The 54,551-nt window shown below is 60.5% G+C and carries 60 protein-coding genes, 2 pseudogenes and 1 riboswitch (2 of these 63 cut by a window edge); of the genes and pseudogenes, 32 read left to right on the top strand and 30 right to left on the bottom strand.

Annotation, left to right across the window (positions count from 1 at the left end):
- Positions 1–26: the 5' portion of an IclR family transcriptional regulator C-terminal domain-containing protein gene (locus AB4Y35_RS28285; protein WP_368706963.1), read on the bottom strand. Its footprint begins 1,573 nt before the window's first position; only the first 26 of its 1,599 coding nucleotides appear in the window; the start codon lies at positions 24–26; its stop codon lies off the left edge, out of view.
- A 156-nt stretch (positions 27–182) separates the two neighbouring features.
- On the opposite strand from AB4Y35_RS28285, the gene AB4Y35_RS28280 reads away from it, so the two are divergent.
- Positions 183–989, top strand: a complete 807-nt coding sequence (locus AB4Y35_RS28280; RefSeq protein ID WP_368706962.1) for a ribonuclease activity regulator RraA — start codon at positions 183–185, stop codon at positions 987–989.
- A 644-nt stretch (positions 990–1,633) separates the two neighbouring features.
- Here the strand turns inward: AB4Y35_RS28280 and AB4Y35_RS28275 are convergent.
- On the bottom strand, positions 1,634–1,858 hold the full coding sequence (locus AB4Y35_RS28275) for a helix-turn-helix domain-containing protein (protein WP_368707225.1): 225 nt from the start codon (positions 1,856–1,858) through the stop codon (positions 1,634–1,636).
- A 196-nt stretch (positions 1,859–2,054) separates the two neighbouring features.
- Here AB4Y35_RS28275 and AB4Y35_RS28270 point away from each other — a divergent pair, with 196 nt between their 5' ends.
- The 10 genes from AB4Y35_RS28270 (at position 2,055) to AB4Y35_RS28225 (ending at position 9,105) form a co-directional block, all read left to right on the top strand.
- Positions 2,055–2,525 carry a hypothetical protein gene (locus AB4Y35_RS28270; RefSeq protein WP_368706961.1) on the top strand — a complete coding sequence of 157 codons (471 nt, stop codon included), beginning with the start codon at positions 2,055–2,057 and terminating at the stop codon, positions 2,523–2,525.
- A 42-nt stretch (positions 2,526–2,567) separates the two neighbouring features.
- Complete coding sequence (locus AB4Y35_RS28265; RefSeq protein ID WP_368706960.1) at positions 2,568–3,116, top strand: HAD domain-containing protein; 549 nt, start codon at positions 2,568–2,570, stop codon at positions 3,114–3,116.
- A 132-nt stretch (positions 3,117–3,248) separates the two neighbouring features.
- A complete protein-coding gene (locus tag AB4Y35_RS28260) occupies positions 3,249–3,524 on the top strand; it encodes an MbcA/ParS/Xre antitoxin family protein (RefSeq protein ID WP_368706959.1) in 276 nt (91 codons plus the stop codon).
- On the top strand, positions 3,487–4,050 hold the full coding sequence (locus AB4Y35_RS28255) for a hypothetical protein (RefSeq protein ID WP_368706958.1): 564 nt from the start codon (positions 3,487–3,489) through the stop codon (positions 4,048–4,050). The genes AB4Y35_RS28260 and AB4Y35_RS28255 overlap by 38 nt, the downstream gene beginning before the upstream one ends.
- A gap of 102 nt (positions 4,051–4,152) precedes the next feature.
- A complete protein-coding gene (locus AB4Y35_RS28250; RefSeq protein ID WP_368706957.1) occupies positions 4,153–5,391 on the top strand; it encodes a helix-turn-helix domain-containing protein in 1,239 nt (412 codons plus the stop codon).
- A gap of 36 nt (positions 5,392–5,427) precedes the next feature.
- On the top strand, positions 5,428–5,823 hold the full coding sequence (locus AB4Y35_RS28245; RefSeq protein ID WP_368706956.1) for a hypothetical protein: 396 nt from the start codon (positions 5,428–5,430) through the stop codon (positions 5,821–5,823).
- A gap of 133 nt (positions 5,824–5,956) precedes the next feature.
- On the top strand, positions 5,957–6,514 hold the full coding sequence (locus AB4Y35_RS28240; RefSeq protein WP_368706955.1) for an HAD domain-containing protein: 558 nt from the start codon (positions 5,957–5,959) through the stop codon (positions 6,512–6,514).
- 150 nt (positions 6,515–6,664) lie between these two features.
- Positions 6,665–7,102, top strand: a complete 438-nt coding sequence (locus tag AB4Y35_RS28235; RefSeq protein ID WP_368706954.1) for a hypothetical protein — start codon at positions 6,665–6,667, stop codon at positions 7,100–7,102.
- A 141-nt stretch (positions 7,103–7,243) separates the two neighbouring features.
- A complete protein-coding gene (locus tag AB4Y35_RS28230; RefSeq protein WP_368706953.1) occupies positions 7,244–7,639 on the top strand; it encodes a hypothetical protein in 396 nt (131 codons plus the stop codon).
- Between the two features lie 356 nt (positions 7,640–7,995).
- On the top strand, positions 7,996–9,105 hold the full coding sequence (locus tag AB4Y35_RS28225; protein ID WP_368706952.1) for a serine protease: 1,110 nt from the start codon (positions 7,996–7,998) through the stop codon (positions 9,103–9,105).
- Between the two features lie 141 nt (positions 9,106–9,246).
- On the opposite strand, the gene AB4Y35_RS28220 is transcribed toward AB4Y35_RS28225, so the two are convergent.
- Positions 9,247–10,470 (bottom strand): hypothetical protein, encoded by a 1,224-nt coding sequence (locus AB4Y35_RS28220; protein ID WP_368706951.1) that lies wholly within the window; start codon positions 10,468–10,470, stop codon positions 9,247–9,249.
- Positions 10,471–10,869: 399 nt separating this feature from the next.
- On the opposite strand from AB4Y35_RS28220, the gene AB4Y35_RS28215 reads away from it, so the two are divergent.
- Both AB4Y35_RS28215 and AB4Y35_RS28210 read left to right on the top strand, forming a co-directional pair.
- Positions 10,870–11,538: a hypothetical protein gene (locus tag AB4Y35_RS28215; protein WP_368706950.1), complete on the top strand. Its 669-nt coding sequence runs from the start codon at positions 10,870–10,872 to the stop codon at positions 11,536–11,538.
- Positions 11,539–11,744: 206 nt separating this feature from the next.
- Positions 11,745–12,368, top strand: a complete 624-nt coding sequence (locus AB4Y35_RS28210; RefSeq protein ID WP_368706949.1) for a hypothetical protein — start codon at positions 11,745–11,747, stop codon at positions 12,366–12,368.
- Positions 12,369–12,381: 13 nt separating this feature from the next.
- Here the strand turns inward: AB4Y35_RS28210 and AB4Y35_RS28205 are convergent, their stop codons facing one another.
- The 3 genes from AB4Y35_RS28205 to AB4Y35_RS28195 all read right to left on the bottom strand — a co-directional run bounded on the left by AB4Y35_RS28205 (position 12,382) and on the right by AB4Y35_RS28195 (position 14,205).
- Positions 12,382–12,816: a hypothetical protein gene (locus AB4Y35_RS28205; protein ID WP_368706948.1), complete on the bottom strand. Its 435-nt coding sequence runs from the start codon at positions 12,814–12,816 to the stop codon at positions 12,382–12,384.
- Positions 12,817–13,061: 245 nt separating this feature from the next.
- A complete protein-coding gene (locus AB4Y35_RS28200) occupies positions 13,062–13,289 on the bottom strand; it encodes a hypothetical protein (RefSeq protein ID WP_368706947.1) in 228 nt (75 codons plus the stop codon).
- Between the two features lie 148 nt (positions 13,290–13,437).
- Complete coding sequence (locus tag AB4Y35_RS28195; protein ID WP_368706946.1) at positions 13,438–14,205, bottom strand: Abi-alpha family protein; 768 nt, start codon at positions 14,203–14,205, stop codon at positions 13,438–13,440.
- Positions 14,206–14,307: 102 nt separating this feature from the next.
- On the opposite strand from AB4Y35_RS28195, the gene AB4Y35_RS28190 reads away from it, so the two are divergent.
- Together AB4Y35_RS28190 and AB4Y35_RS28185 are read left to right on the top strand one after the other, a co-directional pair.
- On the top strand, positions 14,308–14,643 hold the full coding sequence (locus AB4Y35_RS28190; protein ID WP_368706945.1) for a hypothetical protein: 336 nt from the start codon (positions 14,308–14,310) through the stop codon (positions 14,641–14,643).
- Between the two features lie 218 nt (positions 14,644–14,861).
- Complete coding sequence (locus AB4Y35_RS28185; RefSeq protein WP_368706944.1) at positions 14,862–15,224, top strand: hypothetical protein; 363 nt, start codon at positions 14,862–14,864, stop codon at positions 15,222–15,224.
- A gap of 314 nt (positions 15,225–15,538) precedes the next feature.
- On the opposite strand, the gene AB4Y35_RS28180 is transcribed toward AB4Y35_RS28185, so the two are convergent.
- From AB4Y35_RS28180 to AB4Y35_RS28170, 3 genes are all read right to left on the bottom strand, one after another.
- Positions 15,539–16,387 (bottom strand): tetrahydrofolate dehydrogenase/cyclohydrolase catalytic domain-containing protein, encoded by an 849-nt coding sequence (locus AB4Y35_RS28180; protein ID WP_368706943.1) that lies wholly within the window; start codon positions 16,385–16,387, stop codon positions 15,539–15,541.
- Between the two features lie 168 nt (positions 16,388–16,555).
- Positions 16,556–16,639: riboswitch (ZMP/ZTP riboswitch) on the bottom strand.
- A gap of 719 nt (positions 16,640–17,358) precedes the next feature.
- Positions 17,359–17,946 carry a hypothetical protein gene (locus AB4Y35_RS28175; RefSeq protein ID WP_368706942.1) on the bottom strand — a complete coding sequence of 196 codons (588 nt, stop codon included), beginning with the start codon at positions 17,944–17,946 and terminating at the stop codon, positions 17,359–17,361.
- A 793-nt stretch (positions 17,947–18,739) separates the two neighbouring features.
- Complete coding sequence (locus AB4Y35_RS28170) at positions 18,740–18,970, bottom strand: hypothetical protein (protein ID WP_368706941.1); 231 nt, start codon at positions 18,968–18,970, stop codon at positions 18,740–18,742.
- Positions 18,971–19,379: 409 nt separating this feature from the next.
- Between AB4Y35_RS28170 and AB4Y35_RS28165 the strand changes: the two genes are divergently transcribed.
- Positions 19,380–20,366: a LysR substrate-binding domain-containing protein gene (locus tag AB4Y35_RS28165; protein ID WP_368706940.1), complete on the top strand. Its 987-nt coding sequence runs from the start codon at positions 19,380–19,382 to the stop codon at positions 20,364–20,366.
- 312 nt (positions 20,367–20,678) lie between these two features.
- On the opposite strand, the gene AB4Y35_RS28160 is transcribed toward AB4Y35_RS28165, so the two are convergent.
- The 7 genes from AB4Y35_RS28160 to hyfB all read right to left on the bottom strand — a co-directional run bounded on the left by AB4Y35_RS28160 (position 20,679) and on the right by hyfB (position 28,344).
- Entirely contained in the window at positions 20,679–21,131 is a 453-nt protein-coding gene (locus AB4Y35_RS28160; protein ID WP_368706939.1) for a hypothetical protein, read from the bottom strand.
- Between the two features lie 71 nt (positions 21,132–21,202).
- Positions 21,203–21,712, bottom strand: coding sequence for an NADH-quinone oxidoreductase subunit B family protein (locus AB4Y35_RS28155; protein WP_368697353.1), 510 nt, complete (start codon positions 21,710–21,712; stop codon positions 21,203–21,205).
- Entirely contained in the window at positions 21,712–23,274 is a 1,563-nt protein-coding gene (locus AB4Y35_RS28150; RefSeq protein WP_368706938.1) for an NADH-quinone oxidoreductase subunit C, read from the bottom strand. The genes AB4Y35_RS28155 and AB4Y35_RS28150 overlap by 1 nt, the downstream gene beginning before the upstream one ends.
- 3 nt (positions 23,275–23,277) lie before the next feature.
- Positions 23,278–24,741 carry a hydrogenase 4 subunit F gene (locus tag AB4Y35_RS28145; protein WP_368706937.1) on the bottom strand — a complete coding sequence of 488 codons (1,464 nt, stop codon included), beginning with the start codon at positions 24,739–24,741 and terminating at the stop codon, positions 23,278–23,280.
- Positions 24,734–25,393: a formate hydrogenlyase gene (locus AB4Y35_RS28140; protein ID WP_324160709.1), complete on the bottom strand. Its 660-nt coding sequence runs from the start codon at positions 25,391–25,393 to the stop codon at positions 24,734–24,736. Before AB4Y35_RS28140 ends, AB4Y35_RS28145 begins: the two co-directional genes overlap by 8 nt.
- A complete protein-coding gene (locus tag AB4Y35_RS28135; protein WP_368706936.1) occupies positions 25,394–26,344 on the bottom strand; it encodes a respiratory chain complex I subunit 1 family protein in 951 nt (316 codons plus the stop codon).
- The gene (hyfB, locus tag AB4Y35_RS28130; RefSeq protein ID WP_368706935.1) at positions 26,338–28,344 is read right to left on the bottom strand and encodes a hydrogenase 4 subunit B; all 2,007 of its coding nucleotides are present in this window, start codon (positions 28,342–28,344) and stop codon (positions 26,338–26,340) included. The genes AB4Y35_RS28135 and hyfB overlap by 7 nt, the downstream gene beginning before the upstream one ends.
- 540 nt (positions 28,345–28,884) lie before the next feature.
- Here hyfB and AB4Y35_RS28125 point away from each other — a divergent pair.
- On the top strand, positions 28,885–29,082 hold the full coding sequence (locus AB4Y35_RS28125; RefSeq protein ID WP_342952542.1) for a ribbon-helix-helix protein, CopG family: 198 nt from the start codon (positions 28,885–28,887) through the stop codon (positions 29,080–29,082).
- 30 nt (positions 29,083–29,112) lie between these two features.
- On the opposite strand, the gene AB4Y35_RS28120 is transcribed toward AB4Y35_RS28125, so the two are convergent.
- Together AB4Y35_RS28120 and AB4Y35_RS28115 are read right to left on the bottom strand one after the other, a co-directional pair.
- A complete protein-coding gene (locus AB4Y35_RS28120; RefSeq protein ID WP_368706934.1) occupies positions 29,113–29,949 on the bottom strand; it encodes a spermidine synthase in 837 nt (278 codons plus the stop codon).
- A 73-nt stretch (positions 29,950–30,022) separates the two neighbouring features.
- Positions 30,023–30,367, bottom strand: coding sequence for a zinc ribbon domain-containing protein YjdM (locus AB4Y35_RS28115; RefSeq protein ID WP_368706933.1), 345 nt, complete (start codon positions 30,365–30,367; stop codon positions 30,023–30,025).
- A 179-nt stretch (positions 30,368–30,546) separates the two neighbouring features.
- On the opposite strand from AB4Y35_RS28115, the gene AB4Y35_RS28110 reads away from it, so the two are divergent.
- The 4 genes from AB4Y35_RS28110 to AB4Y35_RS28095 are packed head-to-tail and all read left to right on the top strand — an operon-like array spanning position 30,547 to position 32,386.
- On the top strand, positions 30,547–30,993 hold the full coding sequence (locus AB4Y35_RS28110) for a hypothetical protein (protein ID WP_368706932.1): 447 nt from the start codon (positions 30,547–30,549) through the stop codon (positions 30,991–30,993).
- 35 nt (positions 30,994–31,028) lie between these two features.
- Entirely contained in the window at positions 31,029–31,292 is a 264-nt protein-coding gene (locus tag AB4Y35_RS28105; protein ID WP_368691885.1) for an HPr family phosphocarrier protein, read from the top strand.
- Between the two features lie 5 nt (positions 31,293–31,297).
- Positions 31,298–32,110, top strand: a complete 813-nt coding sequence (locus tag AB4Y35_RS28100) for a fused MFS/spermidine synthase (RefSeq protein ID WP_368706931.1) — start codon at positions 31,298–31,300, stop codon at positions 32,108–32,110.
- Positions 32,111–32,164: 54 nt separating this feature from the next.
- Positions 32,165–32,386 carry a hypothetical protein gene (locus tag AB4Y35_RS28095; RefSeq protein WP_368706930.1) on the top strand — a complete coding sequence of 74 codons (222 nt, stop codon included), beginning with the start codon at positions 32,165–32,167 and terminating at the stop codon, positions 32,384–32,386.
- A 1,317-nt stretch (positions 32,387–33,703) separates the two neighbouring features.
- Here the strand turns inward: AB4Y35_RS28095 and AB4Y35_RS28090 are convergent.
- Positions 33,704–33,859: a hypothetical protein gene (locus AB4Y35_RS28090; RefSeq protein ID WP_154671546.1), complete on the bottom strand. Its 156-nt coding sequence runs from the start codon at positions 33,857–33,859 to the stop codon at positions 33,704–33,706.
- A 563-nt stretch (positions 33,860–34,422) separates the two neighbouring features.
- Entirely contained in the window at positions 34,423–34,785 is a 363-nt protein-coding gene (locus tag AB4Y35_RS28085; protein WP_368706929.1) for an HNH endonuclease, read from the bottom strand.
- A gap of 719 nt (positions 34,786–35,504) precedes the next feature.
- Here AB4Y35_RS28085 and AB4Y35_RS28080 point away from each other — a divergent pair.
- A pseudogene (locus AB4Y35_RS28080) lies at positions 35,505–36,116 on the top strand (tyrosine-type recombinase/integrase); the annotation flags it as partial.
- Between the two features lie 145 nt (positions 36,117–36,261).
- Here the strand turns inward: AB4Y35_RS28080 and AB4Y35_RS28075 are convergent.
- Positions 36,262–36,684 (bottom strand): Rrf2 family transcriptional regulator, encoded by a 423-nt coding sequence (locus AB4Y35_RS28075; RefSeq protein WP_368706928.1) that lies wholly within the window; start codon positions 36,682–36,684, stop codon positions 36,262–36,264.
- A 76-nt stretch (positions 36,685–36,760) separates the two neighbouring features.
- Between AB4Y35_RS28075 and AB4Y35_RS28070 the strand changes: the two genes are divergently transcribed.
- Positions 36,761–37,735, top strand: coding sequence for an alpha/beta fold hydrolase (locus tag AB4Y35_RS28070; RefSeq protein ID WP_368706927.1), 975 nt, complete (start codon positions 36,761–36,763; stop codon positions 37,733–37,735).
- 69 nt (positions 37,736–37,804) lie between these two features.
- Here the strand turns inward: AB4Y35_RS28070 and AB4Y35_RS28065 are convergent.
- The 4 genes and pseudogenes from AB4Y35_RS28065 to AB4Y35_RS28050 all read right to left on the bottom strand — a co-directional run.
- Positions 37,805–38,019, bottom strand: a pseudogene (locus AB4Y35_RS28065) (helix-turn-helix domain-containing protein); the annotation flags it as partial.
- Positions 38,020–38,069: 50 nt separating this feature from the next.
- Entirely contained in the window at positions 38,070–38,849 is a 780-nt protein-coding gene (locus tag AB4Y35_RS28060; RefSeq protein WP_368706926.1) for a class I SAM-dependent methyltransferase, read from the bottom strand.
- 571 nt (positions 38,850–39,420) lie between these two features.
- Positions 39,421–39,576, bottom strand: coding sequence for a hypothetical protein (locus tag AB4Y35_RS28055; RefSeq protein ID WP_368706925.1), 156 nt, complete (start codon positions 39,574–39,576; stop codon positions 39,421–39,423).
- Between the two features lie 28 nt (positions 39,577–39,604).
- Positions 39,605–40,357, bottom strand: coding sequence for an SDR family NAD(P)-dependent oxidoreductase (locus AB4Y35_RS28050; protein ID WP_368706924.1), 753 nt, complete (start codon positions 40,355–40,357; stop codon positions 39,605–39,607).
- Positions 40,358–40,475: 118 nt separating this feature from the next.
- Here AB4Y35_RS28050 and AB4Y35_RS28045 point away from each other — a divergent pair, with 118 nt between their 5' ends.
- Entirely contained in the window at positions 40,476–41,099 is a 624-nt protein-coding gene (locus tag AB4Y35_RS28045) for a TetR/AcrR family transcriptional regulator (RefSeq protein WP_368706923.1), read from the top strand.
- A gap of 413 nt (positions 41,100–41,512) precedes the next feature.
- Here the strand turns inward: AB4Y35_RS28045 and AB4Y35_RS28040 are convergent, their stop codons facing one another.
- From AB4Y35_RS28040 to AB4Y35_RS28030, 3 genes are all read right to left on the bottom strand, one after another.
- Positions 41,513–42,781 (bottom strand): MFS transporter, encoded by a 1,269-nt coding sequence (locus AB4Y35_RS28040; RefSeq protein ID WP_368706922.1) that lies wholly within the window; start codon positions 42,779–42,781, stop codon positions 41,513–41,515.
- 7 nt (positions 42,782–42,788) lie between these two features.
- On the bottom strand, positions 42,789–43,367 hold the full coding sequence (locus tag AB4Y35_RS28035) for a cysteine dioxygenase (RefSeq protein ID WP_368706921.1): 579 nt from the start codon (positions 43,365–43,367) through the stop codon (positions 42,789–42,791).
- A 175-nt stretch (positions 43,368–43,542) separates the two neighbouring features.
- Positions 43,543–44,460, bottom strand: a complete 918-nt coding sequence (locus AB4Y35_RS28030) for a LysR family transcriptional regulator (protein WP_324161687.1) — start codon at positions 44,458–44,460, stop codon at positions 43,543–43,545.
- Positions 44,461–44,694: 234 nt separating this feature from the next.
- Here AB4Y35_RS28030 and AB4Y35_RS28025 point away from each other — a divergent pair, with 234 nt between their 5' ends.
- From AB4Y35_RS28025 to AB4Y35_RS27990, 8 genes are all read left to right on the top strand, one after another.
- Positions 44,695–45,168, top strand: a complete 474-nt coding sequence (locus AB4Y35_RS28025; RefSeq protein WP_368706920.1) for a PaaI family thioesterase — start codon at positions 44,695–44,697, stop codon at positions 45,166–45,168.
- A 147-nt stretch (positions 45,169–45,315) separates the two neighbouring features.
- Positions 45,316–45,864: a hypothetical protein gene (locus AB4Y35_RS28020; RefSeq protein ID WP_368706919.1), complete on the top strand. Its 549-nt coding sequence runs from the start codon at positions 45,316–45,318 to the stop codon at positions 45,862–45,864.
- A 26-nt stretch (positions 45,865–45,890) separates the two neighbouring features.
- Positions 45,891–46,604 (top strand): hypothetical protein, encoded by a 714-nt coding sequence (locus AB4Y35_RS28015; protein ID WP_368706918.1) that lies wholly within the window; start codon positions 45,891–45,893, stop codon positions 46,602–46,604.
- 51 nt (positions 46,605–46,655) lie between these two features.
- The gene (locus tag AB4Y35_RS28010) at positions 46,656–47,882 is read left to right on the top strand and encodes a MalY/PatB family protein (protein WP_368706917.1); all 1,227 of its coding nucleotides are present in this window, start codon (positions 46,656–46,658) and stop codon (positions 47,880–47,882) included.
- 166 nt (positions 47,883–48,048) lie between these two features.
- Positions 48,049–48,390 (top strand): carboxymuconolactone decarboxylase family protein, encoded by a 342-nt coding sequence (locus AB4Y35_RS28005; RefSeq protein WP_368706916.1) that lies wholly within the window; start codon positions 48,049–48,051, stop codon positions 48,388–48,390.
- 27 nt (positions 48,391–48,417) lie between these two features.
- Positions 48,418–49,638, top strand: coding sequence for a CaiB/BaiF CoA transferase family protein (locus tag AB4Y35_RS28000; RefSeq protein ID WP_368706915.1), 1,221 nt, complete (start codon positions 48,418–48,420; stop codon positions 49,636–49,638).
- Positions 49,626–50,831: a 3-sulfinopropanoyl-CoA desulfinase gene (gene acdA, locus AB4Y35_RS27995; protein ID WP_368706914.1), complete on the top strand. Its 1,206-nt coding sequence runs from the start codon at positions 49,626–49,628 to the stop codon at positions 50,829–50,831. The genes AB4Y35_RS28000 and acdA overlap by 13 nt, the downstream gene beginning before the upstream one ends.
- Before the next feature lie 71 nt (positions 50,832–50,902).
- Positions 50,903–52,126, top strand: coding sequence for a nitrate/nitrite transporter (locus AB4Y35_RS27990; RefSeq protein WP_368706913.1), 1,224 nt, complete (start codon positions 50,903–50,905; stop codon positions 52,124–52,126).
- Positions 52,127–52,491: 365 nt separating this feature from the next.
- On the opposite strand, the gene AB4Y35_RS27985 is transcribed toward AB4Y35_RS27990, so the two are convergent.
- Together AB4Y35_RS27985 and AB4Y35_RS27980 are read right to left on the bottom strand one after the other, a co-directional pair.
- Positions 52,492–53,544 carry a hypothetical protein gene (locus AB4Y35_RS27985; RefSeq protein ID WP_368707224.1) on the bottom strand — a complete coding sequence of 351 codons (1,053 nt, stop codon included), beginning with the start codon at positions 53,542–53,544 and terminating at the stop codon, positions 52,492–52,494.
- 88 nt (positions 53,545–53,632) lie between these two features.
- A protein-coding gene (locus AB4Y35_RS27980) for an LssY C-terminal domain-containing protein (RefSeq protein WP_368706912.1) crosses the window boundary here: on the bottom strand, positions 53,633–54,551 show its 3' portion. Its footprint extends 161 nt past the window's final position; the window shows 919 of its 1,080 coding nt (coding positions 162–1,080); its start codon lies beyond the right edge, outside the window; it ends in the stop codon at positions 53,633–53,635.

Raw genomic sequence — 54,551 nt, 5'->3', positions numbered from 1 at the left:
GCCGCTGTCCCGTCTCCGATGCTCATATTTCCACCTTTTGGAATTCACCGGCGTACGGCCCGTTTGGGGCCTCGTCGATGTCCACGACTTTAGCAGTAGGATCGGTTGCGTTGGAGCGGTAACGCTTCTCCAGTTCCACATGCTGGAACTGAAGCCATTTTGACGACAGCCAAGGAAGCCAGATGACACTTCATGCCTATGCGGAAGGCCTCGATCGCGAAGTCGAGCGCACCGTTCATGTCAGCGACGAAACGCTCGCACGCCTCGCGAAAATCAGCAGCGGCTCGCTCACGACGCAGCTTTTCAAGCGCGGATTCCGCCAGCCGGCGCTCGTCGGGCTGCGCGCCATCAACCACGAGGTCAAGCCGTTCGCGGGCCGCGCGTTCACCATGCGCTTCATTCCGGCGCGCGAGGACATCGACACCTACGGCACGATGACCACGCGCCCGAACGCCGACAATCTGCAATGGCAGGGCGTCGAGCAGATTCGCGAAGGGGATGTGCTGGTGATCGACAGCCGCGACGATCCGCGCGCGGCCTCGGCTGGCAACATTCTGGTGACGCGCCTGCTCGCGCGCGGCGCGCGCGCCATCGTCACGGACGGCGCGCTGCGCGACGGCAGCGAGATCGCGCAGATGCCGCTGCCCGCTTACGCACGCGAAATTACGGCGACCACGCGCATTTCGTATCACCACGTGGCGGACCTGCAGGTGCCGATTGGCTGCGCGGGCGTAGCCGTATATCCGGGGGATGTGATCGTCGGCGACGCCGATGGCTTGACCGTCGTGCCGGCGCATCTGGCAGAGGAACTCGCGGATCTGTGCGAGAAGCAGGACGATATTGAAGGCTATCTGGCGATGCGCATCGCAGCAGGCGAACCGCTGTGGGGTGTTTACCCGCCGAACCCGCAGTCATACGCGGACTACGAGGCGTGGGTGACAGCGGGCCGTCCAGCCATCGCACCGCTGGCGCGAGTGGCCGGACGCTGACGCGCGGTGGACGTCGACGTTCCGCGCATCGGAGTTTGGTGCGCGGAACTTGCGCTACCCATCCACACAATTCCAGAGTTTAGTTTGGTGCGAGGGTGTCTTGTGTCAGGAAGGCAGTCAACCGTCCATCCAGGGCTGTAGCAGTCCCGCCCGCGGAGTTCCTTCCGTCGGTGCAAGCATTTTTGTTACGTGCGACCTCAAAGTCGATTGAGTTTCTGTTTCACTGGAGAATCGATGTCTTGATGAAACCGCTTGTTCCATCAACCGTTTGCTACCTGGACATGCTGAGCCGGTAACCGCTCGGAGTGAAACTCTGGGGACATTAGCCGCTAGCGAATAAAATTACCTGCAAAACAGGAACAAACTTGCTTGCGTGAGCCGTGATGTGTACCTGAGCGTTCGGTTAATTTGACATAAAAGAAATTGCCGATCACTCGCATCACACAAATTATGGAATGCGAAATAAATCGCATGGAGGACGTCCGCATCAGAGTTGAACGTAACCGCATCATGAGTGTTGCGGCATGCAGGTGAACGGGAGGGCGAATATCTCTTCGCGGGCGGGTGGGGGCTCGGTGCAGCGCCGTCTTAGCTACGCGTTCAGACGGTTGAAGCTTGCTGCAATCGATCGGATCGGCTACGTGTCAAAGACCCGCACCTTTGAGAAGTTTCGACGGCGAAATGTTCAGGGCGTCAGCAATTCGAATGAGGTTCAAGACTGATAGGTTGCGCTCCCCTCGTTCGATCCTCCCCATATGACTGCGGTCGATTCCCGTCGCGTGCGCAAGGGCCTCCTGTGAGACGCCAAATTCCTGCCGACGAGCGCGAACCGTCGCCCCTATGGCGGCCAGATGTCCCGCATCGTCCATTTTGACCGATACCCTTTGCATCCCGTGATGCTCGCGGTATGATGGTCATTTGGCCACGGCATTTACGACCCATTTTGGGGTGCCGAGGATCTTTTGATTTGGATTTGTTTCTGGTCCAGGGTGGAAATCGTGTCCAGTCTGGGCCAGCCGCAGTGGACGAGTGCGTTGCAATGAGAGCGTTTGAGGTTGTGGCTGTATGTTTGTAACGAGTGAAAATAACCGTCTGCCTTCGTCGGCATTGCCTTTTGAACCTGAGGGCGCAGGCGTGTGGGGGGTAATCTCGCAGTTGTTTCCGCGGGACGTGCTGATCCTCCGGGTCTCGGAGCGGCGCTCGCGAGCCGTGCCGACGATTGTGATGATGGACCTGGCGGGCAGCGCGCAGTCGCTTGATCAATTCGCCGATGGAGATGTTGTCGTGCGCGGCGCCGCCGTACTGAGCACGCGACTGGCGCGCGAGGTCGACCAGTGGACGCTGGAACCTGTGAGCGAGATCCGGATTGGGGTCACCGAGCCGGAAAAATATAGTCAGGGCGAGCGACTGATGACGGTGACCCGGTTCACGACCGCGACGGGGCGCACGTTTTCCGTACCGTATTCCCTGGCGACACGCCGTGCGCGCGGCAGGCGGCTCTGGCGCGCGAAGGCGACGGCCGCGGCCCGCGCCTGATCCTGGCTCGCCATGGAGGCACATCCAGACCGAGGGCTGGGCATGGCGGTTGAAGAACCGGACATGCGGCCGCGTGTGCGGGGCGGCGTCGTGCTGTATCTCGATTTCGACGGCGTCCTGCATCCGGAGGACGTGTGGCGCCGGCCGGGCTTTGGTCCCTACGTCGCCACCCCGCCTGGGCATGTCGTGTTCGAACACGCCGGGCTGCTGGCGCAGTGCCTCGCGCCGTATCCCGCGCTGCGCATCGTGCTGTCCACGAGCTGGGTGCGGGTGTTCCGCAGCGTGCGCAAGGTGGCGCGTCGCCTCCCGCTGGAGCTACGAGGGCGCGTGGTCGGCGCGACTTTCCATGGCCGGATGGATCCGGTGTGGTTCCGGTCCGTGCCGCGTGGCGTGCAGGTCTGGGGCGACGTGTGCCGGCGGCGCCCCGGGGCATGGATTGCGCTAGACGACGATGATGCGGGCTGGCCGGCGGTGTGCCGGGATCACCTGGTGCACACCGATCCCGTACTGGGTATCAGTGCGCCAGCGGTCCTTGCGGAACTGGAGGCGCGGCTCGCCGCGATGCACCGGCAGGAAAAAGGCTGGCCGTGATAATCCGCCTTATCACGGGAGAACGGTGGGGGGCGGAACAGGGCGGCGGGTGGCGTGCGACAGGGCACGCCACCCTGTTCAACGGGCGAGGCGTGCGACTCTCCCGATGCCGACCGACCGGAGAGGCTTGAGATGACCCAGATCGAAACGCTGGCCGCGCAGGTGTCCGGACTGTATGCGGCCCTCGAGGAGTCGGGGCGCCGGGCGATTGAAACGCTGCGTCAGACCGACGCCGCCCTCGCCGATGGACTTGTCGGGGCGTTCGAATCGGAAGCAGGCGCGGCCGCCTGGCTTGCCAGCCGGACGACCGGATTCGGCGGGCGCAGCGCGCTTGAACTGCTGGCGCAGGGCGAGCGTGCACAGGTGATGCATGTCCTCGATCATCTGCGATATGGCCTCTGCACGTGAACAGAACATGACCGATACAGGCTTTCATGGCGCGTTGCTCTGGCCACTGCCAGCCGAACCGCAGGGTGGTCCGGGCAGCCGCTATTTCATCGATACGGAATTCACCGACTTCCGGCAGTGCCAGCTGATCAGTCTTGCCATCGTCGGTGAGAACGGCAACGAGTTTTACGGCGAACGTACTGACTTCGATCCGGCGTGGTGCAGCGAATTTGTCCACGCAGTGGTGCTGCCGCAGCTTGGCCAGTTCGAGGGGCGCGCGATGCCGCTTGAACAGCTGCGCGAGGCGCTGCGCGCGTGGATGGTGAGCGTGCCGGGCGACGCCGCGCCGGTGCTCTGCTACGACTACGAGACGGACCTGAACCTGTTCCGGTTCCTGCTGGGCGGCCCGCTGCCGCGCGGCTGGCGGATCGAGAATATCGCGGGCCATCGCGACCGGGAGCGGCGTGCCGCGTACTTCGCCCGCCATGGTGGCGAGCACCATGCGCTGCATGACGCGCGGGCCAACGCGTTCGCCTTTGCCGGCTGAACATGCTGTCGCGAGATGCGGCTGTTCGAGGGCCGCGGTTTTTGCAATCGGACGCACGCGTCCTTTCCATGAATATTGCAGGTAGGCAGGCGGGAGACCGGAATGACCAGGGAGCGTGAGTGGATTCCACGACCCGATGCACCACAGATTGCGAAGCGTCTGCGTGAGCGGCGGGAAGCGGTGGGGCTGACGCAGCGCGAACTTGCACGCCAGGTGGGCATGGCCGAATGGACCTATGTGCGCTGGGAACTGGGGCGGTTGCCGGGCTCCGTCGCGGAAAGGGTGGTGCGAGCGCTGGAAGCGGCCCTGCAGGTACCAGAAGGATGGCTGCTCGGTCACGACGTGCTGCCGTTGCCGGAGCCCGTGTTCGACGCGGCCAATGTGCAAGTCTGCGGGAGCGGCCGTGATGGCCTGCCGGCGCGGATTCCCCGGGCCAAATGCGAGGAACTCGGCCCGCACGCACGGCGCCTGCGCGAGGAACTTGGGCTCCCGGTTGCGGAAGTAGCGCGCGCCTGCGGCGTGTCCCCTCCCACGCTCCTGCAGTGGGAGCAGGGGACGTTTCCGAAAGCGCTCACGGCACACCACCTTCGCGCCTGGGCGCGTGCACTCCTGCTTGCGCCGGAGCAACTGCTGGCGCTTCCCGTGCCGCATCCAGGCGTGCGCGATGGGCGGTGGCGCGTGGTCATCGAGGCCGAAACGCTCGAAGACGCCATCCATCGCGTCGCGCAATGCCTGGCCACCCGCGGGCGTAACCTGCTCGGGCCGGAACAGCCGCTGGACAAAACAGCGAGGCGGAATGCGGACCTGCTCGCCCACCGCTATGGCATTGGCGCGCACCGCTGGCCGCTGGTCGACGTCGCCGTCTCGTACGGAATGGCTGCCACGCATTTGCGCCAGACGGTTGCAGGCCTGATTACACGATCGGCACGGTTCGCGTTCGAGATTCCGGTGCTGGAAGTCATCGTGAAGGCGGGGGGCTTTTCGTTAGCGACCGCTGCCACCGATGTGCGCGTGCGTGGCCTGCTGGGGCCGTCGCTGTCGATTGAACGTGCCGCGGCCTTCGCCGGGGAGATCCTGTCCCGCCGGATCGCCGGTGCCGATCCCCGCATGGCGGTGGCCCGCGCGCAGCACGCCGGTGACACCAGCGAACAGACCGCTGGCCGCGGACTTGCTCCTGAAGCGGAGGAACCTGACTTCGGCAGGTCGCGGCCGGCAGAGGCGACTGTTTCCGGACTCGCGGCCGACAGGCAGGCGGATGCAGGGCTGAAAAAGAGCGCGGAAGCCATCGAAAGCTGCAGCGCTGACGCGGAGCAGCACGGGCTTCGACAATTGAAGATGTAGCGGCTTCCGCAACAGAGGGCGCGGAGAAAGGGAACGATGCGTGAAGAACTGTCGAACATCCTGCGGGAAAGATATCCGCGCATCTTCGCCGTCAGCCCGCTCGTCTCCCGCACGACGGACACCATGCCGACGGTGTTCTCCCTGTGGGGATTCGAGTGCGGAGACGGCTGGTTCGACCTGATCGATGTGTTGTGCACGGGACTGGAACTCGCGACCACGCACGGCGCGCCACAGGTTGTCGCGGCGCAGGTCAAGGAAAAGTTCGGGACGCTGCGCTTCAGCGTCTCCGGCGCTGACGTGCGGCAGCGGGCGATGATTGAACTGGCGGAAATGATGAGCGGCCGGCTGTGCGAAATATGCGGCAAACCCGGACAGACGCTGAGCACGGGCTGGGTGCAAACCCGATGTCCGGACCACTCGAAGAAGGGCTGACCAATGGCGTCGCGTATGTACCCGGCCCTTCCCGGTCAGGAGGACGCCCGGCTTCGCCATCCTTTGCCCCGAGAAGCCGTGCACGCCTCCGCGACAATTTGAGAACCGTATTCATGATGCCTGGGATTGACGCTTGAGCAACGAATTAAGGCCGCAGATGCCCGTTCTGGACGAGCCAGCGCCAACACTCTTCGTGGACTACGATGGAGCGCTTCATCGCGGCCACGCATTGCTTGACGAAAATGGCGGGATATCCCTCGATACAGGAAACCCGCTGTTCGAATTTGCGCCGCTGCTGGTCAGCCTGCTCGAACCCCGGCCCGAGGTCAAAATCGTACTGACCACCTCCTGGCTCAGCAAACTGTCTGTTGAACAGGTGATTTCATACCTGCCGGCGCAACTTGCGAAGCGGGTCGTGGGCACCACGCAGGGCTACAGGGCACGGTTCGGCGACTGGAAGATTGGCATCGCGCGCACCTATATCATTCGCACGTACGTGCTCAAACATCGCCTGAAGAACTGGCTGGCGATTGATGACTCTGTTTACGGCGCACGCGATCTGAGGACCGACCTTCTCGATCTGGAGTCGCATCTCGTACTGCTCGACTCCCGACGCGGTATCGGCGACGCGCAGGCACAACAACGGATCCGGGACTGGCTCGCCAGAGTACATGATGCTGGCAGTTTGTGAGTCGACCTGCGCAATGCTGCAGGGCACGCGTCCTCGAGGCCTTGACCTTGGACTCCCAGGCAGTCGTCGCGGTAGCAAAAGATCACGTTGCAGGTACGGCGCATGGACAGCGCCGGGCCTGATGAGACGGTCACCAAAGAGGAGAGGTGGATGCTTCGAGTCACCGTTGAGTTGTTTCCCGGAGGACGGGAAAGCGAAAAGCACGTCATCGCGACGGCGGACATCGCGCGGGTGAGCGACGGGGCGCTCGCGGATTACCGGGTGACCCTGGAAGATGCGGTACTCGGGGAGGTCGGCGAGCGCGCCGTCGTGCGCAGTTATCCCAGATGGGCGGACAGCGTGTGGGACCTCGTGGCCCGCGGCATTTCTGCCGCGCTGAATCAGGATGCCGAAGCATTGCCCGCCCGGCCGACGAAACCGCAGGTGACGGTTCACACGAACGACGCAGGCTTTCGCTACGTGCGTCTCAATGAAATTCCTGAGCCGACCCGAACCTTCTTCGACCGGAAGCTCGCCGGTTCGGGCATTCCCGATCACGGCTGCGCTTATGCGCATGACTGGTTCGACTTTCTTGGTGGACATCGCTGAGGCCAACACCTGACGTAGCCAATACTTTGAGAGCCAAGAAGTGTTGCAGCGACTACAGGACATTCCCGGGAAACAATATCTGCTCCTTACGTCGGAAAGCGGGGGCGCTACCGGGAAGTCGATGCTGAATGAGGAGGCGAGATGCTGGACGCACTTGAGCTGGGCGAGACGATCAAGGAGTACCCCGACCAGATCGCTCGCATGATGGCGTGTCTCAGCCGACTCGGGCGAACTTGTACGGATCGTGGTGTCGCTCTCGCCTGGGCGAGCTATTCGGACAGCCTGTGCGCTGCATGGCTGATGCTGCCGGAAGACGACGATATGTTAGCCCAGACGCTGCTCGAATACCTGCCTTCCGGTGGCAACGAAGCGATGCTACGCTATCAAATGACGCTCGTTTCTTGTGACGACGGCACGGGCGACGCGTTCCTGGAAATCCCCTCGCGGATTCTGCGGGATCTAGGGTGGGGCGTGGGGGATAGTCTGCAGATCCATGCCGGGGATGACGGGACCTTGGTGCTGCATCACGTTCCATAGGCTGGATTGTGCGAGGCTGAGAGGCTTCGGCATACACGTCGTATCAAGCCAGAAGAGCCCCTGTTTCGGTGAATGCTCGCGGAGCACCCTTGAGCGAGGTGGAAGGCTCTTGTCGACCCACACCGGCCGTTACGGACGGGGTCAGTCAAGCGGCGGCTTTGGCGTGGTCAACAGTCATACGCTTTACCCATCGATCTCAAAGCTCAGTCGTCGCCACCGGAAGGGCGTCGGAAGTAAGGTCCGAGACTTGCCGGTGCGCTCGACCAAGGAACTGAACTCGTCCAACGAGGTAGGCAATGAGCATGTAGGTCGCAATCCTGTAGGATGTTGTTGATCTCATACTCGAGACGGGTATTATGTGGAACCGCTACGCAGCGCTCGCACTTTTCTGCGGTGTTTCGGTCATATGCCGTGCCGCAGGACAGTTGTCCGAGCCGTCGAGTGCGCCTTCCGTCGTACTCACGCCATCGACGCCTCCAGCACAAGACAGACAGCCGCTCGATAGCTTGCGCGCTGAAGTCGCAGACATAAAAAAGAAGGTTGAAAAACCTCCTAAGGACAACTGGGACAAGCTAGCGGCGGTATCTAATCTCATCTCCGGCGTCGTGGTCGCGATCCTCGGGTTCTACGCTACGAACGTTTACAACCGTCGTCAGAAATTGTCGGATGAGAGGCGCAAAGATCAAGAACTGCGGATCGCGCAAGTTCAAACGGTCGAAAAATTCTTCCCACACCTCTCCTCGTCAGAGGAGCGCACGAAGAGTGCCGCACTTGTCGCGATAGCGGCATTAGGAGATGAGGAACTGGCGGTGAAATTGGCGAAGTCGCTTGCAGGACCGGGCGCTACGAGTGCCCTCGCAACAATTGCTTCGACTGCAAGCGCTCCGGTTGCAGCTAAAGCTGAAGCAGCGTTACGCGACATATTTTCCTACCTGAAGTCTCGCGTCGTACGAATCTATCACGAACCGAGCTTAGCGACAGGGTTCATATGTGCTGATGGCCAAGCCGTCACCATGGCGTACTTAATCAATGAAGGCTCATCCAAAGCAGTTAGGATCAAATTGCCAAACGACACCGTAGTCAACGCCGTTGTGCGTGGAATTGACAAAGAGCGAAATCTTGCTCTTCTGTCTTTTCCGCCAAGCGAAGCGTTCGATGCACCACCTCCGCTTAGCCTATCAAGCCCCGAGCCTGGTGAACCAGTAACAGCCATCATCATCGACCAAGGAGGGACTGTCACTTTGCGAATTGGCAAAGTGGTCGGCTTCATACAGAGCGCTGGATCTACTCGGGTTCAAACTCAAGTCCAACTTTCCGTCGAGCCGGGCGCCGGTGGCACCCCCGTCGTTGACAAGGGAGGACGTCTTATTGGCCTCGTTGAGACTAGATCGACCACTGACGATTTGGTAACTTTGGTATCAGCTCACGACGTTTTCGAGTTCGTGGATCGATTTCGATCAACATAACCCATCTGATGAGCCCGACAACGACGTCGAACGACTGCTCACGGCTTCGGACTCGCCGCACGGACGTCCGCGCAGGCGAATAAGCTAACGACAGCTCATGGCCGACCGCGGGCATCAATTCGCCGATCCACCAGTGAATCTCTAGCTGTCCATACCGCGTAGGCGGAGCCGAAGTGCGTTCACCAAGGCGTTGCAGGTGCGCAGCAGCCATGCGAGTTGTTCTGCATCTCGCGCGGCCCCATCTGCTTGTGCTTCGAACTTAACGCTGAGCCGTCCTGCTACGCGCTCGCCATCCTGTCCTTCGTTGATTTTGAACCGAATCGGCTGCCCGACTTCCTGTTCTAGCGCAGCTTGGTCCTCAATGAGCGCTAGCAACGCTTCCCGCCCGTCCGCGCCCAGGAACTTGACGAACAGGCCCGCCGTTCCCGGCTGCTCCCGGTAGGCGACAAGCCCTTGCACGGGGCCCGGTAAGTCCAGGCGGACGAAGTTGTTCCCGCCGTGTCGGGGCGGCGGCTGGTCCGGGTGGTCGAACTTCACCTGCTCGATGAATTTATCCCAGAACGCGCGGTTGTGGAGCTTTGACGCGCTGATGGCCTTCTGGTGAACCGCGGACTCCAGCGCGGGCGCAACTTCGTCGAGCGCAGTTGTGCGCTCAAGCGGCACGCCGTCGGGGCGCACCAGTACCTCACGCTGCACGACTTCGGTGTGCAACGGGACAGACGGCATGAGAAGCGTGCGCCCGACCCCATCGCGATACGTGCGGATTTCGACGAGCGCGAGTTGAGACAGCACGCCGCCCTTCGCGGCCAGCAACCGGCGCAACGACTGCAAGTCGCTACGAATGCCGTCCCCCGCTATGGCGCAGAGGAAGTCCCCGCGCTCGAGCGACCGGTTCACAGCGTCGACGAATGCGCCCTCGTTCAGTTCGGGATGCACGGCTTTGACCGCGGCGAACATGGGATTTCCCCCAGTCAGGCCACGCGCTTTCTTGAGACGCGCTTCCAGGTCGGAATATGTCCACTCAGAAAGCAGCGATGCATATTCGAACAACTGCGCAATGACTTCGCGGCGAGCTTCGGGGTTGCGCCACAACTTGCATTCGACGAGCACGAGTCGGCCGGTCGAGGAAACGCCCAGGATGTCGAGGAATACGCTTGAAGAGCCATAGCGCAGTGGAAGTTCGCGGCAGAGTGGCACGAAGCTCTCGCCGTGGCCGAACATCTCGGTCATGGGCAGCAGCGCAGGTAGTTCAAAAATCCGCTCTTGCAGCCAGCGTTCGTTGTGACCGTTGCCGGCGGTCAGCGCCACTGGCTGAAAGGCCGCAGGCGAGTCTGAAGTCTGCTCGTCGTAGAGGTAAGTGGTCATGCACGGGTCTCGTGGTTCTAAGCCGCCCTGTGTCCAAGCGTGCACGGGCGAATGTTATAGAAGGAAACCGCCGATTGTACGGCTTCGCGACGAGGCCTCATTGCGCAGCTTGCCGCTGCGCGGATTCGAGCTGGTTTATGTTTTTGGGCTGCACGCTGTAGCGCATGCGGTGGACCTGATTGACGCTGGTCGCTCTTCGACCCTTCTCGGCCGTTCGCAACGCGCTTGTGCTAAAGGCGGCTTTCCAACCCGGAACCGCCGGTCGAACGCGCGGTTCGCCGTGGCGCCCCCCGAGACGTGTCCGCTTGCGCAAGTCCAGTTGCGTTACCGCGGAGCGATGCGATCGAATCGAGCTAAGATAGCCGAAGCGGCCAGCGCACCTCTAATTCCCGGATCATCGTGCGAAAAATTCCAACGTCTGTAGCGGGCAACTCGATAAATATTGAGGGTATCCCCGATGCTGTTCGGGTCGTGGCCCTCCGTGGCTCTCATGCCAAACGGTTGGCAGATCTCGCGCTTCACCGTAAGGATCTTGCATTTGCCGATGATTGCCTCGTCTCGCTAACCACCGTACCCGAGGGTAGCGACGTCATTCAGGAGGCCCTTTGGCGCAGCGCTATTGTTCATTTCTTCAAGTGTTTTGGCGATGGTGCGCGCTTCAAACTGTCGCCAAACAGAATTCTGCGAGGTGAAGACCCTAAAGCCATGATCGTCTTCAGGCACTTCGAAAATCTGAGGAATAAGCACTTTGTCCACGACGAGAACAGCTACCTTCAATGCATACCTGTGGCCGCGATAAACGATGGATCGAAGGCGTACAAAGTGGAAGAGGTCTTATGTGTTTCTTTGATGGGGCTTACTCTGGAGCAGGCGGCTTTTGACAACTTCCGGTCGCTTGTGATCAAAACCCGGGAGTGGGTAGAGGTGGCATACGATGATCTCACTGCGGAGATAAAAAGGCAGCTTGAGGCGGAGACTTACGCCGCACTTCTGGCTATGCCAGCGCCGCAAATAGCGGGCGCCGAGCCGAGTAGTGCTGGCGTGAGGCGACCCACCGCATCGCGTTGAAGTGGCGCGGAAACGCAGACCCGTTGTCGAAGAGCAACGGTTCAATGTGACCGCGACTACGACGCTCTATGCGGCAGTGCAAGCGTCGTTTTCGTCTACCGCGACCTGTAATGAATGGGCGCGTCGCTGCCGCTAGGTCAAAGTGCTGCCGTCCTTCGCGATGTTGGCGATGCTGGCATCGCGATGATTCCACACTGGGGATAACGATGGATGGGAATGCAACAGTAGACGCCCAAGATCCGCGCAGCCTCAGACACCTCGATTTGCGCGTCAATCGCATCCCATTCTATGTCCAAGGCGTACAGGCGGCCCTAACCGCGCTTGCGCTCCAAAAAATGCATCATCCGTTGGACCGCATTGAGATTCGCGTCGAGGGCAATGACGAGCCGGTTCACAGCACGATTCTCGTTGCCTACACGCAGACCGTTTCCAGCATGGCGGCAATATATTCACGGTTGCTCCTCGAGTTTCTGGGGCTGAAAGTAGGCGGCAGACCATCCGCACTACTGCCGGTCGAAAAGCGGCGCCGCGGCGATATAGGGATTGAGAATTACCAGCGGGAGGACGGTACGCCATTCGCCAAGGTGGCGGCGTCGATTGTGGAAGACTTCCCTGACGCTCAACGAGTAAGAGAGGCGTGGATTATCACGTGCGACTTTGCGGGGCAACGGCTGGCTCATCCTACTGACGACCTCAAGGTCGAAGATATCGATGTGACGCCGATGTTGCTGCGCACGTTCGAAACGCTCCCGGAGCTGGTGACACGCGTCTTTCTCGACGAGGCCGTCGCTCCCTGGGGTCAGGTTGATGCTGGTACCTCACGATCCTGAAGACAATCTTTCGTTATGCGGCCGGCAGGTTGCGAAGTCGCTCGCAAAACTCCGCGTAACTCAATGGAATGCAGTCATCGCCTTGCGGAAACCGCCGCCGACTCCGAAGGTCTTCAGACACACACCAATTAGCGATTATCACCGCAACGTCGACGATGAACGCGTCAGCGGCTTGCTTGGAGTCGCCCTTGTGCTCGTCAAAGACTTCGCCAGTCCCGATAATATCGCCGGCGCACATGATGCCGGCTCGCGCAACTGCGTGTCCGATGCGAGTGACAGGGAACAAGGCCGGGAAGGCCTTAGGGCGCTTGTGGAGTTCTTTTGCTACTTGACGCGGCATTAGGACCTCGACGCGCTTTTCCTCTATGCGCGTCAGTACCAAAGCGGTTGTGTCGGCATCGCCTTCTAGGCGGTCGTAGATGTTCGAATCGAAGAAGATCGTAAGCATGCGATGTTCCATGTTCTCGACCAAGGGTTCTTGCGGTCGACAAGATGTAGATCGGTGAGCTTGATGCCGACCCTGCGTGGTCCATCTATGACGAAGTCCAGCTTGTCGCCGTAGGCCAATTGCTCATCGGGTAGCTGGAAGTCGTTCCGAAATGATTCGAAGAATCGAAATTCGCGCTCTTGAGCCTTGCCACGCCCCATCGCCGATCTCACAGTTGGTGGTTATTCGTGACCACATCTGAGTTCTTACGTGAAGAGCGCCACAATCTGAAGGGCGAAGCTTGCGGTCAGCAAGATGAGACCGCCGCGCTGAAGCCTCAACCGCTGTCGATTGCTCCGCGCTGTCTCGTCGGCCATCGCTTGGCTGGTCCAAGTGGATACTGCCTGCAGGCCGAACGTACCGCGATACATGAGGATCGTTCCGACTACGCCAGCGATGGCGCCAGCAAGGTTGACGCATTTGTCGACAGTCATGATCCCCTCCGTTGTTTTTCGGGATGGTCAGAGTCCGCGCGACGACAGCGCCAGACTAGCCATTTCGGTCGAGTACGGTATTTCATGCGTGCCGCATAGATCGCCAGCTTTAGAGAGGTATTTGCCGCAGCCGCGCGCCATTCCAATCTCAAAGGCGCCTTGAGGACGGCGGTGAGATTTCCGTGGCAAGCGGCGTCAACTTCTCGTAGAAGTCGTACGGGTCGCCCGTAAAGCCTTGGGTTCGAGCGAACATGTTGAGGCATAGTGCGGTAGGCGTCAGGCTGGCAACCGGGGGCGTACTGTGGAAATTGAATCCACTCCCCAGTACAAGGAGCCCCATTCCGTGCAGATGGTCGAGTGCGATGTCAAGCTCGCTGGCGCTCTCGATGCCCGTGACCTTACGTAGCCCGTCAAGTGGGACCATCTTCTGCGTGTCGCCGAGCACGAGGCGATGCTCGGACACATGGATTTGTTCGCCCTTGCAGACGAATTCGACAAGCCTCGCCTCACTTGCGGTCAATTGGTCTAGCAGATTGATGAAGGTTAGGTTGCTGTCGTCCGTACCGCTGGGCGTGCATGAACTCGCAAAGAGCCCGGCCCACATGTCCTGCAAATGGTCTGCATCAACCCAGGAGCTTTTTTCGATGATCTTGCCCGCAAGGCGTGGGTGAACGTGAACGGGGTCGGTGCTGCCTTCTTGTTCCAGCCTAGCTTTGGCTTTCTCAATAATCCTGACGGCGTTTGCCGCTCTCCAGCTTTTGACTTTGTCCTGAAGCAGGAGGCCGAATTCCTCGGCGACTGGCATACAGACCTTTCCGAGAAAAGCGCCGACGCCAGTCATCGCTTTGTCAGCCACGATCTTGGTGGTTTCGGCGAGCGCCTTCGCGCCCAACGGATCGAGATCTTCTGCACCCATGCTGGCCCCTTGGTTTGATTGTTTGAACCCGGTCGATTTTACGTGACCTGACGGGTTGTTTTCCAAGTTAGGATTGCAGATCCGAACCCACTGGACTTGGAAATGACACGCGCCGCTCGGATCGTACTGCAAGACACACGGCACGCAATCAGAGAACACAGCGACACGTTGCAGGCAGAGGCCTTCCGCGTCAGCTGGTTTGGCATCGTCGGGCTGCTTCGCTCCGTTGGCCACGTGCTCGATAAGGTCGACGCAGAATCGTCACCCGAGATGCGCCGGGCAATTCGCGAGAAGTGGTCCGAACTGACTGCAACCCGCCCGGAGCCAATGATCTTTTGGGGATTCATCGAGGCCGAGAGAAACCGCTTCTTGAAAAACTACGAACACGGTATCGAGCGGACTTTGACGATAGCGAGCTCTCAGCCGGGGGGCTGGTAGTAATCGATCAAGGTAATGCGCGTGGGGGCATGGTAGTCCCCGAGCGCAAGCTTGACTCCTTTATCGCGAGCGGGCCGTTTGCCGGTCGGCCCGAAAAAGACGTAGCGTGGGAAGCACACGCTTGGTGGATGCGGTATCTCGACGAGACCGACGAACTTGCTTCCTCGTATCGGCCGGGATAAACGGCGACCAGCATTCTGAACAGGGGCTATCAGTCTATGGCTGAGTTCGACACCGATGCGGAGATCGAAGCGTGGATTGCCGCCAACGGCGGCATCGATGCCCTTCGAACGGTCGTGGGCAACGGCCAAATGCAAGGAAGGCGAGCTGAGCGGGCCAAAGCATATCTTCAACGGCGTGACGCCAGAGAGGTCGCCGACCTTGCCCGCAGAAATGTCGATGCAGTCGAGCTTTCCGCCTCAGCTGCTGAAGACTCAGCACGGGAGGCTAGGCGTTCTGCGGATGCGTCTGAGCGCGCCGCGGATGCCGCCGCAGCCTCGGTAAAGCAGGCCCGCATCGCTTGGATCGTCGCGCTCGTCTCGGTGATCGTGGCTGCAGCCATTGCGCTGTTCAAGAAATAACTCTTCCATTCACAGTTGCCCGCGCTCATCCGCCGACCTATGCTTTCGCGGAAATACAACGAACGAGGGACTCACCTTACTGGGCTTGCCTGAGCGGGAAATTCTGGCGGAGAGAGGGAATCTGTCGCGAGCGGTCTCGACCACTGACATGATGCGCCGCTTCCGGAAGGCCTGCTGACCACTGGGAAGCGGTCTCTCAGATGGTCGAACTACCATGATCGAGAGCGGCTGCTGATGGGCCGATAGCTGCCCGATGCGATGAGCCGTAGCCGCCCCCCAGGCGGTCGCCCCGGCCTCCCCGAAGCGGAGACCCTTCAGGCGCTCCCCGTCGCGCGCTCGGCTGCGGTCACCGTCTGTGAGATGAGCGTCGAGATCGTCATCGGGCCGACGCCCCCCGGAACGGGCGTCACGGCGGCACATCGGTCCAGCAGGCCGCCGGCGTCAATGTCCCCCATGCCGCCGACGTGGTATCCGGCATCGATGACAACAGCCCCGTCACTGATCCACCCACCGGGAATGAAGCCGGGCTTGCCTACCGCGCCAACGATGAGTTCCGCGCGCCGGATCTCCGCTTCAAGATTGACGGTTTTCGAGTGGCACAACGTCACCGTCGCGTTGGCATTGGACAACATCAGGGCCATCGGCTTTCCGAGGATCGGGCTGCGCCCCACGATAACGGCGCGCCCGCCTGACACATCAATCCGGTAGTGAGAAAGCAGGCGCATGATGCCGGCTGGCGTGGCAGACCCGAAAGCGGGCTCGCCGAGCGCCATCAACCCGAAGCCGTGGCTGGTCACGCCATCGACGTCTTTCGCGACAGCGATCCGGTCGAAGCAGGCGCGTTCGTCAACGTGTGCCGGCACCGGATGCTGGAGCAGGATGCCGTGGACGTCCGGATCCGCATTCAGCTGGTCGATCGCTGACAGGACGTCCTGGGTGGTCGCGGAGGAGGGCAGCGTGATCGCGCGCGAGGCCATGCCGACCCGGCGGCATGCATTGCCTTTCATGCGCACATAGGTTGCCGACGAAGGGTCATCACCCACGAGGATCGTTGCCAGTACCGGTGTCTGGCCTCCGTTTCTCTTCTTGAGCGCAGCGACGCGTTCAGACAGTTCGCATTCGTGGAGTGCGGCCAGTTTCCGGCCATCAAGCAGGGTCGTCATGCAACCTCCCGCTGCGCAAATCCGGTCACCGCCTGTCCGGAAACAGGCACATGCGGGCAGACGCATCCGGAGGGCGGGAGAGCCGGTGAGCGCGGTTCACAGGGCGGGCAAGGCAGGCATAAACCGGAGATACGGGCATGGATCATGGGAGGTCTCCAGAGAGGACGATCACGATGCCCAGGCGAACGGCGGCGCTGCGTTTACGCTCCCCGATGGTGCTCCATCCGTTTTTCGCCAGTCATGCAGACGCCGTATCTTACCGCACCCCCGGGGATCGCGACCGGTTCGGTCCGGCACAACGGGCGCCACGGCTGCGGAGCTGGCGGGCCGGCGGCCGTGGCAGTCCGGTCGCGGCCACCGGTCGGTCGCGTCCTGTGTCGCCGTGGTTTGCCGGTCAGGGTGGGGCGGGGTATGCAGCGTGGCCGCGATAAGCGGCGTTATCGCCTGATGATGTATAGGAACTCGAGGGATCGGATCGTGCGTAAAGTTGCGAGGACCAACGTGCGGTTCGATTTCTGCCTCACGACTGATGTCTCGCCGCGTCCGGCGTTGCCTCGGGATACCGATCGTGTGATTCGTAAAGCCGAAAAGCGGCGACGCTGGCGGCTATTCTTGTCATTACCTCCGCGCTCGCCCTCGGATGAGACAATCGCAATCTCAGCGATTCCGCGGGCTCTTCGGGCCGGACCCGGCGCGGATTGGCGCGCATGAAACCGCTGCGCTTGCCACGACCACGGGTCATCAATGAATGAGCGATTTTGCGAGGGATTCCTGCAGAAAAGACATCGAGGACAATAGACCTCTTCGACGGGAGTCACGGCAGTTGCCTCGATAGTCGCGTCCATCCTAATCTCAGTTCGGTTCAATGCAGTCAGTTCCCGCGCGGTCTCCGCGAGAGTTTAGGATGATCGCCGAGCTCGGATTGCGGGCCGGGTGTGCCATATGGTCGTGTTTGTCCATGCCGCTCACGCCTAGTGAGTTTTCAGTATGACCAGATCTTTCGAGGATGGCGCGGTATAGGTTGCAAGCAACAGATTAGCTTTCGAGTGCATCCAAGCGACGACGGTTGACCCGGATTGCAACTCAATATTCGTTACATGCAGATCAGCAATGCTGCGAGGAGCGGACAACCGGTCGCGCGCCGACCGAATATGCTGAAGTGCTTCCAACACGCGGTCGTCCGGCGCAAAATCGTTGGCATTTAGGTGGGATTCGTGCGCCGCTGAAAAAAGCGCCTCAACTAGACCCACGTCCCACGCGTCGTGCGTGCGGGCAAGCTGGTGTAGCGGAGAATCCTCGGTTTTCCGTGGATCGACATCTCTCCGTGAAAGCTCGTCTAGAAACGCACGGGGCAGTCCGCGCTGCCACGCGACGTCCCGAAGGCATCTGTCCGCTGCCCGCAGATATTCGATCGCAGAATATACAGCTCGTCGTCGAATCGACTTTTCTGGTGGATTGGTGAGCACTTCGCAATATGCGGTATCTACTTCCGCACGCAATTCGCCTAGAAGTGCGCGAATCTGGACGAGGCGCGCATGGGGCAAAGGGTCGGCAGACATGGCGGAACTCTCCCAATAAGCTGGGTTGTACGTGTTCTGCGGGTCGCCGCGCGAAGTAAGTGGAGAACAGGGCGACTGACCGCAGTTTAGCGCTTTCCGTTGACCTTGCGCGTAGCCCTTATCTGCCGGAAAGGCGCTGGTTCCTGCCATCGGAGACTCTTCTGGCGTCAGCGTCGGTGGGCTGCTCCAGCGTCTCCGCATTCAACCGGTCGAAGCGACGGATAAGATACAGTTCTGAATACTGCAGTCGCTACAAACTGACGCGCGCTTTGATATGCCGGGCCGGAGATAGTAGAGATTGAGCGGCAGGCAACGCTGTCATGAGCTTGCGCGCGGTGCGCCTGGATGGTGGTCAACGCCATTAGGACTGTGGTGCCTTTTAGCACGGTCCGAAGGCCGGTTGGAGCGAAGTAGAGCTACCGTGAGAAGCGCGGGTTATCACGGACCGCCGACTTCCGGTATGTACGCCGATAGGGAAAACTCCCCAGCCCCATTCCGAATGTTGGTTTTCGGGAGAGTATTAAATCCTTGATTCCCGGTGTAGCGCCTCTGTTCTGCGAAGAGGGGCACCACCGAGTTGAGCGTTTCTACTGTTCAGTTTTTCTTTGCTTTCGGCCAAAACCAGATGACATGAATGCCGTCGTTGCAGGGCTATCAGGGCAGCTAGCGTTTTGGTATGTCGATTCCTCTGAACCTTGCGTGCGCCCTCTGAAATAAGTCCAGTACAATCGACGGCCCGAGGTCGGCGGACGAACACGACGTTAGAACTGGTGTCTTTAGCGGTCGCCGCGCCCTATGCCGCACGCTTGGTACGGTTGATGACCAGCGGCCAGCGCAGGAATATCACGTTACTATACATATTGCTTTTGCCGATCCCGGTCATTCCGATCCATTCCGGGAGTGGACGCGCGACGTCGGCCGCGTTTCTGTTTTTCGCCATCCATGCGTCGAGATAGTTTGAGAACAGCAAATCGAAGTCATGACCTGTGGGACTGGGGAGCGCTTCAATGAAGGGGTTGCTCATTTCGTTTGCCTCTGGGACGGGATCTGCCCTCGGTCTATTTGGCGCTCTTTTTCGGCTTTTCGCCAGCTATCCTCGATAGAAGGGACCGCTGGCTGGGTTTGCCTAAAGCCGCTATCTTCCGATTGTGTTCGGAATGCCGAACACACTGGAAGTGATATGGTTGAAAGCTGTGACGGACGGAAATTATTTAAGTAAAAAAATCCGCCAAGAGGGAGGTTCTTGACCTAGGATTCGGCCAAGAATGGAAGCTATTTGAGTAATTTCTTGGATGCTAATCCAGTTCCTTTACACCATCAGATGGAATGCAGGAAATGCCGGTTAACCCGGGCGGCGCACCTTCCGACGTAGAGTCACTGCCCCCAGGGGCTAACCAGGCGTGGATTCACCACGCGGGGCGAGGACCGCACATTTGAACCAGATCCATGTAATGCGCATCTTCCTGCGCGTTGCGGAAACGCAAAGTTTCAGGCACGCTGCCCAGCAACTGAACGTGTCGAACGCGCTGGTTACCCGGTCGATCGCCTCGCTGGAAGCACATCTGAAAACACGCCTCATCAACCGCACAACACGCAAGGTTTCGCTCACAGAGGCGGGCATGCGCTATGTGGATGGTTGTCGCACGCTGCTCGAAGAACTCGACCACCTCGAAGGATCCCTGGCAGGCATCGGGCGCGAGCCCAGCGGCACGCTGCGAGTTGTCGTTACGAGTGCGCTGTCGCCGCAGTCCCTCACGCAGTTGCTCGACAGCTACCGGCGCCGATATCCGAAGGTGCGTATCCGGCTCACGGTCACAGAGCGTGTGCCGCGACTCGTCGAAGACGGCTATGACGTCGGTCTGCTCGTCGCGGACCCGTCGACGCCCGGCGAGACCGCGGATACTGATGTCAAGGAGTTGTCGTTTGCGAGTCAACGCCTCGTGCTATGCGCCGCGCCGTTTTACCTGACGACACACCACGAACCGCACCATCCCGATCATCTGGCGCTGCACGCCTGCCTGGCGACCCCTGCGGACCAGCGCGGTTCTGCCTTATGGCATTTTGTCGACACTGAGGGCAATGAGGAGTCTGTGGCGATCGAGCCGTCATACATGGTCGACAGCCCGCTACTCGTACGGCTTGCCGCGATCGCTGGAATGGGTGTCGCGATACTGCCCGAATCGCTCGTCGCCGACGACTTCGCCATTGGCAACCTGAGGCGCGTTATGTCGACGTACAAGATCGACGATTGGCAGCCGAATGTGTCGCTCGTGTATCCGCGCCGTCAGCATCTGCCGGCAAAGACGCGCACATTTATCGAACACGCGCTTGAACGCGCAGGCGCGATTGCACCGCTAGTTTCCGGCGACGCGCAAGCGGTGGTGCCGCGGGAGACGCATGCCAGACGTGACGCTGCGTGAGCAGGGTCGGCGCGGGCATTGAGACCTGCCTATGGTCGCGATCAATACTGTTCACTGGAGTGACCGGCTCCTGAGCAACAAGCGAAACCTGAACGTCTCGGCGATGGCGCGCGCGAATGACTCGTTATTGGCCGGCTTTACTCATTCACGGAAGCCGCCCGAAAGCTGCCGTTGAGGACTTAAACGGCAGCACGACAGAATCTTCGTTGGACTGCTGGGCCCAGGAACGGACGTTTGACATGGGATCACCGGTGCTGGGGTGAGCATTGCAGAGGCGCAAACATTGCTGCCTTCGCTGCAGGCGCTCCACGGTCAGTCAATGTATCGTCCGCTAAAGGCCCAGGCGAGCATCACAGCCAGCGCACTGAAACAGCACAGCCATTGCGTGACAGCGGATCCAGTCCCGAACTCGGGGTTCGAAATCAGCGTGGTCTGGATCGCCAGGCCGAGAAGCGCACCTGGTTCCAGATGGTGCGTCCGCTCGATTCGCAGCCAGTACATCGAGAGCAGACTGGCCGACCAGCCGGAACCGACCAGGAGCCAGTCGATCACCTTGAAATCAAACGACCTGGCGGGATTCCTTGCGACATTCATGGCGATGTGCGAAATCGAAACCGTCACAACAAGAACGGCCAGGGCAACAAACCACGTCGGGTAGCGAAGCAGAACGGCAAACAGGAAGCCGAACATCGTGACGAGTTGAGGCCATGCCAGGCGCACGAGTGCGAGGCTCGCGCGCAATTCGTCGAAATCGTCATCATGCATTGAGCGCGTCCCGGTGTGTGGAGGTACGGCACGGCGCATACCCGCCTGGATGTCGATCTTCCTGAATTACGCTAACGTGCCCGGCAGGCCGTCAGGATGCCCCGCAGCAAATCGATGGGTGGTGGTGGACAACCGGGGATTGCCACATCAACCGGCAGGACCGACGAAACCGGGCCGCATACGGCATAGCTGCCGGAAAATATGCCGCCCGTGCATGCGCATTCTCCTGCCGCTACGACGAGTTTCGGGGCTGGCGTTGCTTCATATGCCGCAAGCACGGCCGCCTTCATGTTCAAGGTCACGGGCCCGGTTACGAGCAGCAGGTCCGCGTGGCGGGGGCTCGCAACGAACCTGATCCCCAGACCTTCGATGTTGTAGTAAGGATTGCTGAGCGCGTGGATCTCCAGTTCGCAGCCGTTACAGGAGCCCGCGTCAATCTGCCGGATGCATAGCGCGCGCCCGAGGAGATCGAGTATTTCCCGACGAATCTCTCGCTCCTCGTGTCGCCATGCATCTTCCACTGTCGGTGCTGGTTCGTCCGGAAAGCCGGAGCGCGCGAATTGCCGGATAAGCTGCCACATCAGAGATCGTGCCCCGCGTAGTTCAGGTTGAACGACTTGTTGATCAACGGAAAATCAGCAACGATGTTTCCGATGATCGCGTGCTCGAGTGCTGGCCAGCCCTGCCACGATGGATCGTGGCAATGGCAGCGCGAAACCACATCGCCGGCGTCGACCTCGAGCGTGACAAACACGTCGCCGCGCCACCCTTCCACCCAGCCCGTACCGCGCGACGGTGCGGTGACCGGCTTCACGTCGACGGCAACGGATCCGGCAGGAAGGCTGGTGAGCAGTACACGTATTACCCGCAGGGACTCGTCGATTTCGGCAAATCGCACGGCGACGCGCGCCGCGACGTCGCCCCGCGCGTCGCTCGCAGCCTTGACGGCCACATCGTCGTACGGAGCGGGTTGCATGGCCGCGCGCAAATCGAATGTATGACCGCTGGCGCGAGCGGCCATGCCGCGCACGCCGAAATGTCCAGCGACGTCGGCAGTCAACCGGCCGGCACCAGCAAACCGGTCCTGCAATCCCGACTGGTCCTCGTAGATCTTGCGCATAATGCGGGCTTCACGCTCGATAGCATCGCACTGCTTCACCAGGGCCGTCGCGGTCTCCGGACGGATGTCGACTGACACGCCACCCGGTACGATCCGGTCCATCAGATAGCGATGCCCAAAGGCGTGCGCGTTCATCCGTGTCCAGTCCTCCTTGAGCCGTGAGAACTGTGCGAGTCCGAAGGCGAACCCGGCATCGTTGCCGAGCGCGCCAAGGTCGCCCAGATGATTGGCAACCCGCTCCCGTTCCAGCAGGAGGGCGCGCACATACAGCGCGCGGTTCGGTACCGTGACACCGCACGCCTGCTCAAGCGCCATGCAGTATGCCCATGTAAACGCAACTGTCGAGTCGCCTGCGATCCGTGCCGCGACCCGATAGCCACCTGAGGCCGGCGTTCGTTCGAAGAGCCGCTCGACTCCCCGGTGCACATAACCTAGACGCTCTTCAAGGCGCAGCACCTTTTCCCCGACGACCGAGAAGCGGAAGTGCCCCGGCTCGATGGTGCCGGCGTGGATCGGCCCGACCGCGATTTCGTGCACGCCGTCTCCCGCGACCTGCACGAAGGGGTAATCCGCCTCGCTGGACTCGAACGTCTCGACGCCGGATGCCTGTCTTTGCAACGGGAAATAGTCAGCGGGCCAGTTGCCGTGATTGAGCCACGAGCGGGTGTCTTGCGCATCACGAGCCCGCAGGCCGGTCAGATCGAAGATTGCGCGCTGCATGCGTGCCGCGTACGGAAAAATGGCGGCAAGATCAGGGAAGCTTCCACCGGGCTGTGGGCTACGCTCCGTCGCAAGACGCACCCACAGTATCCCGTCTTCACATTCGTACGCCGCGTTTGCAGAAAAAAGCCCGTCGGTTGCTTCGCAGCCCCACATCGTGATGAGCCGGCCCTGCTGCGAGTGCATCATGTGAGCGACTTCGCGCCACCGTGCTTCGTTCACCTCCACGATGGCTGCTGGAATCTGTCCCACTGCGTGCGACAGCCGGATCGCGCCTTCGATCTGTGTCATACCAAGTCGCATGCTTCAGCCCCCCAGCATCGTTGCGGCCTGGCGATACCACGTTGCCAGGTAAGGTGGCACATAGAGACCGAGCATCAGCCCGAGGCCCAGATGCACGAAGACCGGCAGCAGGGCAGGGCGATGCTCGAGCGGTTTTGCCGTTGTCGTTCCACCAAACACCATCCGCTGCACGCGCGCGAAGATTGCCGCAAAAGCGACGGCGAGGCCGAGCAGGAGCAGGGGCGCCGTCCACGGTATCGTATTCATGGCGGTCGTCAGGATCAGGAACTCGCTCGCAAACACGCCGAACGGCGGCAGGCCGAGAATCGCGAGAGAGCCGAGCATCATTGCCCAGCTGACTGTCGGGCTGACCTGCAGCAACCCGCGAATCCCATCGATCGCCTGCGTGCCTGCCTTCTGCGCCGCGTGACCCACGGTGAAGAAGATGGCCGATTTGACGAGCGAATGGACGGTCATATGAAGCAGCCCGGCAAACGTCGCGATCGGGCCGCCAAGTCCGAACGCGAAGGTCATCAGCCCCATGTGCTCGATCGAGGACCAGGAGAACAGCCGTTTGACGTCTTTCTGGCGAAACAGCGAGAACGATGCAACCAGCACCGACACGAGCCCAAAGCCGACCAGCAGCCGCCCCGGCAGGCCATTGCCCAGGGCACCATCGGCAAGGACCTTGCAGCGCAGCACCACGTACAGCGCGACGTTCAGCAGCAGCCCCGAAAGCACGGCCGAAATCGGTGTCGGGCCTTCGGCGTGGGCGTCCGGTAACCAGCTATGCATCGGTACCAGTCCGACCTTGGTGCCATAGCCTACGAGCAGGAAGACGAAGGCGATCGATACGATGTTGGGGTCCAGGTGGGTCCTGGCCGCTGCCAGGCTCGTCCAGAGCAGCGCATCGTCGCCGGTCAACTGCCGGCTCGCCGCGAGGTAAAGCAGGATCGTGCCGAACAAGGCCTGCGCGATGCCGACACCGCACAGGATGAAGTACTTCCATGCGGCCTCGAGGCTGGCGGCTGTGCGGTAGACGCTCACGAGCAGCACGGTCGCGAGTGTGGCTGCTTCCATCGCGACCCAAAGTACACCGAGATTGTTGGTCAGCAGCGCAAGCAGCATGGCGAACATGAAGAGCTGGTACATGCTGTGATACAGCCGCATGCGGTTTGCCGTCATCCGGCCACGGTCCTCTTCGACCTGCATGTACGGCCGCGAGAACAGTGACGTCGTCCAGCCGACGAATGCGGTCAGCGCGACGAGGTACACGTTGAGCGGATCGACAAAAAATGCCCGACCGTACGCAAACGACGGCCCATGTTCGACGGTGCGCGCGGCGAGTACGAGCGTGGCTGCAAACGTCGCGACGCTGAATGCGACGTTCAGGTGCCGCGCGACACGGCTCGTTCGCGTGAGCGCCAGGCATGCGGCGGCCAGGAGCGGAATGCCGAGTACGGCGAGCACGACGTGGGCGTCACTCATCCTTGAGTTTCTCGATGTGATGGATGTCGAGGCTGTCGAACTGCTCCCGGATCTGGAACATGAATACGCCCAGAATCAGGATGCCGACCAGCACGTCCAGCCCGATGCCGAGCTCCACGATCATCGGCATGCCGTTGGTCGCGGCCGTTGCTGCGAAGAACAGGCCGTTCTCCATCGACAGGAAGCCGATCACCTGGGGAATCGCCTTCGCGCGCGTGATCATCGCCATGAACGACAGCAGTACGCACGCGAGTGCGATCCCGAGTGTGCCGTGCGCGACCGAGGTCGCGAGCTGGCTGATTGGCGAGGCGACGGTGAACGCGATGATGACGAGCACGATACCAATGAGCATCGTCGTCGGAATGTTGATGAGCGGCTCGACGTCGGCCCGCACGTCGAGCCTGCGCACGAGCCGATACAGGATCCACGGAATCACGCCGACCTTCAGCACGAGCGTGAGGCCCGCGGACACGTACAGGTTTGCATCGCCCGTCACGAATCCGAGGATCAGGTTTGCCAGCACGAGTACGACGCCCTGCAGCGTATAGAGGTGAATCAGCGAGAGGATCCGGCGCTGGCTCAGCATCGCGAACGACAGTGCGAGCAGCACGGCCGCGAGGAAGTTGATGAGTTGCGTCGCGTAACCGTGCATTCATGCCCCCAGCAGAATGTGTACGAGCATGCCGATGACCGCGAGCAGGAACGCGGTGGCGAGAAACTCTGGAACCCGAAATATTCGCATCTTTGCATTGGCGGTCTCGACCGCGGCAAGTGCAGCACCGCCCACCATGAGCTTGATGAAAAGCACTGGCAGCGCGAGCAGCAGCGCAAACGGGCTGCCTGCCCCGGCGATGCCCCACGGTACGAACAGCGCCAGTCCAATGCATGAGTACGCAAACAGCTTGAGGCTCGCTGCCCATTCCATCAGTGCGAGGTGCCGTCCTGAATATTCGAGGATCAGTGCCTCGTGGATCATCGTCAGCTCGAGGTGGGTGGCCGGATTGTCGACCGGCAGGCGCGCGTTCTCGGCGAGCGACACCAGCGTGAACGCAATACCCGCGAAGGCCAGGCTCGGATAGATCGTGAGTTCACTCCGGCCCAGCGTTGCGACGATGCTCGTGAGCAGTGTCGACTGCGTGATCAGCGAGGCCGAGAACAGCACCATCAGCAGCGCGGGCTCCGCAAGGAAGCCGATCAGCATCTCGCGGCGGGCGCCGAGCGTGCCGAACGCGGTGCCGATGTCCATCGCGGCGAGCGACAACGCAACGCGCGCGAGCGCAAACAGGCCGACGAGCGCGATCGCGTCCGCTGCAGGCGACAGCGGCAGTTCAGTCGACAGCGTGGGCACAATCGCACACGCAAGCGTCATCGCGGCCCAGACGACGTAGGGGGCCCCACGGAACACCGGACTTGCACTGTGCGCGACGACCGATTCCTTGTTGAAGAGCTTGTGGAGCGTCCGGTACGGCTGCCAGATGGATGGTGCGCGCCGGTTCTGCAGCCATGCGCGGCACTGGTTGATCCAGCCCGTGAGCAAGGGGGCGCCGGCAAGCGCCACGAGAATCTCGAGGGCCTGCGAGATCGCGCCGGACAGGCTCACCATTGCCTCACCAGCATCAGGAGCAGGATCAGTACGGCGAAGCTGTAGGTGAGGTACACGGCAATCCTGCCCGTCTGCAGCCGGCCAGCCCATTGTGCCGCCCGTTGCGCGAGTGCCGCGATTCGGTCATAGAGCAGGGACCACGTGCGGTCGGTGACGGATACGCGATAGACCGGTTGCGTATCGTAGGGCGAGGGCAATTGCCGCTCGACGCGTAGGAGCGGCGCGAAGATCTCCCGGATTGGTTGCCCGAAGCCTTCGGCCGTGTCCTGCATCCGCGCCGTCGTGAACGGAAAGCCGCAGCTCCAGGGCGCCGCGCGACGCAGCCGGCCGTGGTAGAAGCGCCGCACCAGGACCCAGGCAAGCGCGCAACAGGCAATGAAGAAAAGCATGAACACGGCGGGCATGTAACTCGCCCGTGCAGCCGACACTGGCGCAAACAGCAGCCAGCCCTGGTTGTTCGCAGCGACGCCGCTGCCCACGAGTGCACGCGTGACCGGGTCCAGCACCTTGACGAACTGCACGGGCATCAGCCCGAGCAGCACGCCGACCACCGCGAACCAGCAGAACGCGAGCCGCTCCCACGCATTCGCGTCGCGTGCGCGGGCCAGTTTCGCTTCCCTCGGCTGCCCGAGGAACACGATGCCGAAAAACTTGACCATGGTGTAGCCGGCGAGCGCCGCCGACATCGCGACCAGCGCGGCCACGATCGGCACGGTCATGGCAAGCACGGAATTGGGCAAGCCCGGCGCGAACAGGAAACTCTGCAGCAGGAGCCACTCCGCGACGAAGCCACTCAGCGGCGGCAGGCCTGCACTGGCCGCGACGCCGGCGAGCACGGCCCACGCGGTCCACGGCATGAACCGGATCAGGCCGCCCAGCCTGCCAAGGTTACGCTCCCCGGTGGCGTGCAGCACAGCGCCCGTACCCAGGAACAGAAGGCTCTTGAAACACGCGTGTGCGGCGATCTGGTAGAGCATCGCGGTCAGCGCCAGGGCTGACAGAAGCGGCATGCCGCACGCGCGAAACAGCACCGCGAGTCCGAGTGCGGCGATCATCAGGCCAACGTTGTCGATCGACGAATACGCGAGCAGGCGCTTCATGTCGACCTGGATCGTGCTGAACACCACGCCAAGCAGCGTGGTGCCAACGCCGAGCACGAGCAGCAGCACACCCCACCACGCGATCTGCACGTGCAGCAGGTCGAACACGGTACGCAGCATGCCGTAGAGGCCGACTTTCAGCACGAATCCGCTCAGAAGTGCCGATACGGGCGACGGCGCCGCCGGATGCGCCTCCGGTAGCCAGACATGCAGCGGAAACACGCCGGCCTTCGCGCCGAATCCGGTCAGGGCGAACAGGAACGCGAGTGACGCCCAGAATGTATCGGGCGACTGAGCCCGCATGTTGGCGAAGGTGTAGTCGCCGGTGCGCGCCTGGAGAATGCCGAAGCACAGGAGCAGCGCGAGCGCGCCGACGTGTGAAATCAGGAAGTACAGGTAGGCGGCGCGACGGATCTCGCCGATCCGGTGGTTGGTCATGACGAGGAACGTGGCGGACAGCGTCAGCGTTTCCCAGGCAACCATGAACGCGTAGGCGTCGTCTGCGACGAGCACGAGCGCGATGCTCGCGATACACACGTGGTATTCGAAACAGATGAGTCCAGGCGCGGTCCCTTCGCCCTTGCGGAAATAGCCAGCGGAAAAGGCGCCGATCCCCACGCTGACGACGCCGAGCACGAACAGGAAATAGCCCGACAGCCGGTCGAGGCGCAGATGGAACGGAAGGCCGGGCAGGCCGACCGGCAGCACCATCGTGGACGGTTCGGCGAAGACACCAGCAACACCTGCCGCGCCCAGCAGCACGCCAGCCAGCGCTCCGAGCGGAAACAGTCCGTGCGCGACCAGCCGTGTGCGATGCAACACCCCAAGGCCCAGCGCGCCGACTGCGAGCCAGGCAGCCACGACCAGCAGGACGAAATGGACGCCAGACACGCTTGCCATCCGGATTGTCTCCAGTGCGCTCGGATTGGACGAGGGGCATGGACCGAGCCCGGCACACCGGATCAGTCCTGCGCATAATATTACATCGAAAGATGCATGTGGCTAGCAGGGTATGCTAATGACGTTATCATGTGAGCTACATGGGGCCGAAAAGGCCGATGCACCAGTTGTGCTGACGCCCGCCTCACACAGCGCCCGACGGACTCGCGGAAAGTGGGCGCAGTGCAAGTGCAAACCGTCGGCCTGGGTTGTCGCTCGCCTTTATCGCCGACGACGTGTTCGCGTAGTTCCGCAGGCAGCAGCCGGGCACGGGGAGAGCCCTTTGCCGTGCCGGGCACGATGGTCTGCGTGAGGAGCGTGAAGCGGGGGAGTGGCCGTAGCGCGCAGTCCCGGCAGTGTTACCGGAACGTCGCTGTGCAGGGTATCGATGCCCAGGGCGTCGTGACTATCGGGACGGCCTCGCGCGCTTGCGCGGGCATTGGCATTGAACGCGAGTGTATTATAATTCGATTATCATACTTGCCTTTCCTGCCTCTCCCAATGGAAACGAAAACCGCGCGTCTGACCATCCTGATCGATCCCGCCAAGAAGGAGGCATTCGAGAAGCTCTGTGCCGCGCAGGATCTGACGTCTTCGCAGGTTGTCCGGCAGTTGATCCGCGAATATCTCGAGCGTCACGGTGTGACCTACAAGACGAAGAGTACGCTAGGAAAGCGGGTCGGGCGCAGCGCTGACTGAAGGTGACTGAAGCTCACCGAGCCAGCACGTTCACGCACCATGCTCCCAGTGCGCGTGGCCGTTCTCGCGCCAGATCAACCGTTTCGGGTCGAGGCTCACACCGCCCTTCAGTCGTCTGGCGGTAACCGGTAGCCGCAGGTCATCCGCCCACGCATACGAGAAGGCGCGATCCAGCAGGACGCGCGAAGACGGCAAACGGCTTCTGCCTTTCCAGGCGAAAGCGACGAAATTGCTGTCGTCCCCGCATCGGACCAATGCGTATGAGGCGCCGAACACGGATTTCAGCCGTTCAACGTAAAGGTCCAGCGCGGGTTCGTCATCGGTGAAATTCATTGCAAGGACGCCCGTGTCGGTCAACCGTTCGCGACATGCAGAGAAGAATGCGATATCGGTGCACTGGCTCGCGACCCCGCCCGACACGTAAGCATCAACCAGGATGACATCGGCTGCAACGCCCTCATTCCGGATGTGGTCTGCACCATCGGCGCACACCACCCTGAAGCGCGCGTCGTCTGCCGGAATCCTGAACACGTCGCGCAGCGCAATCACCTCAGGCTCGATCTCGACCGCAGTGATCTCCACTTCAGGCAGATGCAGATAGCAGTACTTTGCCAGTGAGCCCCCGCCCAGCCCGATCATGCAGATGTGACTGGGAGCGGGCTGCAGCAGCAGGAACCCCATCATCGTGCGCGTATAGCCGAGCGTGAGCCTGTCCGGCGCACGAAGCGACATGCAGCTCTGGGTGGCAAAGTGATCGAAGTGCAGGGACACGGCGTGCTGCGTTTCCAGCACGAAGGGTCGCCTGTCGTTCAGTGGCGTCGAGAGGAACTCGACGAATGCGTCACAGGATGTCTGGTCGCCGCCCATTCTCGATATATCCGGTAGTCAGGCAAGTGCGTAAAACACCGCGGCGCTTCGCGAGCGGGTGCAGGCCACCCGGTCAGGCCTTCTTCAGGAAGCAGGCCTTGAGCATGAAGCTGCCGGTATCGGTCCTGCAGTCGATCTCGTGATCGCCGCCGACGATCCGGATATTTTTGACCCTGGTGCCCATCTTCAGCGTGATCGAGGAGCCCTTGACGCGCAGGTCCTTGATCAGCACGACCGAGTCACCGTCTGAGAGCACGGCTCCGTTTGCGTCCCGGACCACACTCCTTTCCGATTCGCTCACGGTTTCCACACCCCCGTTCTCTGACCATTCATGGCCACAGTCCGCGCACACATACAGCGCTGCGTCCGGGTACGTGTTCTCCATTGAGCATTGCGGGCATGCGGGGGCGGCGTTCATTGCGGATTTCATTGAAAACAGTTTCGGGTCAGTCAGGAAGAAGACGGGTGTTCGCCGGAGGCGATCATCTGCTCGCACACAGTGCATTATAATGTAAGGCACATGAAATTGTTGCTGTATTATAATGATGATCGCCGCCCTTCAGCGAACTTGCGGGCGGATTCGCTGAGGATGTCGTCATGTTTGATCTGGATGGAGCGCTGCTGCTGCCTGACCGGCGCATGGTTCGCGTGCAGGAAATCGCGGGAAGCCGGGGTCTGATCCTGGTGGGGGTCGGGCGCGGTGGCGAACGCGGGTTCCAGATGATCCACCGCTTCCACGACGTCGGTGAGCAACTCGCGGCGGCCGGCATTCACCTGGCCTTCGTCTATCCGCGCGAATCGGCCCGGCACGTGCTGGATGCGATCTCGGTCGCCAGCGCGAGGTTCCGACACCATCCGCGGCTCCTTCTTGACGTGGACCGCCGGTGTTTTGCGCAGGCCGTGTGGCCCCGATCGCTTGAAGCGGTTCACCTGAACCTCGAAATGACACGCCTTGCCGGCGTCAGCATCGACCTGCAGGACACAACGTGGGAAGGCGAACTCAGGGCGTTTCTCGCGGACTGTCAGGTCGATAATTCGCACTGAATCCAGGGACCTGTCCCGAGATTTTGGAAAAGAACATGGCAACCGTTGTGGATGTTGAAGCCGGTTCCGGCTGGAACCGGAATGGGGCGCACGCTGCCCGGGATGTATTCGTCAATGTGGCGCGCCGTTTCGAAAGCGACATCCTGCTGGTCGCGAATGGACGCCGCGGTAACGCGAAGGATGGCATGGCAATCGACGCACTACGGGTGCGCGGCGGGACCGCTGCCCAGGTGCTGGTCGCGGGCCCGGACGAAGAGGCGGCACTTCACGCGCTTTTACCGCTGCTACAGCAGGGGTGAACCGCATGCCCCGGTTCAACTGGCCACTCCCGAATATCCGTGCCCGTGGCCCAGGCGCTGCTCCGGATATCCCGGTTGTTGTGCAATCCGAACATCTCGTCTCGCTGTACTTTGACGGCCGTGGCATGCAAAGCGCCATGCTGCGCGCGGCGCCAGATGCGCTTGTATTGGGATATTCGCGCACGATGATGGGATTCCTGTTGCTGCAGCCCGCTCCCAGACACATCTGCATGATCGGGCTGGGTGGAGGATCACTGACCAAGTACTGCTATCGGCATCTGCCGGATGCACGCATCACGGTAGTCGAGATCAATCCGGAGGTGATTGCGCTGCGCGAGCGCTTCTGCATCCCACCCGACGACGAGCGGCTGTCGGTCGTTTGTGCGGACGCCGCGCAGTATCTGTCGACAACCACGCACACCTTCGATGCGCTGCTGCTCGACGGTTTCAATGCGCACGGCGTGCCCCCCGAGCTATCTGACGGAGCCTTCTACGAAGCCTGCCATTCGCGGTTGAACGACGACGGCGTGCTGGCCGCCAACCTGCAGGCAGAGGATTCACGGCTTGGGGACAATCTCACCCGGATTCGCGAGACGTTCGGTTCATCGGTCGCGCTCGCCCCGGCCAAAGACAGCGCCGGAAACATCATTGCCTTCGCGTGGAAGAACGGTGTCCCGTTACCTTCACTCGAGGCGCTGATGAAGGAGGCGGATCAACACGCCGGGCAACATGGCGCTGACCTCGTTGAAACAGCCGTACGCATCGAGATGGGTGCGCGCTACGACTGGACGCGACAGGAAGCGTCGATTTTCCTCTGATGGCGTAGCGCCTCGCAATCCGCAACGACTAGCCGTTAATTCCTTGGAGAAGCAATGATCGACAACGACTCACCAAATGAGCAAACCATATCCGCGTCCTCAATCTGGGCACTGGAGCGCCTCGCTGAAGTTCGCTATGGGAGAGACGCCCCCGCGCTCGGTTGGTCGGTCACACGGGAGTTGATCAGCGCGGGCTTCGTTAGCTACCCATCCGGCGCGCGCTCCAGTATTGCGATTACGGCTTCCGGACGGGCATTCCTGAAAAGCCGGAAGTAGGTCCCGCCATCACGAAAGTGATTGCCTGGTACATCCTGTACGAGATGATCGATTGCGTATTCGGCTTGGTGCGGAGAGATCATCGTCGCTCTCAGGTGAGGAGCCTGCCGCAAACCAGTGCATCGATGTCCGGATGCAGGACTATTCCCGGTTGAAACCGCCGTCGGCGGACAGAGCGCGGGCGTCTGCGACGCGCCGCGGACCGGCCAATGGCAGCGAACGGAGCGGTCTGGTCATCCACTCTGATTTCTGGGAGGCCGCAGTTCGGCTATAGCTAACATCTGGGCGGACCCGATTCTTTGTCAGCACTGCTACAGATTGACGACGTGGCTGCATCGAACAGCCCGGCGTCGGCTTCCTGCATCCGCGACCTCACACTTTCGACCCGTTGCCGCCATCCGCCGTCGGCAAGATTGTGTCCGCTCTTGCCGAGCGGATTCAACCGGTCGATATGGAACTGTCGTGTTGACGATAACTATGACGCTTTCTCGGGTGGGTATTCATTCGTAACGCGCTCAGCGCCACGGCCTCCGAATTGATTTTGTCGATCGCGCGAAGCGGCTCCTGGAGCACGAGTGACCTGGTAATCACCTCGTCAACATTGCCTTTGAAATTCGGTGCGTCCGCGGCCATACGAGTGCAACGATGCGTTGCCTTCAGATGGTCGTATTAAGCTCTCCACGAACCACGCGGAGGCGCCGCGAGAAAATTCCGAAACGTCGAGTACGATCAATTGCTGCAACGGTTCAAGAAGGAATGAATGCCAACTGTCGAAGCCATATGCCTTCGACCTCCCACAACCCTTCACGTTAAGCAGAACGGCCAGAGAGTCCCTGATCACCTTGTCGCGGCCAATGATCACAATGGGGCCGACGCGGGGGGGGCAGCGCATGGGCACCTGCCAGGTGCAACTGCCACTGACAGCGCAACCACTCCAACCGCGATCGCTCGTAACAGTCCTCCGCGCGCGCAAGCGCAGCGAGGGACGTCGCTGGATCGTGCTCCAGGCGTTGCAGATCTATGACGCAGAGGATCCGATTTGCGCCATGCGCGCGGCGCCTTCGATTGGCGTGTTAGCCGTTCCACGACTCGACGTTCAGGCCGATCCGTGCAGCACGCTGCACATCCCATGTGGATGGCGACGGGCTTTTCAATCGTGGGCGCTGGCGCTTTGGAGCACGCTCAGGGGGAGAAATGCAGACGTTCTTTCCGTGCAATCCGGCGTGCGACGAGGGATTGGAAACGCTCAAACATGAGTTTGGTACTGCCTGCCAGCAGTGCGCGTGGTGCCGCGGGACGGGTTTTTGACGGCGGGGATCAGCCGTTCAGTTGCGACTCGACGTTGAGGACGATCTGTGCGAGCGGGTTGTTGTCTGCGGACTGGGGCGCGAACTTGATCTGGGCGAACGTGACAACAGCGAAAGCGACGACGACGAGGGCAGCAGATGCGGCGATGCGGGGAATGTATTTCACAGGGACTTCCTTTCGAGGTGTAGGCAGAAACTGGCGAAGCTGACAGGGGGCCGAGTCACTTCGGCGCCATGGCTGTCGACAACCGGCAAGGCCGCACACGGGGTCCGATCGCGCCTGGCGATCTGGACCGCACTGCAAAAAGAGGGGCGACCCAAACCCTGCCACTATAAAGGTTTTACCCGTGTGTGCAGTGCGACGCCCGGTCGCCAGTGGGTGCTTAATTCTTGAGCAGCGCTTCGTGATTGAAAGGTCTATGTAGGCCGTAACGAGCAGTGCGGCACGGTGCTTTAGACCACCATCGGCAATGTGTTAAAAATAGGCTTAACATGGGATACGCTCGCCACCAATGGCGCGTAGGAGGTTCCATGGACCATTACATCGTGCTAGCCGTGATTCTGCTAGTCCCTTCGATCGCGTTTGCGTCCATGCTTTATACGGGCACGCACAAACGCCATTGAAGGCCGGTGGTGATGACTTTGCCGCTGGTTCAGGCGGCACGGGAAATCGGACGACCACCGACGTGCCACGTAAGGCTCCCGGCGGGAACCCGCAAGACCTCCAGGCTAATTGCGCAGCTTGGAGGAGCGCTCCACCTTCTTCGCAAGGACGCGCTGGTAGTGCGCCCCCAGGTAGACAGCCTGTTCTGCCGTGGGTGTTTTGCGCATGCGCGTATGCTCCCCCGCCAGACGGGAGCGTTCTGCCTCGTCGATCGCATCGGAGAAGAGCAGCTCGCCAGTCTCGGGATGGACAGACATAAGGTAGCCGTCGTAGATCTTCTCCAAAGTGCCCGCGAGCAGCAAGCCATTGCTCGGGTCCAGTTTCTTTACATCGGTGCTGTCCGTCCATGGCTTGGCATGACTCGCGACCAGCGCTCTCAAGGTGTAAGCGCCGGTCACTGCACACTGGCCTTCCCACAGCTCGATCATGTTCTTGCGGCGCCGTTACGTCGCGCCTGGCGCTGAGCATGAAGTTTATTGTCTGGCGGCTCGCCCGAACCACCGCCCGAAAGCGAATCCACCGTTTGACAAACTCCGGCGCAAAGCGCCGCACCATGCAGGATCTTCGTGTGCGTGAGCGAGAGACTCCGTTCACCATCGTTTCGACCCGTAGAATTGGATGATCCTGTCACCAGCGGGCCATGTGGGGTTGCGATCGGAGCCGTGCGTGTAGACACATTTAATGTGCTCTACGGCCGGCGCCGACGGCAACGCGAGCCTGTAAGCGAAGTACGGGACCTTCTTGAGGTCCGCGCCTGCTCAAGTGTCGGTGGCAACGAAACAGCTACCGCCCGGCCCCCTTCCTGTGTCGGCTCCGTGCTCGCAGAGCAGCTTTGCATGCGCCAGAGCTAGCAACGTCTCAATTCGCCCCCCTCGCATGGTCGCCCTCGGGCTGGCAGAGTTGATAGGGCGACGCGCTTTTAAACTTTCGGCGTATTGCCGTTGTGTTTGCAGTAGCTCAGGGCAGGAGGCCGGAGCACAGTAGCGCATCTCCGTCGAATGACCGGACTCGGCGGCGCCTGGGTCATTCGAAGCTGCATGGTGGCTGTCTCTTGGTGGCCGGTTGTGAGCCTCCGAGAAATCGATCGTAAGCGGACACCCGAGCGGGGTAACAAAATCGAACTCCCATCTTCTTGTGGGAGTCTGTCATGAAGACCGCACAAGCCCGTGAGGCATGGAACAAAGGGAAGCTCATCGGCCAAAAGCCTCCTCCGCGGCCAAGAGACGCCTGGGCCATCAGGATCCACCTCCAGAACGCCAACGCAGTCCGTGATCTCGCTTTGTTCAACCTGGCTATCGATAGCAAACTACGCGGCTGTGACCTTGTCAGTCTGAGAGTTCGCGACGTCACCCACGGCAATCAGGTATTGCCCCGGGCGCTGGTCGTTCAGCAAAAGACCCGGCGACCCGTGCAGTTTGAATTGACCGAGCCAACCTGATCCGCCGTTGGAGCTCGGCTCGAGAAGGCCTCGCTGAGGCCGGAGGAATGTCGTTTCGCCAGTCGACTTTCGGCGTATCCGCACATTTCGACTCGGCAATACGCCAGGATCGTATGCCAATGGGCAACTGCGGCGGGGCTCGACCCAACCGCTTGTGGCACCCATTCGATGCGCCGCACCTAAGTGACATTGATATACAAGCGCACAAAGAACCTCAGGGCTGACCAACTATTGCTTGGTCACAGCAAACTGGAAAGTACGGTCCGCTACCTTTGGATCGAAGTTGACGATGCCCTGGAGATGTCCGAGCAGACTGAGATCCAGCGGATCCGGCTCATGCCGCACGAACTGAATTTGAGTTCGTGCGGCTGCTTTGGGGCGCTCCTACGTCCGCGCGGAACCGGCCAGAAACGGTCGTACGCGGCCTACAGACAGACGACTGCCCCGCGCCAAAAGTGGACGCTCCTTAGGGCTTCGGCACCTTCACGTACCGAGCTATGACGGAAAGAGGCATTTGCGCGAAACGTCGGAGCAATTCGTCCTCTGCCGAACTCAGTGCATCGTCGAGGAACCGGTTGACGGCTGACTCCACCGGGCAGGCCGGATTGTCATCCGCCGTACCGATCGCGAATGCGCTCTTAGATGCGATTGCAGCATATATGTCACGCACGGTGAGATCGCCGAGTTCACGACGGAGAGCCCAGCCTCCCCCCGGTCCAACGATCGACTCTACATAACCGGCCGCACGCAGCGCAGCCATAGTGCGTCGAACCAGCGACGGCTGAGTGTGCAGCATTTGCGCGATCGTCTCGGAGGTGGTTGTGCCGCCGCGCAGGTCCATGTGTACGAGTACGTGAAGAAGCCGGGCCAGCCGTGTATCGCGTTGCATGTTGCTTGAAGCAAGTTATTCGTGACATTTGATGTTACGATTTCGCGTGACTTAACGCAACCATCGGAGCGCGATCGTGTACGCATTTACTCAGTCCTTCATCGAAACCAATGGCGTCCGCCTGAGCGTCGCTGCCCAGGGAGCGGGGCCGCTAGTCCTGCTTCTTCATGGGTTTCCTGAGACGTCGTACGCGTGGCGACACCAATTGATGGGCTTATCGAATGCAGGCTTTCGCGCAGTCGCACCGGATCTGCGGGGCTTCGGACTCAGCGATTCTCCGATTGAACCAGGGCGGTATACGACGCTCGACATTGTCGGTGACCTGGTGGGCATCATGGACGCGCTCGGAGAGACAAATGCTGTCGTGGTGGGAAATGACTGGGGCGCAACCATTGCGTGGCAGGCCGTGCTGTTGCGCCCCGACCGCTTTCGCGCTGTCGTGGCGCTCGGGGTTCCCATGATGGGCCGAGCCCCGATCTCGCCGAGCCGGATATTTCCGCAAACTGAACAAGCGTGGTTTTACACGCATTACTTTTCTCAAGCTGGGCAAGCCGAGAGCGAACTCGAGCTCGACGTTGCTGCTACACTGCATAAGCTTTATTTCTGGGCGTCAGGGGACGCCGGCCCGCGCGACCAGAAAACACCCAATCCTTTTGGACTCGTTGCGAGGCAGGCGGGACTCCTCGGCGCTCTGCCTGAACCTGCGTCGCCACCCACATGGCTCGATAAGGCCGACTTCGACGCTTTTGTGCGGGCATACAAGGCGTCGGGGTTTCGCGGTGGGCTGAACTATTACCGCAATCTCGACCGTAACTGGGAATTGCAGGCAGCCTTCAACGGCCTGCCGGTCCAAACTCCCGCCCTTTATCTAGTCGGGGAATACGACACCGGGCTGGCGATTCCGGGCATGCGCGAAATCATCGGCGACATGCGGAAACTCGTGCCCAACCTGCGAGATTCTCAAATCATTCAGCGAGCGGGTCACTGGCTGCAACAAGAGGCCCCGGACCTCGTCAACGCCGCCGTGATCGAGTTTCTGCGCAACCTTTAGGAGCCGTTGACCGCATGTAGATGGCGCATTCAACCGGTCATTTAACCCGGCGAAAAATGACTGGCAGCCGCTGCAGCCGAACTCGCGGCCAAACCAGTGCGAAAAGGTGCAGGAAGATGAGAGGCCGAGCAGCGTCGCAACTTCCGGGAGCGGTCGTTCGCGATTTTCATGTAGCGAATGACCATGTCGACGCGCGCCGCATTGAGAATGGACGAATAGCTCTCGCCGTAATCGGCCAGCCGGCGGTGAACGGCGCGCCTGTTGACGCCAAGGTGCATGGCAACCCACAAAGGCTCGCGGGAGTGCATTTCGGTGCGCCCGCGTCAAACGCCCGTCAAGTGAAGCGGCGCCGTCCCCATATGGCGATGTTTGCCCCGCCGAAGGCCCACAGGTCCGGTGACTGGAGAAGTTGCAACGCTTCGTCGAGCCGGGGCGCAGCCAGTGCACCTGTCGCGAGCAGTTGATCGCGCATCTGCACGGCCGTCAGCTCGAAGAATTCGGCAGCGGGCGAGCCGCCCTGGATGACGGGAAACTCTCCGGCGCCCCCGAGTTCCTCGAGACCCATGGCAGCCACGGTCTCGGGAAGGGCGCGCGCCCAGAAGCAGTCGCGACCCGACGGCTTTACCACTGTGTTGACGAGCGCGACCATGAATTCGCGGAACACGGTGGACGATGATGCATGCACCGGGAAGAAGTCGACTTCCTCCAGCAATAGCCATCCGCCGGGGCGCAGCGCGTCAATCATCTGGCGGATCGCTTGTTCGGGTTCGCGCAGATGGTGCAGGAGCCAGCGTGAATGGACGAAATCGAATGGCGCGCCGGGGGGCTCAGAAGCGACGATGTCATGTTGCAGGACTTCCAGGTTCGGAAGACGGATTGGGTCGAGCAATGCGATGTTGATGTCGGTGGCCACGACGCTGCCGGTCGGCCCCACTTGCTCGCAAAGCCATTTTGCTATCGAACCGCTTCCGGCTGCCACCTCGAGGCAACGCGCCCCCTGACTGACGCCGAGCAGGGTGATGCGACGCTGGGTCATCGGATCGAGCATTCTCTCCAGCAGCGTCAGACGGCGATTGGCGTGCTCCCAGGAGTTATCCAACGCATAGCCAGACATGAGCACCTCTCATTGTTTAGAGCGTTGTCATCGCATGCACGCAACGGTTATGCCTTCTGTGATCCGGATAGACTCGCACAGCGGTGACATGAAACTTAACCAACGCTGACGAGAAACACAGTGTTAGCGTATTAATACGGAATACTGAAGAAGAAAAATGACCGGGTCGCGTGCCATGAACTGTTTGAACCACTCAAACGACTGCTGGCCATGGAGGGGGGTGGTGTAACCGAGTATAGATTGCCTCTGGATGAGTATTGAATAAATTCGTAATCTCCACGACGGTATTCTGCTAATACTTACATTGAAAATCAGAAGAAGCCCGAACTCAAGTCGGAGGCGTGCTTCGACGTGAGCGCTGCGGTGCATCAGGTTGGGACGTCAGCAGGGCCCGGAACGTTTCGATATTTATCCCGCGCTTTACTGGGGCGTGACCAGATAGTGACGGTGGCAGAGGTTGTTCCTGGCCGTGACCAGTTTCACGCCGCACGCCGGTACTTGCGAGGCGTACGTGTGGCGGATCCAGTGACGCCATCGCCGGGCGGACGTCCAACTCGGCGCGCGGCCGGTGTCAACGTGCGAGGCGCTGGCGGCATGGAATTTCACGGCCCCGAAGGAATGTATTTGATGCGCGCGTGACGAAGTCGATGGCTTTCTCGGGCGCCTCATTGTCGATGAGGCGCGTGAACCACAGGTACAGCATGTCGTCGGCTGCGCTACGACTCATTTATCTCAGTGACGTTTTGCGGACTGAGTCACCAAGGCAGAGGACCATCAAAGTTCGAGAACGTGCCTGTCGGTCCATTCGCATCAAGGAGCGCCAGGCGAACGGGTTCTCGCGCTGCATCCTCAACCGATCCTGCGCCCTGTGCAAAGTTACTAATAGCGGTTGCGGTGAAGCCTGGACAGGCTGCGTTGACCTTGATGTTCGTGCCCTCCAGTTCAATGGCGAACGCTTGCGTGACGGCGTTGAGTGCCGCTTTCGAGGCTTGATAAGCGCCGACATACTGTCGCGAGAACTCCGACGGGTTGTCCTTCAGCGTAAGGGAGCCACCTGCGCTCGAAATATTTACGATGCGTCCGGCCGGTGCTTGCCGGAGCAACGGCAACATTGCCTGTGTAACGGCAACAACCCCAAACACGTTTGTCTCAAACACGGCGCTCATATCGTCGACTGATACACGGCTCAGTTTGTCGCCGTCCCTCATTTCTTCGATAGGCGTCCCCGGCTTGATTGGACGCGAGATCCCCGCGTTGTTGACCAGCACATCGAGACGTCCCACTGTCTCCTCGATCTGCCTGGCTGCTTCCGCAATCGACGTTCGATCCGTCACATCGAGCTGGATAGCCTGGACCTCTCCGCCGATGCTTCTTGCTGCCGCCACGCCGAGGTCCAGCTTGCGGGCTCCGACGAGTACCTTGAAACCTTTCGCCGCCAGTTCCTTGGCGATCTGAAGGCCAATTCCTTTGTTCGCACCGCTAACGAGTGCGACGGGTGTGCTCTGCATGTTTGCTCCGCTCAAAATGATGGGTGAAAGCGATTCGCCTACGGTAGAATGCAAGCGGAACGTCGCTCCGGTTACTGACTATACGGAACAAGGTTCCGTATAGCAAGGGGAAAATGAATTGAGCAGCAAAACGAACAAGTCCGCGAACGAACGTGCGTCGCGCCCCGTGCGCGCTGACGCACGACGCAACATAGACACGCTCCTGCGAACAGCACTGGATGTTTTCGAAACCTCGGGCATCGATGCTCCGGTGCGCGAGATTGCGCAAAAGGCCGGTGTGGGCGTCGGCACGATCTATCGCCACTTCCCGCAACGTTCCGACCTTGTGGTGGCTGCGTTGTGCAGCGAGGTGGACGCCTGCGCGGACGCCGGCTCTGAACTTGCCGCCACGCTTGGCGCTGGAGAGGCGTTACTGGAATGGGTTGACCGCTATGTCGAGTTCGTGACGAAGAGGCGTGGTCTCGCTGCCGCCCTGAATTCTGGCGACCCAGCATTCAAGGCTTTGCCGCTGTATTTTTTGCAACGACTCCGTCCGGTCGTTCAGAGTCTCCTCGACACGGCGACAGCTGCAGGCGAAATTCGCAGAGGCGTCCAACCGGACGAGCTCCTGTGCGCAGTGGGTGCACTTTGCGCCCCACTCGAATGTCCCGACCCACTTGATGCCCGGAGGTTGGTGGGTTTGTTTATTGACGGATTGCGCTACGGTGCGAGTCCGGAGCCTTCCAGATCAGTATCGAAGTAAGGCTGCGCGCGAAGAGATAGGGCGTTCGTTCGATGGGTACCCGGAATGGGAGCTTGGGATTCACGCGCTCTCGTGATGTACCTACAGTGGTCCTACTTGCGAAGCAGAAGGCCCGACATCCCCATAGCGCACCGTATTCATGTGCGAGATGCGTAACATGGCCTGCGCTTGATGATAAGAGCAGGAGTAGGCGGTGCGCCAAACTTCGTGCAACGGGGAGAATGCGGGCGTGGTCTACCGGAAGGTCAAGAGCGGCGAAGTCCTGTTTTGTGCGGTCCTTGCCATGGACAGCGGACCACACTAGCGAGGTCGTCAGTCGTGGTCGGCTGGAGCCCTGACCGCGCGGAGCACGACTTCGGTTTGCTCATGCCGTGGTTCGACCAGACGGCTCGACAATCGCTGCAAACGCGCTTCTATCCGATCTCATCGCCCTTTGGTGCGCTGATCGCGCTCTGCCAGCGTGGTGCGCGCCTACTTGCCACCGCCGAGCCAAGCAGCGCGATAACTGCAAGGGCTAGTGGAACTAGCGACAGCCCGAGCACCGTGTTCCATCCGTAGGTGGCCAGCAGGTCGCCCGACAGGAACGAGCCGAAGGCCATCGTCCCGAACACGATGAAGTCATTGAGCGACTGCACACGCGCCCTTTCCTCGGGCTGATGGCATTCGAGCACGAGGGCTGACGCCCCTACAAAGCCTAAGTTCCAGCCCATGCCGAGCAGGATGAGCGTCAGCCAGAAGTGCGCCACATCGACGCCCAGCAATCCGGTGGCCGCCGAAAGTGCCGTCAATGCCAGACCTGCCATAACAACCCGTTGAGCGCCGAAACGCGCAATCAGCCTGCCCGTGAAAAAGCCGGGCGCGTACATCGCGATAACGTGCCATTGAATCCCGAGGTTGGACGACCGCTGCGACAGTCCGCACATCCGCATCGCCAAAGGGGCGGCCGTCATGAGGAAATTCATCAGCAGGTACGAGACAACCGCACAGATCACGGCGGTAACAAATCGAGGCTGCCGGACGATGACGCCGATCGGGCGACCTCCAGCAGTCTCTGCCACCGTAGGCTTGGAGAGGCGAACACCTTGCAGGACGAGTGCGGCCAGGGCGCCCACTGCCGCTTGCGCCAAAAAGGTCGCCGCGAATGTGTAAGGTGGCCACAAATTCATGGTCCACGTGACTAGCTGTGGGCCGATTACCCCAGCGAAAACTCCGCCTGCCATGACGAACGACAGCGCGCGGGGGCGCCGCTCCAGCGGCACGCAATCCGCGGCTGCGAAGCGGAAAGAAAGCACTACGGCGGCGTAAGCGCCGCCGAAAAACGCTGCCACGCAAAAGAGCCAGAATGCGCCCAGCATCACAGCCCAGGCCGCAAGCAGGCCGGCCAGGACGCCGCATGCGGTTCCCGCCATGAATGCAGTACGCCGCCCCCAGCGTTGGGCAACTGCCCCGGCCGGCAGCGAGGATGTCGCCATCCCCACCACAAATATCGAGATTGGCAGGGTCGCCCAAGCGTGACTGGGCGCGAGCGTGTTGCCAACGATAGCGCCGGTTGCATAGAAGACGGTTGAGTTCGCGCCGGCAAGCGCCTGGGCAATCGTAAGCCTTGCGACATTGCCCCTGGCGTGCGCGTATTCGGACAAAGAACGCCAGTCGCCGACGGTACCCGGATTAACTTCTGACATGGACGGATTACGCTGAAATCTCGGATTCGTTGGAATACCCGGAAATAAACGGCTTCGGTGTGCTCGTTGTCGGCTCGAAGACGTGACGCGAGATCCTTCCGATGTTGCCACCGTACACATGGATACTGATCGAGACGCGATCCTCGTACAGGTTGGAGACCCGATGAATGTCGCCAGTGTGCGGAGAAATGCTCTCGACTGTTCCTGGGCCGAGGTCTTCATCCCCAAGCGACCGCATAGGAAGGCCAGGCGAACCGACTTCGAAGGACTGCGCCCGCTCTCCACCCCTCAAGATACCGATCAGCGCCCAGACCGTATGATTATGAATCGGCGTTTTCTGGCCCGGCCCCCATACGAAACTGACAACCGAAAACCGGTCTGCTGGGTCGGCATGGAGCAGATACTGTTGATAGTACTGAGGATGTGGCTGCGCGTACCGCTCTGGAAGCCAGTCGTCCCGGCTGACCAGATCTGCGAGGAGTTTACGGCCTTGCCGCAAGATCTGGGTCTCGTCGCCCGAATAATCGTCCATGAGCTGCGTAAAGTCGCGCACGAAGCGGTCAAAGCAAGCGGGCGTCTCTTCCATGAATTGTCTCCGGTGGTTAGATCTGTCGCAACTGCCCCCGAGACCTTCTTCTGAACTTTGATAGTACTTAAGGAGGCGTCGGGGCTCTCCGGATTTTTGCTTCATCACTCTTCACGAGCAATTGAATCTGACTTCAATCAGCGGCGCCAGCCGTTGCTCGACGCATGTCCCTGCGTCACTTGCGCGGTGCGGCCTTCAGGCTGGATTGGTACCGGCGAGTTTCCTGCCAGAACGCCCGCGCCACGGGAGAAAGACGGTTTTCATTCAGGCACACCAATCCGATGCGTCGTGAAGTGCCAGGGGAGAGAGGGCGGAAGACGGTGCCGTTATACCGATCCGGCAGCGCCAGCTTCGCCAGGACCGAGATGCCCTTTCCGCTGGCAACCAACTCCAGTATGGACATCAGCTGCAGCAATTCGTAGGTCACCCGCGGGCGTAATCCGTTCCTGGAAAACAGCCTGGTGACCAGGTCCTGTGACCCTGCGCGTGTAAGGATAAAAGGGTCAACTGTCATCTCACCAAGGGGAACGGTCTCCAGTTTTGCCAGGGCGTGGCCGGACGGCAAAACCGCGACAAGCTCATCAACGGCGAGAGTTTGCGAATCGAAGTCTGATTTTGGCAGCGTGACCGCCGCGAGTTCCAGGCGGCGCTCGATCAAATCTCGTGACGTTTGTTCATCGGGCTTTTCGGTGACCACAACGTCAACGCCAGGATAGCGAGCCTTGAACCGCTCTATGAGCGGCGGAAGAACCCTTATCGTGGCGCTCGCGCCGAACGAGCCCAGGCGCAGCAACCCCGTCTTGAGCTCCGCGCCGGCTAGTGCGGTTGCCTGGACCAGCTGGAGTGACGCGAAGACATCGCGAACATGCGGGAGAACGTGTTCGCCGGTATAGGTCAGGGCGATCCCCGATGCGTTGCGGTCGACCAGTTCCGTTCCAAGTGCGGTCTCCAACGCGCGCAAGGCGTGACTGGTTGCGGAGGGCGACATTCCCAGCTTTGCGCCAGCTCCCGCGATTCCGTCAGAAGAGGTGAGGGCCAGCAGAAGCTCGAGCTGCCGGAGCGTCGGTGAAGTTGTTCCTGTTCGGCGTGCCATTGAGTCAGATCTCAAGTTTGTGGTCGATTCATGAATCTTATTTTTAGCCTTGCACCGCTGCAAGTCCGTGCGGGTGTTTCGGGCCAGTCATCTCCATAGTTGAACATGATTTCAATTGTTCATGAAGAACATGAACCGTACGATTCGATCAAGTGATGAAGCAGTGCGGACTGGGCGCCAGATGGGCAATTCCTTGCTGGCGGCAGGCATCTCATCCGACACGGAGGCAAACAGATGTCTACACGCGCAATACAAGATTCCTATCCCCCGGAGTTTGCACACTGCTATGGCTGCGGTACCGGCAATCCCCACGGCCATCACCTCAAGAGCTATCTCATCGGAGACGAAACGGTCGCCAGGTTTACACCGGACCGTCGGTACACCGGCGGTGTTCCCAACCATGTATATGGCGGAATGATCGTTTCGCTTCTCGATTGCCATGGCGCGGCATCGGCAGCCGCGTTCTGCTGTCAGAAGGACGAGCGGCATGTGGACGACTGCTCGCAGCCAATTCGTTTCGTGACGGCGTCTCTCAAGGTCGATTTCAGGCAGCCCACTCCACTCGGGATTGAACTGGTGATAAAAGGCCGCCTTCGTTCACTGGAGGGGCGAAAGGCCTGGATAGATCTGACTTTGAGCGCGGCCGAGGTGACCTGTGCTGTCGGCGAGATGCTGGCGATTCGATTGCAGGACCCTACGTGCTGTTGACCGGGATTCACTGCCCTGGTCCCATCAAAGCCAACGCGCGTCACCACAGCATTTGAGGCGCTGAGCCTCGCCATAACAAGAACGATAAAACGTACCAACGCCTCGTCGCGTTCGCGCGCCACGGTGTTCACATACAAGGAGACAGGCTTGAACACTTTGAATGAGTTGGAGATTTCCGCTGAATCTTTTGGCAGGGTACCGTTCACCCGATATGACATGGGATGGGTCATCCTGTGCATTGGCATGGCGATTGGCTCGGGTATTGTATTTCTGCCGGTGCAGGTTGGCATCACCGGTGTTTGGGTGTTTGCTGCATCAGTCATGGTCGCCTATCCCGCGATGTACATGATGCAAAAACTGTACTTGCAGACGCTATCCGAAAGTTCCGATTGTGAGAACTATGCCGGAATCATTACGCAGTATTTAGGGAAAAATTGGGGCATCTTCCTCGCCGTGGTGTATTTCTTCATGCTGGTGAAAGGAATGCTCGCCTATTCACTGGCGGTGACCTTCGACACAGCCAAGTATCTACAGACCTACGGCATAACGAAGGGATTGCTCTCCGACAGCCCGCTTTTTTCGCTGGCGCTACTTTGTGCTCTGGTGCTTATCGCCGCACAGGGGGAGAAGCTGATCATCAAGGTGTCCAGCCCGCTGGTGCTCTTCAAGCTCGGTGTCGTGGTGCTTTTGGGGTAGTGATGATCCCGCATTGGGATGTCGCCATGAATCTGCCTTCGCTGCCAACGCTCAAACGGTTCGTGATCGACACCGTTTTGACAGCCCCGTTTACCTTGTTTTCAATCATGTTTGTGCAGATCCTGAGCCCGATGAATATCGCGTTTCGCAAAGTAGAGAAGGACCCGAGGATTGCCACTTATCGTGCATTCCGTGCCAATCGCGTCGCGTATGTCATCCTCGTAGTCGCGATACTGTTCTTCGCTACTTCATTTTCCTTTGTCCTTTCGCACGACCAGGCTCTGTCGGCCAAAGCGCAGAATATCTCGGCACTGGCGCTGGCAGGCAGCGTCATCCCCGGAAATGGCGTACTGTACATGACTACTGCCCTCGATATTTTTGCGATAGTCACGGCCTTTCTCGGCATCTATCTGGGACTCGAAGAGGCGATTAAAGGGGTGGTGATGAATCTCGTCACACGCTTCATCCCGCATGAGCGTGTCAATGTTCGTCTGGTATCTGTTGGAATCTGCGCATTCATCGTGATCGGCCTATGGGCATGGGTACAGACGCGATTTTCCATCATCTTGCTGCAGCAACTCGCGGCACCGATTTACGGTATCGCGTCATTCTTCGTTCCTTGTTTGCTCGCGTATAAGGTACCTGCACTCAGGAAATACCGCTCTCCACGCGTGTGGTGTGTATTCGCATTTGGCATTATTTTGTGTTTGTCGCCAGTACTGAAAGCCATGGGCTACTGATATGACTTCGAGCACTGTTTGCGCAATGGATGACGAGAGGGGTAGAAGGCGATGACGCAAGATGCAGGTGTGATCACGATCAGTAGGTCTCGATTTGACTTCGATACCGTAGTAGACCGCAGCGCCAGCAATTCCTTGAAATGGGCAGGACCGGTGGACGACACGACCGCAGCCAATGCGCTGGCCAGGCCGTTACCCATGTGGGTGGCGGACATGGATTTTCGGTCTCCGCCCGCCGTCATCGATGCGCTGCACGATGCCGTCGCGCATGGCGTCTACGGCTATGCCGCCGGTCCAACGAAGAATTATCTGAATGCTGTGACTGGGTGGCAGCAGCGGCGTTTCGGCTGGGATGTGCCCCCAGGATGGGTGGTGCCGTTGGCCAGCGTGATTGTCGCGCTCAAGACCATTCTGCAGGCGTTTTCACAGCCAGGCGACTCGGTGCTCATCCAGCCGCCGGTTTACTCGCACTTTCACCATGACGTGATCGTCAATGGCCGCCACCCGACCACGGCGCCACTGCGGTTCGACGGTGAGCGGTACCGCTTCGACGCAGTGGTGTTCGAAGCCGCGATTCGCGACAACACGAGGATCTTCGTCCTCTCCAATCCGCACAATCCGACCGGCAACGTATGGACCGAGGAGGAGCTATGGACCATGGGCGAGATCTGCCTGAGGCACGGGGTGCTGGTGATAGCTGATGAAATTCATTGCGACTTCGTATTGGCTCAAGGGAGAAAGCACACCCCTTTTGCGTCGCTAGACCGCCGGTTCGCTCACAACAGCATCACATGTACGTCTGCGAGCAAGACGTTCAATCTCGCTGGCCTGCAGTGCGGCAACATGTTCATTGCCGATAAGGTCAAGCGCGACGAAGTCATGCGGACCATCGAGAGAAATCACAACGCCCGCATCAATCTGCTCGGCATGGTCGCTACGGAAGCCGCGTTCACGTATGGAGACGACTGGGTGGACGAACTGGTGGCTTACGTCGCCCGAAACCAGCGGCACTTTGCCGAGCGCATCAACGCGTTGGACGCGGGCCTGAAGGTGATCGACATGGATTCGCTCTATCTGGCCTGGATTGACTGCCGAGGGCTCGACATGACGCCTGAGGCACTCGACGAATTTTTGCTCGCCAACGCGTGCGTGTGGCTGGACAAGGGGCCCAAATTTGGCATTGAGGGGCACGGATTTATGCGTGCCAATCTCGGCTGCCCACGCCAGACGGTGGACCTGGCGATCGAGCGGATTTCCAGGGCGCTCGCACGGCGTTGAGGACCGTTGTCAGGCGCTTCGCAGATGTGTTTTTGCCTATGCGCTGTCCCCGGTTTCGCCGTGGATCCAGCGCGTTTGCAAAATGCTTTTTAGTCGTGTGTTTTTAGTAGTTTCAAGTGTCTTTCTTTGTAGGTTTTTCTAAACGCAGTATTTAAAGGAGTAGAAAATGATCAACGATTGGGCTGAACTTCTCTCGAACCAACGTACTGCCGGAGCAAATCTCTCCAAGGCAAACCCGCCGGTCGTCAAGGCGTTCTTTGGTTTGAACGAGTCGTTGAATGAAGGAAAGGCGCTTGATCTCAAGACTCGCGAGCTGATCGCGTTGGCTGTGGCGGTCACCACGCGATGCGAGGGGTGCCTCGCTTCCCATGCCGCGGCTGCCCAGAAAGCAGGGGCAACCAAACAGGAAGTTGCAGAGGCACTCGGAACCGCGATTGCACTCAATGCCGGGGCCGCCTTTGTCTATTCTGCACGGGCGCTGGAAGCGTTTGATCAGTTTGGCAGCTGACATGGAACGTTCTGACGGTGATATCGCATGAAATCTGAGCCGATGATGGCACTGTCCGGCATCAAGGTCCTCGATCTTTCGCGTATTCTGGCTGGGCCGAGTGCGGCCCAGTTGCTTGGCGATCTTGGCGCAGATGTCGTCAAGGTGGAAAAGCCCGAAGAAGGGGACGATACGCGCAAATGGGGGCCGCCGTATGTACGCGGGACGTCGGGCGAAGAAACGGAGGAGAGCGCCTACTACCTCTCTGCCAATCGCAACAAGCGGTCGATTGCCATCGACATCGCCTCTGACGCTGGCCGGGCGCTTGTACATCGGCTGATCGCGCATGCCGACGTTCTGGTGGAGAACTACAAGGTCGGGGGCCTTGCCAGGTACGGCCTGGCATACGAGCAGATCAAGGACCGCTATCCGCGTCTGATCTATTGCTCGGTCACAGGGTTCGGGCACACGGGTCCTTATGCCAGCCGACCCGGCTACGACTTCCTGATTCAGGGCATGGGCGGCATCATGAGCCTGACCGGAGTGCCGGAAGGTGAGCCGATGAAGGTGGGGGTGGGCATCGCTGATGTCATGACAGGCATGTATGCCGCGGTCGGAATTCTGGCGGCACTGCAGCATCGCCAGCGATCGGGAGAAGGTCAGCACATCGACATTTCCCTTCTCGACACGCAGGTATCCTGGCTCGTCAACGCCGGTACAAACTATCTGACTGACGGGAAGCTACCGACGCGGCTGGGCAACGGCCACCCGAACATCGTTCCGTATCAGGTGTTCTCCACGGCGGATGCGCCGATGATCCTTGCCGTTGGCAACGATGCCCAATTCCGCCGCTTCTGCGAGGTGGCTGGGTTGGATGAACTTGCGTCCGACGAGCGTTACGCGACCAACCCGATGCGAATCCGTCATCGAACCGCTCTTTGCGAACTCGTCGATAGCGCGCTGAAAACGCAGCCTCGCGAGCTATGGCTGCGGGAACTCGAGGCAGCCGGTGTTCCGTGCGGGCCCGTGAACAATCTGCAGGACGTGTTTTCCGATCCACATGTCAAAGCCCGTGGCGCCGAGGTGCGCATGCCGTGCGATTGGGCGGTAGACGGAGAGATTGGCCTTCTGGCGAATCCGCTGAAGATGTCCGCAACTCCACCGAGTTACAGGCGAGCGCCTCCGCGACTCAATGAGCACGCTGCCGAAGTACTGATGGATTGGCTTGGAAACACGAATGCGCTACAGGAGAAACCATGTACGACCTGACACCTGATCAACTGATTCTGCAAGCGCAAGCCCGGGAGCTCGCGCAATCTGTATTTGCTCCCACCGCTGCCGACACAGACCTCACTGAACAGTATCCCTGGAGCAACGTTGCTGCGCTGCGCGACGCTGGTTTCATGGGTATGACGCTGCCAAAGAATCTCGGCGGGCGTGGTCTTTCTTACCTCGATACCGTGATCGTCATTGAAGAGATGGCCAAGGCGTGCGCCACCATGGGGCGGATCATGGTAGAGGCCAATATGGGCGCCATTGGTGCCATTGCCAGGTACGGGACCGAGGAACAACTGAAAGTGGCGGCGGATCTCGTTCTCGCGGGAGACAAGCCGGCAATCTGCATCTCCGAGCCAAATGCGGGCAGCGCTGCGAGCGAGATGACCACGCGCGCTGACAGGAAGGGGGATTACTACATCCTCAATGGAGAAAAGTACTGGATCACCGGCGGCGGTGTTTCAAAACTGCACCTGATATTCGCCCGGGTGTTCGACGACGGTGTGGAGCAAGGCATCGGCGCATTCATCTGCGTGCGCGATGACAAGCCACCTGCGGAGCTCGTGGTGGGCCGGAGGCTGTACGCCATGGGAGTGCGCGGTATCCCCGAGACCCACCTTGAGTTCCATGACCTGAAGATTCACAAGTCGATGCTGGTGGTTCCGCCGGGAGGCCTGAGGCGAGGATTTGCATCGTTGATGACGGCCTACAACGCGCAGCGCGTCGGTGCGGGCACGGTTGCCCTGGGCATCGCGCAGGGCGCATTCGAGGAGGGCATGGCCTACCTCAAATCGCGGCATCAGTTCGGTCGTCCGATCGCCGAGTTTCAGGGGTTGCAATGGATGCTGGCCGACATGTCGACGCAACTGGAGGCTGCGCGTTTGCTCCTGCGTTCCGCTGCTGCCAGTGGTGCGGACTTTCCGGACATCGACAAGGCCGCGAGGGCGAAGATCTTTGCTGCCGAAACGGCCAACAAGGTAACCAACGACGCCCTGCAGTTCTACGGATCGTCCGGCTACGGTCGACACAATCCGATGGAGCGGCATGTCCGTGACGCCCGCATGTTCACCATCGCTGGTGGCACAGCGCAGATTCTGCGCACGCAGGTCGCTTCGAAACTGCTCGGAATGAAGCTTCCACAGACACGTGACGGCTACCTGCGAGCGGCAGAGGACAAGCCCGCCTGAGCCAGTACTGCTTTCGCGGTCGCGGCATGGTTTTTATACGTCCGGGGGCTCGCCCCCCTGGCGAGTCACAGATGAATCGTCAATTCCTTTTGTGCGTCGGTCGTGCTGGTACATGCATGGGCACGATGGCATTCGTAGGCGCATTGCCAGTACTTCGCTCCGTGTGGCACATGGATGCAACCACGGCTGGTGGCATCCAGACTGCCTTCAATCTCTCCAACGCTCTTGCGCTCCTGGTCACCTCATGGCTATCCGACAGCCTCGGGGCCAAGCGCATGTATCAGGTTTCCACATGGGCGGGTGCGTGTGCATTGGTCGTCTTCGCGATCTTTGCCAGGTCGCCGCACAGCGCGCTAATCCTGATCGTGTTTGTGGGGCTGACGCAGGGAGGTGCCTATAGCCCGGCGCTACTCCTGGCTGCAGAACTGAGTGCTCCAGCTGCACGGGGTCGTGCGATGGGACAGATTCTGGCGGCCGGCTCTTTCGGGTATCTGCTTTCCGTGTCGCTCTCCATGTGGGTCGCGAAGTCTTTCGGTCCAACGGCTGGATTTGCCGTTTGCGCGGCAGGCGCATCGGCCGGCGCGATGTTCGGCCAGCTCAGTCTTGACGGCGTCGAAAATCGACCACATGCGCGTGAAACGGCAGCGCCTGCCGAGCCGATGCAGTGGAAGAGCATTTTTGGCCCCACGTCCATATGTCTTCTTGTTGGATACGTGGCCCACTGCTGGGAGCTATTGGGCAGTTGGGCCTGGACTCCAACCCTCCTGGCGACGGTACTTCAGCCGTGCGGTTTTGGAGCAATGACCACGAGCTTGATCGTCGGCGGTACGGTGCATCTATCGGGCATGGTAGCTTCCGGACTCGTCGGTGCACTATCCGATCGGTGGGGACGTTCGCGTGTGCTCATGTGCGTTGGAGCCGCTGGAGCCATCTGTTCCATGCTTATGGGTTGGTCCTGGCATTGGGGACCCGGCTGGGTGATTGCACTGGCCGCGGTCGGTAGCTTCTTTATTCTCGCCGATTCCGGCGTTCTCTCAGCTGCGATGACCGACGAAGTGGCTCCTCGCTACCTGGGGCGTGTGATGGGAGTGCGGTCGATTCTGGGATTCGGGGCGGGGGCGCTGGCGCCAATGGCCTTCGGCGCAACGCTTGATTGGACTCATCAGTGGGGATGGGCGTATATGCCGCTTGCTGCAGGGGGATTCGTTGCGTCTATTGCGGCTCTGGGCCTTCGGACAATCGGCCGGCAGAATGCCAAAGGTTCGAATCGCTCACGATCCGTAGTTGCTCAGTAGTCGCATCCTTGCGATGGCCGCGATTGCATGCTTGTCGCCGATAGTGCAGCAGGCAGATCTAGCTTGTTATCACGATGCCCTTTGATACTCGGTGTTGTGCGGACCGCGTGCCCCGGCAAAGAAGCGCTAGCGTTCCGCCGCTATCCGGGGCACTGTATCGCACCTGCCGCCCACATAGCGGCGCGTATTGACGTGGCGGTCCGCTGTGCGAGTAAGAACGGGCGTTCAAACTCAAGCGACGATGGTCCGCAAGTGGCCGACTGCTGCCCGAGGCAGTCGGCAATAGTCGACCCATTCCCGCCGCTCGACTTGTACGGTTTCGACGGCCGCCTACGAGTGCATATCGGTCGTTCACCCGGGTGGCATCAATTCGATGCTCCCGAAAGGTCCTCCTCCACGTACCGCAAGATAGCCTCAAGCAGGGCCTCACGCGGATATGCGTTTTCGGTCACAAAGAGCGCCCCGATTGTTGGATGCGTCCTGGCAAGCGGAACCGCCAACGCCCAGTGATCCGCATTGACGTAAGCGAGAAGCGAGCTTCCCGGCACGATCTCGTCGTAGAAGATGACCTGACTGTCGTTTCGTGCATCGACACGCGAGAGCTTCTTATAGCTAGATTCAAGAATCGACGAGATGTGATCGGGATGCGGGAACGTGACGACCGAGTAGTAACGCAAGTCGCCCGGAAGGGGGTGCTGTGCAAGCCACGCCTTGCGGGTCGCCGGTCGCAGGCTCTGCACCCCGCCGCCATCACCCGGCGTGCAGGCTGAGCCCGGGACGTATTGCAGCAGGTTGGCCTGGTACTGCTCAGCGTCATTTGCGAGCGGCGATCCTCCGATCGCCCCAGCAGCACTCACCACCGCCGCCACGCGGCTGCGGATTTCCGGGTAGGCGACGAGCGCTTCGAGAATGTCGGGAGCACCCTTCGAATAGCCGACCAGCACAATGCGCGGCGGGCCCTCAGGCGCCGGCATGGCCATGAGCGCGTCGCGAATCTGGCGGGCGTTGTGGGTCGAACTCGACAGCGCATCGACGTCGAGCAACGTCGCGTCAAAGCCAAACTGGCGAAGATGCATTACCACGGTGTCCGGCGGATTGAGCCATGGCTTGAAACAGTCATAGCCGATCCCCGGCACGACCGCGGCGATGAGGTGTCGCCGGGAGGGCCCCAGATCGACGGGCCTGCCAGTGCCGGGGGGCTCGGTGCCCACGCGGGTCAGCGCGTCCTCACAAGGGCGATAGTCAGGCAGTCCGGGGCCGCGCGCTTTCAGGACCGCGCAATAGATCTCGCGGAAACGCCCTCGTTGATCCTGCACTCCCGCCTGCGATGCGGGTACGAGCACCAGCGGTGGCGTATCGGTCGAATACGGGACGAGCGGCTTCGTCGCGCACGCTCCCAGCAAGGCACAGGTTGCCATCGTCGCGATCACGACGCGGTTCTTGCGCCACACACGGGTGGAGACAGCGAGAAGCGTCGGTAGCGCAACCGACCATGCCGGATTCGAGTCACTGGCGTGCATCGGCGGGTTCTCCGGGTTGGGGGATTTCGTGCTCGCTCAGGTAAGGCACCCAGTCGAGAAACTCCACATCAGACATGCTGCGTGGCCGCGTCGCGAAAAACACCACGGCGCGCAGACCGTCCGTATGGTAGGTCGCGCCATCGAGTGTCGTGCGGGGCTGCGAGTACGGTGCCGCGCCGACGCCGTTCACAAATCCGAGCTTGTCGAGACCACCTGAGTACATCAGATCCTGGATCAGATAATTGCGCGCCTCATCGACGTCTCCTTGCAGCGTGATGTGTGAATCATTGCGGGGTACAAAGCGCCCGCCGATGGGGCGACCGATCTGCGCGATGAAGACCAGTTGCCCCTGGTAACGAAGCGGCGCGAGCCATCCCCGTATCCAGGTGGCCGGCGAACCTGCCTGCGCCTGCTTGCGCATCACGAAGTCCGGTGGCCGCCCGAAGACCCGCTGCGCAAGATCCGACTCGCGCGCATCGCGCCGATAGTTGCGTCGCACCAGCGCAGCGCCGATGTCGGTGAACTGGCCAATCCCAACGGCATTTAGCGGGTCGGCCTGCGCAGTCCCAGCCGCATCGGTAGCGCAGCACGGCAGCCGTTCAAGTGCGGCGCGCAGCGAGGTGAGATCCTTATAGTCCGTGACCGCCGCGCCGGCAGACGAGGAAGCGAGCTGCGCGAGGCGCGGATCGTCCGTGCTGCCTGGGACGCGCAGAAAGAGCGAGAACGGGATCAGCGTCTTGTTTCCGAACAGGTCGATATTGACGAGCTTGATACCGTGATCCGGGTTCGTGAACAGGATGCCCGAGCGCGTCATTCCCGGCGGGATCGGATTTTTGAATCCAAGCTCGTTGAGATAGTCGTCAATGCGTGTATTCGTTGCGCCGCCGAGTAGTGTGTGCATGGAC

Origin of the sequence: Paraburkholderia sp. EG286A (assembly GCF_040965375.1) — a bacterium.
Classification (GTDB): Bacteria; Pseudomonadota; Gammaproteobacteria; order Burkholderiales; family Burkholderiaceae; genus Paraburkholderia.
This window is presented reverse-complemented; position numbering and strand designations above follow the sequence as displayed.

Bases quoted from the DNA above. Each gene is read 5' to 3' on its own strand.
- AB4Y35_RS28280 (WP_368706962.1), top strand. From the start codon at position 183: ATGACACTTCATGCCTATGCGGAAGGCCTCGATCGCGAAGTCGAGCGC.
- AB4Y35_RS28275 (WP_368707225.1), bottom strand. From the start codon at position 1,858: ATGGACGATGCGGGACATCTGGCCGCCATAGGGGCGACGGTTCGCGCT.
- AB4Y35_RS28270 (WP_368706961.1), top strand. From the start codon at position 2,055: ATGTTTGTAACGAGTGAAAATAACCGTCTGCCTTCGTCGGCATTGCCT.
- AB4Y35_RS28265 (WP_368706960.1), top strand. From the start codon at position 2,568: ATGGCGGTTGAAGAACCGGACATGCGGCCGCGTGTGCGGGGCGGCGTC.
- AB4Y35_RS28260 (WP_368706959.1), top strand. From the start codon at position 3,249: ATGACCCAGATCGAAACGCTGGCCGCGCAGGTGTCCGGACTGTATGCG.
- AB4Y35_RS28255 (WP_368706958.1), top strand. From the start codon at position 3,487: ATGTCCTCGATCATCTGCGATATGGCCTCTGCACGTGAACAGAACATG.
- AB4Y35_RS28250 (WP_368706957.1), top strand. From the start codon at position 4,153: ATGACCAGGGAGCGTGAGTGGATTCCACGACCCGATGCACCACAGATT.
- AB4Y35_RS28245 (WP_368706956.1), top strand. From the start codon at position 5,428: ATGCGTGAAGAACTGTCGAACATCCTGCGGGAAAGATATCCGCGCATC.
- AB4Y35_RS28235 (WP_368706954.1), top strand. From the start codon at position 6,665: ATGCTTCGAGTCACCGTTGAGTTGTTTCCCGGAGGACGGGAAAGCGAA.
- AB4Y35_RS28230 (WP_368706953.1), top strand. From the start codon at position 7,244: ATGCTGGACGCACTTGAGCTGGGCGAGACGATCAAGGAGTACCCCGAC.
- AB4Y35_RS28225 (WP_368706952.1), top strand. From the start codon at position 7,996: ATGTGGAACCGCTACGCAGCGCTCGCACTTTTCTGCGGTGTTTCGGTC.
- AB4Y35_RS28220 (WP_368706951.1), bottom strand. From the start codon at position 10,470: ATGACCACTTACCTCTACGACGAGCAGACTTCAGACTCGCCTGCGGCC.
- AB4Y35_RS28210 (WP_368706949.1), top strand. From the start codon at position 11,745: ATGGATGGGAATGCAACAGTAGACGCCCAAGATCCGCGCAGCCTCAGA.
- AB4Y35_RS28205 (WP_368706948.1), bottom strand. From the start codon at position 12,816: ATGCTTACGATCTTCTTCGATTCGAACATCTACGACCGCCTAGAAGGC.
- AB4Y35_RS28200 (WP_368706947.1), bottom strand. From the start codon at position 13,289: ATGACTGTCGACAAATGCGTCAACCTTGCTGGCGCCATCGCTGGCGTA.
- AB4Y35_RS28195 (WP_368706946.1), bottom strand. From the start codon at position 14,205: ATGGGTGCAGAAGATCTCGATCCGTTGGGCGCGAAGGCGCTCGCCGAA.
- AB4Y35_RS28190 (WP_368706945.1), top strand. From the start codon at position 14,308: ATGACACGCGCCGCTCGGATCGTACTGCAAGACACACGGCACGCAATC.
- AB4Y35_RS28185 (WP_368706944.1), top strand. From the start codon at position 14,862: ATGGCTGAGTTCGACACCGATGCGGAGATCGAAGCGTGGATTGCCGCC.
- AB4Y35_RS28180 (WP_368706943.1), bottom strand. From the start codon at position 16,387: ATGACGACCCTGCTTGATGGCCGGAAACTGGCCGCACTCCACGAATGC.
- AB4Y35_RS28175 (WP_368706942.1), bottom strand. From the start codon at position 17,946: ATGTCTGCCGACCCTTTGCCCCATGCGCGCCTCGTCCAGATTCGCGCA.
- AB4Y35_RS28170 (WP_368706941.1), bottom strand. From the start codon at position 18,970: ATGAGCAACCCCTTCATTGAAGCGCTCCCCAGTCCCACAGGTCATGAC.
- AB4Y35_RS28160 (WP_368706939.1), bottom strand. From the start codon at position 21,131: ATGCATGATGACGATTTCGACGAATTGCGCGCGAGCCTCGCACTCGTG.
- AB4Y35_RS28155 (WP_368697353.1), bottom strand. From the start codon at position 21,712: ATGTGGCAGCTTATCCGGCAATTCGCGCGCTCCGGCTTTCCGGACGAA.
- AB4Y35_RS28150 (WP_368706938.1), bottom strand. From the start codon at position 23,274: ATGCGACTTGGTATGACACAGATCGAAGGCGCGATCCGGCTGTCGCAC.
- AB4Y35_RS28145 (WP_368706937.1), bottom strand. From the start codon at position 24,741: ATGAGTGACGCCCACGTCGTGCTCGCCGTACTCGGCATTCCGCTCCTG.
- AB4Y35_RS28140 (WP_324160709.1), bottom strand. From the start codon at position 25,393: ATGCACGGTTACGCGACGCAACTCATCAACTTCCTCGCGGCCGTGCTG.
- AB4Y35_RS28135 (WP_368706936.1), bottom strand. From the start codon at position 26,344: ATGGTGAGCCTGTCCGGCGCGATCTCGCAGGCCCTCGAGATTCTCGTG.
- hyfB (WP_368706935.1), bottom strand. From the start codon at position 28,344: ATGGCAAGCGTGTCTGGCGTCCATTTCGTCCTGCTGGTCGTGGCTGCC.
- AB4Y35_RS28125 (WP_342952542.1), top strand. From the start codon at position 28,885: ATGGAAACGAAAACCGCGCGTCTGACCATCCTGATCGATCCCGCCAAG.
- AB4Y35_RS28120 (WP_368706934.1), bottom strand. From the start codon at position 29,949: ATGGGCGGCGACCAGACATCCTGTGACGCATTCGTCGAGTTCCTCTCG.
- AB4Y35_RS28115 (WP_368706933.1), bottom strand. From the start codon at position 30,367: ATGAACGCCGCCCCCGCATGCCCGCAATGCTCAATGGAGAACACGTAC.
- AB4Y35_RS28110 (WP_368706932.1), top strand. From the start codon at position 30,547: ATGTTTGATCTGGATGGAGCGCTGCTGCTGCCTGACCGGCGCATGGTT.
- AB4Y35_RS28105 (WP_368691885.1), top strand. From the start codon at position 31,029: ATGGCAACCGTTGTGGATGTTGAAGCCGGTTCCGGCTGGAACCGGAAT.
- AB4Y35_RS28100 (WP_368706931.1), top strand. From the start codon at position 31,298: ATGCCCCGGTTCAACTGGCCACTCCCGAATATCCGTGCCCGTGGCCCA.
- AB4Y35_RS28095 (WP_368706930.1), top strand. From the start codon at position 32,165: ATGATCGACAACGACTCACCAAATGAGCAAACCATATCCGCGTCCTCA.
- AB4Y35_RS28085 (WP_368706929.1), bottom strand. From the start codon at position 34,785: ATGATCGAGCTGTGGGAAGGCCAGTGTGCAGTGACCGGCGCTTACACC.
- AB4Y35_RS28075 (WP_368706928.1), bottom strand. From the start codon at position 36,684: ATGCAACGCGATACACGGCTGGCCCGGCTTCTTCACGTACTCGTACAC.
- AB4Y35_RS28060 (WP_368706926.1), bottom strand. From the start codon at position 38,849: ATGTCTGGCTATGCGTTGGATAACTCCTGGGAGCACGCCAATCGCCGT.
- AB4Y35_RS28055 (WP_368706925.1), bottom strand. From the start codon at position 39,576: ATGAGTCGTAGCGCAGCCGACGACATGCTGTACCTGTGGTTCACGCGC.
- AB4Y35_RS28050 (WP_368706924.1), bottom strand. From the start codon at position 40,357: ATGCAGAGCACACCCGTCGCACTCGTTAGCGGTGCGAACAAAGGAATT.
- AB4Y35_RS28040 (WP_368706922.1), bottom strand. From the start codon at position 42,781: ATGTCAGAAGTTAATCCGGGTACCGTCGGCGACTGGCGTTCTTTGTCC.
- AB4Y35_RS28035 (WP_368706921.1), bottom strand. From the start codon at position 43,367: ATGGAAGAGACGCCCGCTTGCTTTGACCGCTTCGTGCGCGACTTTACG.
- AB4Y35_RS28030 (WP_324161687.1), bottom strand. From the start codon at position 44,460: ATGGCACGCCGAACAGGAACAACTTCACCGACGCTCCGGCAGCTCGAG.
- AB4Y35_RS28025 (WP_368706920.1), top strand. From the start codon at position 44,695: ATGTCTACACGCGCAATACAAGATTCCTATCCCCCGGAGTTTGCACAC.
- AB4Y35_RS28015 (WP_368706918.1), top strand. From the start codon at position 45,891: ATGAATCTGCCTTCGCTGCCAACGCTCAAACGGTTCGTGATCGACACC.
- AB4Y35_RS28010 (WP_368706917.1), top strand. From the start codon at position 46,656: ATGACGCAAGATGCAGGTGTGATCACGATCAGTAGGTCTCGATTTGAC.
- AB4Y35_RS28005 (WP_368706916.1), top strand. From the start codon at position 48,049: ATGATCAACGATTGGGCTGAACTTCTCTCGAACCAACGTACTGCCGGA.
- AB4Y35_RS28000 (WP_368706915.1), top strand. From the start codon at position 48,418: ATGAAATCTGAGCCGATGATGGCACTGTCCGGCATCAAGGTCCTCGAT.
- acdA (WP_368706914.1), top strand. From the start codon at position 49,626: ATGTACGACCTGACACCTGATCAACTGATTCTGCAAGCGCAAGCCCGG.
- AB4Y35_RS27990 (WP_368706913.1), top strand. From the start codon at position 50,903: ATGAATCGTCAATTCCTTTTGTGCGTCGGTCGTGCTGGTACATGCATG.
- AB4Y35_RS27985 (WP_368707224.1), bottom strand. From the start codon at position 53,544: ATGGCAACCTGTGCCTTGCTGGGAGCGTGCGCGACGAAGCCGCTCGTC.